Origin of the sequence: Rossellomorea vietnamensis (genome assembly GCF_008180615.1) — a bacterium.
GTDB lineage: Bacteria > Bacillota > Bacilli > Bacillales > Bacillaceae_B > Rossellomorea > Rossellomorea vietnamensis_D.
Genome location: NZ_VTEH01000005.1, coordinates 173015 through 217500, shown reverse-complemented (window position 1 = coordinate 217500; position 44486 = coordinate 173015). Strand labels below are relative to the sequence as shown.

Annotated in this window: 47 protein-coding genes (2 of these 47 running past the window's edge); 12 read left to right on the top strand and 35 right to left on the bottom strand. The window is 43.0% G+C overall.

Features of this window, described 5'->3' with window-relative positions; genetic code table 11:
* Positions 1-471, bottom strand: partial view of a nucleotidyltransferase-like protein gene (locus FZC79_RS09745; RefSeq protein WP_148946609.1) — the 5' portion only. 405 nt of this gene lie to the left of the window's left edge; only the first 471 of its 876 coding nucleotides appear in the window; it begins with the start codon at positions 469-471; the stop codon falls past the left edge of the window.
* 152 nt (positions 472-623) lie between these two features.
* Here FZC79_RS09745 and FZC79_RS09740 point away from each other — a divergent pair, with 152 nt between their 5' ends.
* Positions 624-971 carry a YgzB family protein gene (locus FZC79_RS09740; protein WP_148946608.1) on the top strand — a complete coding sequence of 116 codons (348 nt, stop codon included), beginning with the start codon at positions 624-626 and terminating at the stop codon, positions 969-971.
* Between the two features lie 75 nt (positions 972-1046).
* On the opposite strand, the gene perR is transcribed toward FZC79_RS09740, so the two are convergent.
* The 9 genes from perR to FZC79_RS09695 all read right to left on the bottom strand — a co-directional run bounded on the left by perR (position 1047) and on the right by FZC79_RS09695 (position 7906).
* On the bottom strand, positions 1047-1484 hold the full coding sequence (gene perR / locus FZC79_RS09735; RefSeq protein ID WP_187442718.1) for a peroxide-responsive transcriptional repressor PerR: 438 nt from the start codon (positions 1482-1484) through the stop codon (positions 1047-1049).
* 93 nt (positions 1485-1577) lie between these two features.
* Positions 1578-2132: a cob(I)yrinic acid a,c-diamide adenosyltransferase gene (locus FZC79_RS09730; protein ID WP_148946606.1), complete on the bottom strand. Its 555-nt coding sequence runs from the start codon at positions 2130-2132 to the stop codon at positions 1578-1580.
* Positions 2133-2135: 3 nt separating this feature from the next.
* Entirely contained in the window at positions 2136-3086 is a 951-nt protein-coding gene (locus FZC79_RS09725) for a D-2-hydroxyacid dehydrogenase (RefSeq protein ID WP_148946605.1), read from the bottom strand.
* 277 nt (positions 3087-3363) lie between these two features.
* Positions 3364-3810, bottom strand: a complete 447-nt coding sequence (locus FZC79_RS09720; protein WP_148946604.1) for a hypothetical protein — start codon at positions 3808-3810, stop codon at positions 3364-3366.
* 376 nt (positions 3811-4186) lie between these two features.
* Positions 4187-4657 carry a thioredoxin-dependent thiol peroxidase gene (bcp, locus tag FZC79_RS09715; RefSeq protein ID WP_148946603.1) on the bottom strand — a complete coding sequence of 157 codons (471 nt, stop codon included), beginning with the start codon at positions 4655-4657 and terminating at the stop codon, positions 4187-4189.
* Between the two features lie 55 nt (positions 4658-4712).
* Positions 4713-5147 (bottom strand): ion channel, encoded by a 435-nt coding sequence (locus tag FZC79_RS09710; protein WP_148946602.1) that lies wholly within the window; start codon positions 5145-5147, stop codon positions 4713-4715.
* 125 nt (positions 5148-5272) lie between these two features.
* Positions 5273-6058 (bottom strand): ABC transporter permease, encoded by a 786-nt coding sequence (locus FZC79_RS09705; protein ID WP_148946601.1) that lies wholly within the window; start codon positions 6056-6058, stop codon positions 5273-5275.
* 3 nt (positions 6059-6061) lie between these two features.
* Positions 6062-6853: an ABC transporter permease gene (locus FZC79_RS09700; protein WP_148946600.1), complete on the bottom strand. Its 792-nt coding sequence runs from the start codon at positions 6851-6853 to the stop codon at positions 6062-6064.
* Between the two features lie 12 nt (positions 6854-6865).
* Positions 6866-7906, bottom strand: a complete 1041-nt coding sequence (locus tag FZC79_RS09695; protein ID WP_148946599.1) for an ABC transporter ATP-binding protein — start codon at positions 7904-7906, stop codon at positions 6866-6868.
* A 178-nt stretch (positions 7907-8084) separates the two neighbouring features.
* On the opposite strand from FZC79_RS09695, the gene FZC79_RS09690 reads away from it, so the two are divergent.
* From FZC79_RS09690 to FZC79_RS09680, 3 genes are all read left to right on the top strand, one after another.
* On the top strand, positions 8085-9380 hold the full coding sequence (locus tag FZC79_RS09690) for a glutamate-1-semialdehyde 2,1-aminomutase (protein WP_148946598.1): 1296 nt from the start codon (positions 8085-8087) through the stop codon (positions 9378-9380).
* Positions 9381-9558: 178 nt separating this feature from the next.
* Complete coding sequence (locus FZC79_RS09685; protein ID WP_148946619.1) at positions 9559-14070, top strand: glutamate synthase-related protein; 4512 nt, start codon at positions 9559-9561, stop codon at positions 14068-14070.
* A gap of 1038 nt (positions 14071-15108) precedes the next feature.
* Positions 15109-16194: an aromatic acid exporter family protein gene (locus tag FZC79_RS09680; protein ID WP_148946597.1), complete on the top strand. Its 1086-nt coding sequence runs from the start codon at positions 15109-15111 to the stop codon at positions 16192-16194.
* 80 nt (positions 16195-16274) lie between these two features.
* Here FZC79_RS09680 and FZC79_RS09675 read toward each other — a convergent pair whose 3' ends face one another.
* The 15 genes from FZC79_RS09675 to fabL form a co-directional block, all read right to left on the bottom strand.
* Positions 16275-17189 carry a Nif3-like dinuclear metal center hexameric protein gene (locus FZC79_RS09675; RefSeq protein ID WP_148946596.1) on the bottom strand — a complete coding sequence of 305 codons (915 nt, stop codon included), beginning with the start codon at positions 17187-17189 and terminating at the stop codon, positions 16275-16277.
* A gap of 40 nt (positions 17190-17229) precedes the next feature.
* Positions 17230-17607, bottom strand: a complete 378-nt coding sequence (locus tag FZC79_RS09670) for a hypothetical protein (RefSeq protein ID WP_148946595.1) — start codon at positions 17605-17607, stop codon at positions 17230-17232.
* Between the two features lie 34 nt (positions 17608-17641).
* Entirely contained in the window at positions 17642-18064 is a 423-nt protein-coding gene (gene fosM / locus FZC79_RS09665) for a FosM family fosfomycin resistance protein (RefSeq protein WP_148946594.1), read from the bottom strand.
* A gap of 129 nt (positions 18065-18193) precedes the next feature.
* Positions 18194-18943: a hypothetical protein gene (locus FZC79_RS09660; RefSeq protein WP_148946593.1), complete on the bottom strand. Its 750-nt coding sequence runs from the start codon at positions 18941-18943 to the stop codon at positions 18194-18196.
* A complete protein-coding gene (locus FZC79_RS09655) occupies positions 18936-19460 on the bottom strand; it encodes a sigma-70 family RNA polymerase sigma factor (RefSeq protein ID WP_148946592.1) in 525 nt (174 codons plus the stop codon). The genes FZC79_RS09660 and FZC79_RS09655 overlap by 8 nt, the downstream gene beginning before the upstream one ends.
* 395 nt (positions 19461-19855) lie before the next feature.
* Positions 19856-20752: a nickel transporter permease gene (gene nikC / locus FZC79_RS09650; RefSeq protein ID WP_148942275.1), complete on the bottom strand. Its 897-nt coding sequence runs from the start codon at positions 20750-20752 to the stop codon at positions 19856-19858.
* 15 nt (positions 20753-20767) lie between these two features.
* Positions 20768-21772: an ABC transporter permease gene (locus tag FZC79_RS09645; RefSeq protein ID WP_148946591.1), complete on the bottom strand. Its 1005-nt coding sequence runs from the start codon at positions 21770-21772 to the stop codon at positions 20768-20770.
* Positions 21773-21962: 190 nt separating this feature from the next.
* A complete protein-coding gene (locus tag FZC79_RS09640) occupies positions 21963-23576 on the bottom strand; it encodes an ABC transporter substrate-binding protein (protein ID WP_148946590.1) in 1614 nt (537 codons plus the stop codon).
* Between the two features lie 21 nt (positions 23577-23597).
* Complete coding sequence (locus FZC79_RS09635; protein ID WP_148946589.1) at positions 23598-24575, bottom strand: ABC transporter ATP-binding protein; 978 nt, start codon at positions 24573-24575, stop codon at positions 23598-23600.
* The gene (locus FZC79_RS09630) at positions 24550-25566 is read right to left on the bottom strand and encodes an ABC transporter ATP-binding protein (protein ID WP_148946588.1); all 1017 of its coding nucleotides are present in this window, start codon (positions 25564-25566) and stop codon (positions 24550-24552) included. Before FZC79_RS09630 ends, FZC79_RS09635 begins: the two co-directional genes overlap by 26 nt.
* Before the next feature lie 478 nt (positions 25567-26044).
* Positions 26045-27793: an ABC transporter ATP-binding protein gene (locus FZC79_RS09625; protein WP_148946587.1), complete on the bottom strand. Its 1749-nt coding sequence runs from the start codon at positions 27791-27793 to the stop codon at positions 26045-26047.
* A 114-nt stretch (positions 27794-27907) separates the two neighbouring features.
* Positions 27908-28438 (bottom strand): nucleoside tri-diphosphate phosphatase, encoded by a 531-nt coding sequence (ntdP, locus tag FZC79_RS09620; RefSeq protein WP_113929686.1) that lies wholly within the window; start codon positions 28436-28438, stop codon positions 27908-27910.
* 411 nt (positions 28439-28849) lie between these two features.
* A complete protein-coding gene (locus tag FZC79_RS09615; RefSeq protein WP_113929704.1) occupies positions 28850-29101 on the bottom strand; it encodes a YgaB family protein in 252 nt (83 codons plus the stop codon).
* Positions 29102-30496: 1395 nt separating this feature from the next.
* Positions 30497-30670 (bottom strand): gamma-type small acid-soluble spore protein, encoded by a 174-nt coding sequence (locus FZC79_RS09610; RefSeq protein ID WP_148942269.1) that lies wholly within the window; start codon positions 30668-30670, stop codon positions 30497-30499.
* Between the two features lie 92 nt (positions 30671-30762).
* Complete coding sequence (gene fabL / locus FZC79_RS09605; RefSeq protein WP_148946586.1) at positions 30763-31512, bottom strand: enoyl-[acyl-carrier-protein] reductase FabL; 750 nt, start codon at positions 31510-31512, stop codon at positions 30763-30765.
* 104 nt (positions 31513-31616) lie between these two features.
* Between fabL and FZC79_RS09600 the strand changes: the two genes are divergently transcribed.
* Complete coding sequence (locus tag FZC79_RS09600; protein ID WP_148946585.1) at positions 31617-31841, top strand: hypothetical protein; 225 nt, start codon at positions 31617-31619, stop codon at positions 31839-31841.
* A gap of 157 nt (positions 31842-31998) precedes the next feature.
* On the opposite strand, the gene mutY is transcribed toward FZC79_RS09600, so the two are convergent.
* On the bottom strand, positions 31999-33105 hold the full coding sequence (mutY, locus tag FZC79_RS09595; RefSeq protein WP_148946584.1) for an A/G-specific adenine glycosylase: 1107 nt from the start codon (positions 33103-33105) through the stop codon (positions 31999-32001).
* Positions 33106-33227: 122 nt separating this feature from the next.
* The gene (locus FZC79_RS09590) at positions 33228-33536 is read right to left on the bottom strand and encodes a hypothetical protein (protein WP_148946583.1); all 309 of its coding nucleotides are present in this window, start codon (positions 33534-33536) and stop codon (positions 33228-33230) included.
* Positions 33537-33647: 111 nt separating this feature from the next.
* Between FZC79_RS09590 and FZC79_RS09585 the strand changes: the two genes are divergently transcribed.
* Positions 33648-34631: a metal-dependent hydrolase gene (locus FZC79_RS09585; RefSeq protein WP_148946582.1), complete on the top strand. Its 984-nt coding sequence runs from the start codon at positions 33648-33650 to the stop codon at positions 34629-34631.
* A 116-nt stretch (positions 34632-34747) separates the two neighbouring features.
* Here FZC79_RS09585 and FZC79_RS09580 read toward each other — a convergent pair whose 3' ends face one another.
* A complete protein-coding gene (locus FZC79_RS09580) occupies positions 34748-35017 on the bottom strand; it encodes a YfhJ family protein (protein WP_148946581.1) in 270 nt (89 codons plus the stop codon).
* Between the two features lie 649 nt (positions 35018-35666).
* Here FZC79_RS09580 and FZC79_RS09575 point away from each other — a divergent pair.
* Both FZC79_RS09575 and FZC79_RS09570 read left to right on the top strand, forming a co-directional pair.
* Positions 35667-35831, top strand: coding sequence for a small, acid-soluble spore protein K (locus FZC79_RS09575; RefSeq protein WP_148942262.1), 165 nt, complete (start codon positions 35667-35669; stop codon positions 35829-35831).
* Between the two features lie 42 nt (positions 35832-35873).
* On the top strand, positions 35874-36035 hold the full coding sequence (locus FZC79_RS09570; protein WP_113929703.1) for a YpzG family protein: 162 nt from the start codon (positions 35874-35876) through the stop codon (positions 36033-36035).
* 50 nt (positions 36036-36085) lie between these two features.
* Here the strand turns inward: FZC79_RS09570 and FZC79_RS09565 are convergent, their stop codons facing one another.
* Positions 36086-36382 (bottom strand): YfhH family protein, encoded by a 297-nt coding sequence (locus FZC79_RS09565; RefSeq protein ID WP_187442721.1) that lies wholly within the window; start codon positions 36380-36382, stop codon positions 36086-36088.
* A gap of 145 nt (positions 36383-36527) precedes the next feature.
* On the opposite strand from FZC79_RS09565, the gene FZC79_RS09560 reads away from it, so the two are divergent.
* Positions 36528-37205, top strand: coding sequence for an SDR family NAD(P)-dependent oxidoreductase (locus FZC79_RS09560; RefSeq protein WP_148946580.1), 678 nt, complete (start codon positions 36528-36530; stop codon positions 37203-37205).
* 103 nt (positions 37206-37308) lie between these two features.
* On the opposite strand, the gene recX is transcribed toward FZC79_RS09560, so the two are convergent.
* Complete coding sequence (gene recX, locus FZC79_RS09555; protein WP_148946579.1) at positions 37309-38115, bottom strand: recombination regulator RecX; 807 nt, start codon at positions 38113-38115, stop codon at positions 37309-37311.
* Between the two features lie 95 nt (positions 38116-38210).
* Here recX and FZC79_RS09550 point away from each other — a divergent pair, with 95 nt between their 5' ends.
* The 3 genes from FZC79_RS09550 (at position 38211) to FZC79_RS09540 (ending at position 39647) form a co-directional block, all read left to right on the top strand.
* Positions 38211-39119: a TIGR01777 family oxidoreductase gene (locus FZC79_RS09550; RefSeq protein WP_148946578.1), complete on the top strand. Its 909-nt coding sequence runs from the start codon at positions 38211-38213 to the stop codon at positions 39117-39119.
* 53 nt (positions 39120-39172) lie between these two features.
* Positions 39173-39301 carry a YfhE family protein gene (locus FZC79_RS09545; RefSeq protein WP_148942257.1) on the top strand — a complete coding sequence of 43 codons (129 nt, stop codon included), beginning with the start codon at positions 39173-39175 and terminating at the stop codon, positions 39299-39301.
* Positions 39302-39452: 151 nt separating this feature from the next.
* Positions 39453-39647 carry a YfhD family protein gene (locus FZC79_RS09540; RefSeq protein WP_148946577.1) on the top strand — a complete coding sequence of 65 codons (195 nt, stop codon included), beginning with the start codon at positions 39453-39455 and terminating at the stop codon, positions 39645-39647.
* A gap of 248 nt (positions 39648-39895) precedes the next feature.
* On the opposite strand, the gene FZC79_RS09535 is transcribed toward FZC79_RS09540, so the two are convergent.
* The 5 genes from FZC79_RS09535 to FZC79_RS09515 form a co-directional block, all read right to left on the bottom strand.
* Positions 39896-40423, bottom strand: coding sequence for a class I SAM-dependent methyltransferase (locus FZC79_RS09535; protein ID WP_148946576.1), 528 nt, complete (start codon positions 40421-40423; stop codon positions 39896-39898).
* A 232-nt stretch (positions 40424-40655) separates the two neighbouring features.
* Positions 40656-42098, bottom strand: a complete 1443-nt coding sequence (gene rlmD, locus FZC79_RS09530) for a 23S rRNA (uracil(1939)-C(5))-methyltransferase RlmD (RefSeq protein ID WP_435873937.1) — start codon at positions 42096-42098, stop codon at positions 40656-40658.
* Positions 42055-42927, bottom strand: a complete 873-nt coding sequence (locus FZC79_RS09525; protein ID WP_148946575.1) for a DNA-3-methyladenine glycosylase family protein — start codon at positions 42925-42927, stop codon at positions 42055-42057. Before FZC79_RS09525 ends, rlmD begins: the two co-directional genes overlap by 44 nt.
* Before the next feature lie 196 nt (positions 42928-43123).
* Positions 43124-43930, bottom strand: coding sequence for a delta-lactam-biosynthetic de-N-acetylase (gene pdaA / locus FZC79_RS09520; RefSeq protein ID WP_148946574.1), 807 nt, complete (start codon positions 43928-43930; stop codon positions 43124-43126).
* 319 nt (positions 43931-44249) lie between these two features.
* A protein-coding gene (locus FZC79_RS09515; protein WP_148946573.1) for a fumarate hydratase crosses the window boundary here: on the bottom strand, positions 44250-44486 show its 3' portion. 1314 nt of this gene lie beyond the right edge of the window; only the last 237 of its 1551 coding nucleotides appear in the window; its start codon lies beyond the right edge, outside the window; it ends in the stop codon at positions 44250-44252.

Genomic DNA, 44486 nt, shown 5'->3' with positions numbered 1-44486 from the left:
GTGCAAAGAATGAACGACATGGTTATAAGCATCAAGATGATGTTTGTTTTCAAAAAATGCTTTTCCGTCGAGGTACCTGCGGATAAGTTTAGAAAACTCCAATCCTATTTTTATTTTCCTTCCATAGAACGGGAAATCCCTTAGTTCCATTTTTAAATTGCTTATATATTCATTTCTGTCAAAAATGATCTTTCCGTTAAACAGCCATTCTACGATCTTTCTGTTTGTCCCGAGAAGCATCCATTCTTTCAATTTTTCCTCACTTATTATATGAAGGGCCGCTTTTTGCTGTTCATAGGAATAATGCTTTATAAAAACAGGAGTTTCGCTTTCCTTCACTATAATAAGTAAAACAATATCAAAAGTATCTGTCAGCGGGCTAGCTTTTTGCCGCTGGTCAATCATCAGTACTCCTAAAGTATCGGGGTGGCTTGCTCTTTCTTGGTATATGGGTCTTAATATATCTTCCATCTATTGATTCCTCCACTTACTTTCATTGGATTACTATTTCGACGGGGAAATAAAAAATCCTCCCTCTTCCACAGTCAAATTTCGACAAACTCATGTCCGCAGCACTCAATACCAAGTAAATATGGTATAGTATTTTTTTAGGAGGGACAATAATGGCCAAAAAATATTCAAGTAAAATTAATAAAATCCGCACGTTTGCTCTGAGCTTGATTTTTATCGGCTTCATCATTATGTATGGCGGAATTTTCTTTAGAGAACACCCTATCGTCATGACTATTTTTATGCTGCTCGGATTACTCGCTATAGTTGGAAGTACTGTTGTTTACTTCTGGATCGGCATGTTATCCACCAAGGCGGTACAGGTTGTTTGCCCGAATTGCGGCAAACCTACCAAAATTCTCGGACGAGTCGATATGTGCATGTATTGCAATGAGCCTTTGACTCTTGACAAAGGTCTTGAAGGAAAAGATTTCAACGAAAGTTACAATAAAAAGGGGTAACCCTTTTCAGAAACAGTGCTGTTGCACTCAAAGGATAAGAAAAAGGAATCGCCGAAATATCCGGCAATTCCTTTTTTAATGTTCTTTATTCGTACTGCAGTCATCGCAGGTTCCGTATATCTCCATCCTATGATTGCGAACTTTGAAACCAGTGACGTGTGAAGCGAGATGTTCCACTTCGTCCAGTCCCGGGTAGTGAAAGTCGACGATCTTTCCGCACTCGTCGCAAATTACATGATAATGATCGGTTGTCACATAATCAAAACGGCTGGATGCGTCTCCATAAGTCAACTCTTTTACTAATCCCACTTCCCTGAAGACTCTCAGGTTGTTATAGACTGTCGCTACACTCATATTCGGGAACTTACCTTCTAATGCTTTATAAATATCATCAGCAGTTGGGTGCGCCATAGAATGTATCAAGAATTCCAAAATCGCATGACGTTGGGGAGTAATACGGACTCCAGTTTCCTTCAGCGTGTCGATCGCTTCTTTCAATTGGACCTCTGACATCGCCATGCACCTCTATTCCATAAAGATTATTATTTTATAATGTTTATAATTAGTGTACTAACGTTGGTAAGGTTTTGTCAATAAAACTCCTCATTAATTCCCTTGATGAAGATTTTGTTCCTTTTCTCCAAGCTGATTGTTGATGTATCTTGCTGCAACAAACAGGAAATCTGAGAGACGATTTAAATACGACAAGACGAGCGGATTAACTTCATCTTCAATACTGACCGATTCTCTCTCCGCTCTGCGGACAACCGTTCTTGCAGTATGTAATGCCGCTCCTGCAGGATGGCCGCCGGGAAGAATGAAGTTGGATAACGGAGTCAAGGCGGAGTCCCACTTATCGATCGTTGATTCAAGGTTCTTCACATCCTCTTCCGTCACCTTCCATTTTACTTCTTTCCCAGAAGGTGTCGCGAGCTCTGCACCTACATGGAACAAGGTCGTTTGAATCTTATGGAAGACCGCTTCGAACTCCCCGCGATCTTCAAAGTACTCATTCTTAATATAGCTTAACCCAAGGCCAATTAAAGAATTCGCTTCATCACAGGTCCCGTAGGCTTCCACTCTGCGGTCTGCTTTGGAAACACGCTGCCCGTATACAAGGGAAGTCGTCCCTTTATCACCAGTTTTAGTATAAATCTTCATAACTCAGTACCCTCTTTCCACCTGAATTTTGTTTATATAATCATTACCATTATAAATATAAGTTGTGAGGTTCTTTTTAAATATATCAAAAGAACGTGGAAGGTAATATTCGGTCCTGCTGGACAGATGCGGAGTGATTGTCACTTTATCCATCTTCCAGAAAGGGTGATCCCTTTCCAGCGGCTCCCTTTCAAAGACATCCAGATAAGCATGTGAAAGTTCGTTATTCTGCAGCGCATCAATAAGAGTGGAACTTTCAAACAAGTCCCCTCTTCCTATATTTATGAATACAGAGGACTTCTTCATACGTTGAAAATGCTCTTTTTTTAATAAGTATCTGGTTTCTAATGTACTCGGAAGGATAGATATCACATAATCCGCTTTTCCGAGTACGTTCTTCAACTCTTTAAGAGGATACATTTCATCGAAGTCCGCTTTTGGGAATCCATTAGTATTTATACCCAAAACCTTCATTCTGAAAGCTTTACCCAGTCTGGCGATTTCTCTTCCAATCGCACCAGCCCCCAGGATGAGCAAGGTTTTCCCTAATAATTCAGAACTTGGAGCCTCCCTCTCCCACAGACCCTGACTGATATCTTCCCTGACCCTGGGAAATTGTTTGGCATGCTGGAGCATGGATCCCAAGGCATATTCAGCCATCGGTACAGCATGGATACCCTTCACATTGGTCACTAAAATGCCTTTTTCTTTAATAAGCTTTAAGGGCATTAACTCCAAGCCGGCTGACATGACCATAATCCAGCGCAGCTTCCGAGCCTTCCTAATATGTTCGTCAGTCATGTCTTCTCCGAAAGTGACAATCACTTCTGCTTCAGGCAAACAATCTGAAGCTTGCTGCATTGAGTCAAAATACTCAAACCGGCACCCGGGATGCTCCTCTTCTATTTCTCTTAGTAATTTCTCCGGTGCTTGAAATGTGTACAGTACTTTCATTATGGCACCTCTATTTCCAGCGCTTTGTAAGTTTATTTTATCATTTCAATCTTCTAATTCCTATTAAATGGTTTAGAAGTGGAGTGCCTGTGGAGGGTAGATGAACACTTCGACTCCCATTTACGCTAAATAACAGATTTTCATAAAAAAAGACTTAGAGATCATTGCCTCTCTAAGCCTTTTTGAGTGTAATACTGTTTATCCGGTTTGTTCTGAAGTTTACTGTATTAAGCTTTACAAGTAAAACCGTTGATTCTTAATAGCTTACTTTTTTCATCTATGCCTTTTCTTCGTCATTCTCTATTATCTCGAGCTGAAGTATAGGCGCTTCCCCTTCCACTCCATTTATTGCTTTATCCAATTCCAGAATACCCTCCAAGAAGTCACCGATATGCTCGCTTTCTACATCTTCAATGGCAAATATCTGCTGCGCGAAATTCGAATCCAAAATTGCGGTATTCACTTCTCCGAATGATTTGGCATCAAACGGCAGGAAGTCTTGAAAAACACTGACGAGTTCGTTTAAAGATACCGGAGAATCCACCGTTTCCTCCACAGCTTCCAGATGCTCCTGCAATAACTGGTTTTGAGCCCTTAACTCCTCTAGTTCCGCCATCAACTTCAGGTTTTGTTTTTGCAAAAGCTCGTTCTCGTTTTTTAAAATGCTTGTTATTTCCGCTGATTCAGGGGCATTATTGGAACTTCCGGCTGTATTCACTTTCACCTGAATGCACCTCCTGTTTTTGCGATAGTGTATGCAGAACTGGGTGTTTAGTGAACGAATAAGGTTGTTTTCGCATAGATTGCTGCTTTGGAAAAAATCCCAAAAGCCGGATTTCCCCTGGATACGGAGGATTTTCTCTTTGGACAGAGGTGGTAACTCTTTTCCTTCTTGCTATGTCGGGGGAATTACGGTGTTATTTTCCGAATGACATAATAAACAGCAACAAAGTTTACGAAAAGAGCCATAAAAAAAAGAACGGCCGCGTTATGCAGCCGTCAAAGATCCGAGACTTATTTGAGGAGGTATGCCCTACTTTAATCTATGTAATATGAAGGGAAGTGAATGGACAAAAGCCTCCTCTTTTTAAAAATAGGCCTTATTGAAGGTTTTCTTTTATATAATTCAGCGCTTCTTCTACATGGCCCTTCACTTTCACTTTTCTCCATTCTTTTGCGATATTTCCTTCTTTATCAATGATGAAGGTTGACCGCTCAATGCCCATGTATTCTTTTCCGAAGTTTTTCTTCAGCTTCCAGACCCCATAATCTTCCGCCGTTTCATGATTTTCATCTACGAGCAAAAGGAAAGGCAGTCCATGTTTCTCAACAAACTTCTCATGTTTATTCTTTGGATCAGGACTTACGCCAAGGATCACTGCATCAAGATCCTCGAATTGATCATGCTGGTCCCTGAAATCACATGCCTCCGTGGTACAACCCGGAGTCATATCTTTGGGATAAAAATAAAGCACGATATTTTCCCCTTCGTAATCAGAGAGTTTTACCGTTTCACCATTACTGGCTTCAAGTTCAAATTGCGGGGCCTTCTTCCCTGTTTCAAGTGTCATTTAAGATCCTCCTATCATTTGAATACTTTTAGCTTACCCAAAATGAATGGAGTGCTCAACTGTTTGTCCTTCCAGGCGGCTTTCCTCTCTGTTCATCGACAAAAAATGTTTTTATCACAAAAGCGGCAGGAATGGTATACCCCAGCCATGATTCAACGAGCGCAATTCCCCTTCCCACTCCTATAGGCGTCACATCTCCATATCCAACAGAAAACAGGGTGACTCCGCTGAAATATAAACAGGTGAACAAGTGATCAAGAAAATCTCCTTGAATTACTTCTCCTCCCTCTGTCAGCAGGTCGATTCCTTCCACTTCCAGAAGGACGTAGACCAGTCCAAAACCCAGCATCAGCACAAGATAAGAAATGCCCAACAAAAGAAAATTCTTAATGGAGAGATGCTTTTCTCTCCATTTTGACGGAAAAAAGAGGGTTCTTAAACTCATCACCATACAAAACACTATAGCAGTTACCAATATATAAACCATCATTCCTCAACCCTTTTGGATATTGCTTTTAAATGCCTGTCTTACATCTTACGTTTAGACATCACGAATCATGTTGAGCAAACAAAAAAACACCTTCTATAAATAGAAGATGTTCGTTAGGATCCATTCTAGTTCCCTGCTCCCCGATACCTTTTGACCCCTTCATTCCAAAGAAAAATGGAAAGCGCAAAGAAGGCTGTGCCGATCAGCGGAGTCAGGTAGGAAAAGACATACCACTCTTCCCTGCCGAGAAAATAGGCGGCCGGATAAACACCGACGAATGCAAAAGGAAGGATCCAAGTCAGGACAAACCGGATCACGTTATTGTATATGTCCACCGGGTATCTGCCGTAATTTCCGATATTGTACATCATCGGCATTATGGAGGTTTTCGCATCTGACCAGAATCCGATGCTGGCAAGGCATATAAAGATCCCTGCGTAAACCAGTGCCCCGCCTGCCACAAACAACACAAACAGGATCGGGTCCATCCATTCTATCGTGAGGCCGAGGTTCCTCCCTGCATAAACCATGATGACAATTCCCGTCACGACTCCGAACAGTGATTCAAGCTCCATCCTCTCCAGAATGACCTGGAAGAGACTATGAATCGGGCGGGTCAGGATCCTGTCCATTTCGCCTTTCACAATATACCTTTCATTGAAATCCCAGATATTGAAGAAAGTTGAAAACAGGGCGAACGGAACAAGGAAGAACCCATAGATGAAGATGATTTCGTCCCGGGTCCAGCCGCTTAAGAATTGGGTGTGGCCGAAAACAACCAGGATAAAGACTAGATTGACAGCTTGAAAGAGCAGGTCAGAAAGTATTTCAACAACAAGATCTGTTCGGTACTGCAATCTTGTTTTCATATATTGGGAAATATACCGGAAGAACATTGATAGGTAAAACACTTCTCACCCTCCTTGAATAGTCATTTGTTTTTTGGCAATCTGCCACAGCGCCCAGATCGGCACCATCAATACGAGTACCCAAGCAGCCTGCATGCCGAGAGCCTCATATACTTCAAAGCCTTTATAGCCTTCAGTAAAAATCATGCTCGGAACATAACTGATGCTTTGAAAAGGCAGAAACTTCATTGTCTCCTGCGCCCAAAGAGGAAAGAAACTAATTGGCAGCAGGAGTCCTGAAAACAGATCGATAACGACCCGTTTAGCACGTATTAATCCATCATTGTTAAATAAGAAAAAAGTAGTAATTCCAGTCAGCAAATTGATTTGTGTATTAATCATGAAGCTGAAAATGATGGAGACGGCAAAGATCAGCCAAGTGGAAACATTAGCTGACACTTCTATAGGAAATACAAGTGCTACAATCACCATACCGGGAACGGAGAAAAACAGCAGCCTGAATATGCCCTCTCCCAGACCCTGCATGGTTTTCATTCCGAGGTAGCTGTAAGGTCTGATCAATTCGACAGCCACTTTTCCCTCTTTTATTTCGGTTGCTATCTCTCTATCGATGTTATTGAAATAAAACGCCCTCGCCATCCAGGCAACCGCGATATAAGTGGTCATTTGAATAACAGACAACCCTTCGATATCCTCTTTCCCTCCATAAATAGCCTGCCACAGGAAGTAATAGGCACCGATATTGATGCTGTAAATCAGGATACCGCTGTAATAATTCGTTCGATAAGCAAGCATCATCAAAAAGCGGATGCGGATCATCTCAATATATTTTGCCATTGCCGATCCCCCCTATGCCTTCACTGCTTCTCGTTGTGCTGGTTTGATATCGACAACGCCCTGTTCATAAATGTTGCGGATGATCTCTTCTGTTGTCGTCTCCTTGATCTTCATGTCCCTGACTTTATAGGCGGAAACAACGAGGCCGATCAATTCGGATATTTTATTATCATCTGCTTCGATAAGCGCTGAGAAACTCATATCTTTTTCATCAAGATGCCATTGTGCTCCCAGCTCAGCAGTAAGTGTATTCAAGCCTTCTATTGCAGGCTGGTCAATGAATTGGAATACAATTTCTTTCTGTTCTCCCCATTCTGTTTTCAGATTCTGAAGGGCTCCGTCATAGATGATCTGTCCTTCATCGAGCATGACTACCCGTTCACACAGTGCCTCGATATCAGTAAGGTCATGTGTCGTAAGCAGAATGGTCGTGTTATATTTCTCATTGATTTCCTTCAAAAACTGCCTGATCTTCAATTTCACAAGCACGTCTAACCCGATTGTCGGCTCATCGAGAAATAACAGCTTCGGATTGTGCACAAGAGCTGCAGCGAGTTCGCATCTCATTCGCTGCCCTAAGGAAAGCTTTCTGACAGGCTTGTCCAGCAGAGGGGCTATTTCCAGCGTCTCGATGACATGATCCATGTGCTCTTTATATTGTTGATCCGGAACCTTGTAAACCTTTTTCAAAAGCTGAAAAGATTCCTGGACTGCGATATCCCACCAAAGCTGAGATCTCTGGCCGAACACAACACCTATACTGCTGACAAACTTTTCCCTCTCCTTATGAGGGTTCATGCCATTGACCGTCACCGTACCTGACGTCGGGGTCAAGATACCTGTCAGCATTTTGATACTGGTCGATTTACCGGCACCATTTTCACCGATATAACCGACCATCTCTCCTTGTTTCACTGTAAAACTTATATCATTAACCGCCGAAACGACTTTATAATTGCGGGTAAATAAATCACGAAAAGCACCCTTTAAACCAGAACGGCTGGAGTAGGCTTTAAAATCTTTTCGAAGATTTTGGACTTCTATTGCATTCATATCTGCTCCTCCTTCCATACAAACCATGAAATAGTGTAACACAGTCCACACAGATTCAGAGCGGCAGATGCTTAATCCCCACTATCTTCCTTGATCCATTATGATTCCATTCATTTGCGCATTAATTGACATCATACTAAAATGAGTGAGAGATTCAGAAAAAAGAAGGAGGAATACCATGAACTTCAGTAACTCTGAACGTTTACATAAAAAAGCATTAGAAAGCATCGTGGGCGGGGTGAACAGCCCTTCACGTTCATACAAAGCAGTCGGCGGAGGTTCCCCTGTTGCCATGGAGCGGGCCAACGGAGCTTATTTCTGGGATGTGGATGGCAACAAGTACATCGATTATCTTGCTGCTTACGGTCCCATCATCACTGGCCATGCTCATCCTCATATAACAGAAGCCATAACCAAGGCTGCTGAGAACGGTATTTTATACGGAACACCTACACCTTTCGAAGTGAAGTTTGCCGAAATGCTGAGAGAAGCTATGCCGAACCTGGATAAAGTCAGATTCGTCAATTCTGGAACAGAAGCAGTTATGACGACTATCAGGGTTGCCAGGGCTTACACCGGCAGAGACAAAATCATCAAATTTGCAGGCTGCTACCATGGCCATTCAGACCTTGTCCTTGTGGCAGCAGGTTCCGGGCCGGCAACTTTAGGCACACCAGACTCTGCAGGGGTACCGAAAAGCATCGCCAATGAGGTCATCACCGTTCCTTTTAATGATATTGAGCCATTCAGGGAAGCTATGGAAAAATGGGGAGATCAAATCGCCGGAGTCCTTGTTGAGCCGATTGTCGGCAACTTCGGAATTGTCGAACCAAAAGAAGGATTCCTTCAGCAGGTCAATGACATTTCCCATGAAGCAGGCGCCCTTGTCATTTATGATGAGGTAATTACAGCATTCCGCTTCATGTATGGCGGAGCTCAGGATATGCTTGGCGTCAAACCTGACTTAACGGCAATGGGCAAAATCATCGGCGGCGGCCTTCCAATCGGGGCCTATGGCGGGAAAGCCGAAATCATGGAAAAAGTCGCACCTCTTGGACCGGCTTATCAGGCAGGAACTATGGCCGGAAATCCTGCTTCCATCCTTTCAGGAATCGCCTGCCTCGAAGTACTGAAAGAAGAAGGAGTATATGAGGAACTCGACCGTTTGGGCGCCATTTTAGAAGAAGGCATTCTAAAAGCAGCCCAAAAATATGAGGCACCTATCTCAATCAACCGATTGAAAGGCGCTCTTACCTTATACTTTACAACCGAAAAGGTGGAAAATTACGATCAGGCTGAAGCAACAGATGGAGAAATGTTCTCGAAATTCTTTAACCTCATGCTTCGCCAGGGCATCAACCTTGCACCATCAAAATATGAAGCTTGGTTCATCACAACTGCCCACACCGAGAAAGATATCGAAGAGACCATCGAAGCTGTCGACTATGCATTTCAACAATTACAAAACGCATAAACATTCACATTTATACAAGGGGGGCTTCCTCCTTGTTTTTTTCTATTTCTTTTAATGAAAGCGTTTACAGACGTCTTTTTCTTTTCAGCACTCTCTCTAACCATCCATTATTTTGAATAAAAAATTGAATTCTGAAAATTCTTGTGATATCATTGAATTAGTATTCAGAATATTTTGTATGTATTCTGCATTTTTTACGGAGGTGCTTTTATTGAACGAACTACGACAAAATTGGAGCCCGGAGCTCTTTAGAGACTTTCATCACGGTGCTCATGATGCTTGCGGAATTGTTGCTTCCATTGAAAAAAACAAATTACCCACCAGGGAAAATATTGAACGCTGCATCGATGCTTTGGTTACGATGGATCACCGGGCAGGTTTCATAAACGGCGAAGGAGACGGAGCTGGCATACATATTGATATTCCAAGAGCCGTCTGGTCCGAAAAACTCGAAGCCGCTTCTATCGATCCCTCTTTAGCACTATCACCCCGATTCATTATCGGCCACTTTTTCATTAAAGGAATTCCAGTAAACCAAGGAAAACAGGAAATTGTCGCCAAACTTGAAAAACAAGGATTACAGGTTGTATTAACCACTCTCGATTCAACCAGACCAGAAACACTAGGGCCCATTGCAGCACAAGAAAACCCGCATTTTCTTCAAACGGCACTTCTAGCACCGGAAGAACTGGAAAGAGCTGAAATCTATCAAAGCTTATTTGATCTGCAGAATTCCATTGAAGAAAACAGCGCTGTCCATGCGGCATCCTTAAGCCCTGATCATGTTGTCTACAAAGTTATGGGAGCCGGTGCTTCACTCCGGGAATACTATAAGGATCTGACACACCCGAAAATCGCTTCCACTATGACTCTTGGGCATAACCGCTATTCAACTAACACTCTCTCTAACTTTTTCAGGGTACAGCCGTTCAGCGTCATTGGCCACAACGGTGAAATCAATACCATCAGCAAACTTAGAGCTGAAGCAAAAAAAATTGATGTACCTCTTGTGGAAAACGGCAGTGATTCGCAGGACCTTAATAGAACGATTGAAACCCTTATTGGAAGAGACGGCTACTCCCTTTTTGAAGCCATGGAGTTAGTGTTTCCTCCAATTATTAATGAAATCAAGCAATATCCCGATCATCTTCAGGACCTCTACGCTTATTTAAGAGAAACGTGGGGACATTTTGCTCAAGGTCCTGCCGGTATTGTGTCAAGATTTGGAGAAGAAGCTGTCTTTAGTGTGGATTCATTGGGACTGCGCCCGCTCTGGATGCTGGAAGTGGAAAGCGCATATGTTTTCGCATCTGAGCCGGGCATAATCAATTCTTCGGAATTCACCGCAGATCCAAAGCCACTCTCTCCAGGTGAGAAAATAGGTTTTGCCTGGGATAATGATACAATCAAAAAATATGAATATACCGATTTCCAAAATGAAATCCACAGCCGCTTTGAAACCCGCATCGCTTTTAAGGGATACAAGAGCAGGCTTGAAACACTTAATCTTCCAAAAAATATTATGATGAGTTATCCCACCAGCATTGAAAATGGGCAGTATAATGCATTCGGCTGGGAACGTGAACAGGTTCAGCTGCTGGAGCAGATGGCAGAAAAAGGCGCGGAGCCGATCCGGTCGCTCGGACATGACTCTCCCCTTGCAGCCATCAATCCTAACCGAAAAAACGTGACGGACTTCATAAAGGAAAGCGTTGCTGTTGTTACCAATCCGGCCATCGACAGAGACCGTGAAACAGAGCATTTTTCCACAAGGACAATCATCGGGAAACGACCGCACTACAACAGCAGGACAGAAGAATCCCTTGCCGTTGAATTGCTGACTCCCCTTGTCATTGAAGGCAAAGCCGGCTGGCAGGCTGCAGAAACTTTACAGCAGCCAAGCTATGATGGATTAGTGCATCTGTTCCAATCAGACAATTTATGTCATTTCATCTCGATTACCTTTTCTGAGGAAGAGACGATTCCAGCAGCATTAGAAAGATTGGCAGATGAAGCTGCAGAGGCAGTATCTTCCGGCAAAACACTGCTCGTATTGGATGATGGAGATTCACACCATGATGGCAAGCTGTGGCTCGATCCCCACCTTGCTTTAGCAGCAGTCGACCAGCGCCTGACTAACGACTCTTTAAGGAGAGACTGTTCACTGCTTCTTCGTTCGGCAGCAATCCGCTCCCTTCATGACGTCATAGTTGCTTACGGCTTCGGAGCTGACGCGATCAGCCCTTACTATATGTTCCTGACTGTAATGGAGGAAGAGTCCAACGAGCCAGTGCTGAACTTATACACTTCTTTGCAAAAAGGATTGGAAAAAGTCATCTCCACTATCGGCATTCATGAACTTAGAGGTTACGGAAGACTCTTCTCTTCCATAGGCTTGAGTGAAGAAGTTGCCAGGACACTGGACATCGTCAACTTCTTCGGTGCTGAAGGCCTTGCATTCAATTTCGAGGAAATGAAAAAGGATTCAATCCAAAGAGCAGCAGATTACTTTGATGAAAAACAAAGAATTTCCAAGAGCTTTCATCTGTTCCCTCGTATCTGGAAGGCAATTGGAGATGTGGCCAGAACCGGTGATTATACGGGGTATAGAGAAAAAATTACTGAGCAGGAAGAGACAAAGCCTGTAACAATCAGGCATTTGACTTCACTTAAAAAGTCCGATAACCCAATTGATCCTGAAAAAGTAGATATAAGTGTAGGCAGCCACAGTCTTCCTTTTGCCATTGCCTCCATGTCATTCGGCTCCCAGAACGAAATTGCGTTCAGAGCTTATGCAGAAGCAGCGGACCGCCTCAATATGGTGAGCTTGAATGGAGAAGGCGGAGAGATCAAGGATATGATTGGCAAATATCCAAATTCACGCGGACAGCAAATTGCTTCCGGCCGCTTCGGTGTCAACGCCGAGCTTCTGAACTCTTCCAATCTGCTCGAAATCAAGATTGGCCAAGGAGCTAAACCGGGTGAAGGCGGACACCTTCCAGGTTCAAAAGTCACGGCGAAAATCGCCCAGGCCCGTAATGCAACAATCGGCTCTGACCTGATCTCGCCTTCCAACAACCATGACATTTATTCGATAGAAGACTTGGCTCAAATGATTCATGAACTGAAAACGGCCAATGACCAGGCTAAAGTGGCTGTAAAAGTACCAGTTGTACCTAATATTGGCACCATCGCTGTCGGAATTGCCAAAGCGGGGGCAGATATCGTTACATTGAGCGGTTTTGACGGCGGAACCGGTGCAGCAAGAATTCATGCACTGCAGCACGTCGGACTTCCGGTAGAAATCGGGGTGAAAGCAGCCCACAACGCTTTGCTTGAAGCCGGTTTGAGAGACACTGTCGAAATCTGGGCTGACGGCGGAATCAAAAGCATGCAGGATGTAATGAAGGTGATGCTTCTTGGTGCCAACAGAATCGGATTCGGCACTCTGTCAATGATTGCGATAGGCTGTACAACATGCCGCGGATGTCATCTCGACACTTGCCATGTCGGTATCGCGACACAGATCGAATCGGAAGCACAAGCGAAAGATCATGGTTTACGCCGTTTCGTACCAAGGCAGCTTGACTTGGCTGTCTCCGGACTTACCAACCTGTTCACTGCATTTGGAGAAGAATTGAAATCTCTTGCCGCATCCATCGGTATACAGAACCTTCAGGATGCTGTGGGGCGTTCCGACCTGTTGGAACAAGTCAGAGGAAATGAATCCATGAACCTGTCCACACTTCTTCAGCCGCTTGAAATCGGACAGCTTCATAAAGAAGCAGCCGCTTCTCTTGAACAGCCAAGATTGCTTCAGGCTGTATCAGGTGAATACCTTGACAGCAGTGTGGAAGAACTGCACCTTTCAAGAGAATTCTCAGGCGTAATTTCAAATCAGCGTGTACTGGGCAGCCGAGCTTCCGGACACCGTGTGCGTTCCAAGCTCAAGAACGCCAATTCTGATTTACAGCCGGTCCAGCTTTCTTACAAAGATTGTTCTATCCCAGGAAACGGTCTGGGTGCTTACAATGTTGACGGCATCAATATCACTGTCAGCGGAGGAGCACAGGATGGACTAGGTAAATCAAGCTACGGCGGAAGCATTGTCGTCACGAAAGGCAGAACCAAAAATGATCTATTCTTCAATGGCTCTGCCGGAAAAGGTTTTGGCTATGGAGCTCAGGAAGGTTTATTGATGGTGCAAGGCAATGCAGATGCACGCGCCGGGATAAGACTGTCAGGAGCAGACATGGTCATCGGCGGCCAGGTAACAAAGCCGATACCCGCTCGAGAACACGGAAACCTGGGCGCAAATGCCAACATTAAAGGATTTGCCTTTGAGTACATGACAAATGGACGCGGTCTCGTGCTTGGAGATCCTGGACCATGGATCTGCGCAGGTATGACAGGCGGAGTCGTCTATCTTCGCCACCAGCCTGAGATGGGGCTGACAAAAGAAGCTATTACCAGACGTATTGCCAAAGGTGCCAAAGTTCAGCTTCAGTCGTTGAATGAGCAAGGAGTCGCAGATGTCACTGAACTTCTTTCTAAGTACATTAAAACACTGGAGACCGAACAGCCCCAGGAAGCGGAAGGCTTAAGAAAACTCCTGGAATCACCGGGCAAACATTTCCTTCAAGTCATCCCTTCTAAAGAACAAGCAGATCCATCTGTATCTACAGAGTAAGCAGCGTTTGGCTGTTGGTGATTTGTTAGGAAGCGTGGTGCATCAATAGTGAGAAATCTGTAGATGATGTACCCCGCCGGCGGAGCGAGGTACATCAAATCAGAGATATCCCTGGATCATGTATCTCGCTGGCGGAGCGAGGTACATCAAATAAGAAATATCCTTGGATAATGTACCTCGCTGGCGAAGCGAGGTACATCAAATCAGAAATATTCCTGGATCATGTACCTCGCTGGCGAAGCGAGATACATCAAAACAGAAAAATTCCTGGATCATGTACCTCGCTGGCGGAGCGAGGTACATCAAAACAGAAAAATTCCTGGATCATGTACCTCGCTGGCGGAGCGAGGTACATCAAAACAGAAATATCCTTGGATCATGTATCTCGCTGGCGAAGCGAGATACATCAAAACAGAAATATCCCTGGATCATGTATCTCGCTGGCGGAGCGAGGTACATCAAATCAGAAATATCCTTGGATAATGTATCTCGCTGGCGGAGCGAGGTACATCAAATCAGAAAAATCACAAGATCATGTACCTCGCCGGCGGAGTGAGGTGCATCAAATCAGAAAAATCCAAAGATCGTGTACCTTGCTGGCGAAACGAGGTACATCAAATCAGAAACTTCCCAAGATAATGTACTTCGCCGGTGCTTAACGAAAGACCCTTTGCTGGATATAAGAATATAAAAAAAAGGCTGATGCTGGATGGTTCACTCCCCTGCACAGCCTTTTTACTTATTCCCTGTCTATGAAAAATACACAAATTCCTATTCCCTTTTTTCATCCTTATCAGTACAATAGGGTCTATGTTATTAAAAGAGTAAACACTTTAAAGAGTAAAGAGTCTTCCCTTCTAAGGGCTGAGCTCAGTTAAAAGAGAAAACACCCTAATAGACAAGTATTTATTGCCCTGCAGATAAGAAAAACTGTTTAGCATTCTCTCATTGTGTTAAATCTACTATATAGTCATCTATTTTTAAAAGGTTGCTACAGTGTTACCCACAAAAATAAACACACTGGAAAGGATATAAAAAATGAAGCTAGGTGCCCGTATTTTCAAAACCGGGGTTGCAATTGTACTCGCTTTGCTTGTGGCAGATATGCTTAACTTCCCCAACCCTGTTTTTGCCGGGATTGCGGCGGTGTTTGCTATTCAGCCGACCATTTACCGGTCATACCTCACTATTATTGAACAAATACAAGCGAACTTAATCGGTGCTGCTCTTGCCGTCCTGCTTGTGCTCTTATTTGGCCACAATATACTCGTTGTAGGACTGGCTGCCATTATTGCAATCTTAATTATTTTAAAACTGAAACTTGAAAACACCATCGGACTTGCACTTGTTACTCTGATCGCCATCATGGAAGCACCGCAGGATGATTTCATACAATTCTCGCTTATTCGATTTTCAACTATCATGACAGGGGTATTCGCTTCCTTTGTGGTCAACTTGATTTTTATTCCACCAAAATATGAAACAAAGCTCTACCATAAGATAGAAGACATCACAGAAGAGATTTTAAAATGGATCCGCTTGAGCAACAGGCATTCATCCGACTTCCACCTTTTGAAGAAAGACTTTGAGAAAATTAGAGAACGATTAACCAAGAGTGAACAGCTGTATCTACTATATAAAGAAGAAAGAAACTATCTTAAATCAAGTGATATAGCGAAAAGCCGGAAGCTCGTCATTTACAGGCAAATGATCTCAGCTGCAAGAAGAAGTTTTGAAATCCTTAAACGCCTGAACCGTTATGAAAATGAACTCAATCACCTCCCAGAGAAGCTGAGAGCTTCGATAACAGAACAGCTTGACTGCCTGTTGACATACCACGAGCAGCAGCTGCTCCGGTTTATAGGTAAAATGCACACGATCCAGGATAATGAGCATACCAATACCGTCTGCTTAAACAGACGTGAAATGATGAACCTGTTTATGGACGAAATCAATAAATCTTATAATGAAAGTGACATTAACACTTTCCACATCCTTCATATCTTCTCTGCTATCTTTGAGTATGATGAACAACTGGAACATCTTGATACACTGATTACAAGCTTCCAGTCTTATCATAAGGAAGAGAATGAAGTGACTGTCAGGGAGACTGAGGAGTATTAATAGCATACTTGTGAGTATTCAATACAAACTTAATAGACAGAGAGCTTGGATATTGTTAATCCAAGCTCTCTGTTTTTATATTACAACCACCATCTTTTTTGCGGTAAAAGATAAATATTATCCAATTCAAAGTTCTTCTGGAACCAAGAATACATCAACGTTTTCTTAACTAAATATTCAGAAGCAGAATGAGAAACACCGATTAATGACATTTCTGTGTGATTTGCGTACTTTTTTACTTCCTCAAATCTCTTTCTTCCATAATCATTGTCAATATGGCAGTGAATTTCTCCTGAAATGTATGTATCCACTCCTTTGTCCTCCGCCAGCCTCATCCATTGGGTCTTATCCCCGCAGCCAGCGACAATAGCTACTCTTTCCACTTCGTTTCTCTGTCCCTCAAAATCCACATAAGGTATATTAAAAATACTTTTAAGCTGCTCTATGAAGTCTTCTAATTGTGTTGGTTCAACATCACCTATTATTCCAATGTCGCCATGTTCAGGACTATGTATAAACCGTTCCGTTATTTCCACTTTCAATGCCTCTGCAATCGCTTGGCTGGTTCCTAACGTTTTATGATGATCCATTGGAGCGTGACATGTATATACAGAAAGTCCTTTACTTCTAATTACGTCCATTAAGCTCTCTTCAATAGGTACAAAACCTCTTCCCCAGTCACCATTCGGATCTCCGCACTCCATCAATAAAGGATGATGCATAAACAACAGGTCACCAGCTTCTCCATCTTCAATGAACTTTTCTAAGACTTCATTCGCAGGAAAAACGGCTAAAAAAACATTATTAACTTCCTGGTCCCCTTTTATCATTAATCCATTGAATAACTCGTTGAACTCGGGTTCGAACTTCTCTCTCCAATTCACCCTCCCCTCATACACCTGAGGGATGAACCTGCTAAAAGCAGGGTCTTTCCCAAAGCTTCTAATTTGAAACTCTTCATCCAAACGATCTGCTATATCCTTTAAATTTTCCAAATAACACACTCCTTAGATTGATGTAAAAGTTCTGCCTCTTTTAGTTCAATATCTCTTTCGGAATATCCCATATAAAATAATGCTTTGAATATTGTCTGGTTTCAATTGTGATGGTGTCTCCACCTTTTTCAAATATAAGGCCTGAGCCGATCTGCTCTTTAAATTCCCAGCCCAACGATTCCATGTATTCTATCGCCATCCCCAACGGGTACTTATCCTCAAACTCGGAAATGTATCTTATTCTATTTGTAGTTCTTAGTACTTCATGATACCCATTATTTGATAACTCATATTGTCCAATGGCAGCTAAGTAAGGAACAGGATTGCCTTCTTGAGTCAAAGCACTTCCAAATCTTAAGGTAACAAAGCCAAGAAACAAGAAGAAAATCAAAAACACTGCTATCAATAATTTCTTCAATATTCACCACTCCACAAAATAGTGATTTATTTAACTAATCGTAAAACTCCATATGGGTTTTGTCCTTTTTATAGAAGTTTAGCCTGTCTTGTAAAGCCCCTGTATGAAATTCAAACTTATGCCCATCGGGATCGGTAAAGTAAATAGACTTTTTATCCCTTTCGTCTCTCGGGCGTCCTGGCAAGATGTTTACGTTCAATTCTTTTAATTTTAAGTACATCCTCTCATACTCTGATTCTTCTATTGAAAAGGCTATGTGAGTGTATGATTGGCTGATCTCTTTCCGAGGAATGCCGCTTTCCTCATTCAGGGCAAGCCAGATTCCATTTAAATCAAAGTAGGCCGTGCTTCTCCCCTTCACCAACAACTTTGCATCAAAAACATTTTTATAAAATTTGATAGAACACTCTAAATTAGACACTGAAAACAACAAATGATTAAGTCCTTTTATTGCCATCCTATCACCTCTTATTTGATTTGAACTTATAATGTGAAATTCAACAAAAAAGGCGAGTTATCCTGCTGGATAAACTCACCCTTTTTTATTTCGAGATAAGTGTTCTTCTTTTAATTGAGTAACTGTTTCTTACTGAATGCTCTCGGCAACCTCTATCAACTGCATTTCTTTTTCAGGGGTCAAACCGGTTCTTACCTTATCATTTTTCTCAGTCATATTGATAATAAATTTCCACCCCTCTTTTTCTAAATAAACGGAATAAGAAAGGGTATCAACACCATACAAAACAGCTTTAGTATCGTTAATGATTATTTCCTTATTAATCGCAGTTCCATTCAATGTCTCTGCATCGAATTTGACTTTGGCGTCAGATGCCTTAATTGCGCTTACAGCAAATCTTGGCTCCTCAGATTTTTCATGTATTTCTTGATCGAAACTGTAAGAAATAAACTCTCCTTCTTCATTCAGACCTGCTCTAAACTCATCATTTTCTGAACGAGACTCAATATCCCAAACCTTTGTTGGGAAAGGAATATCCATCTTATATGTTTCCTCCATCTTTACTAGAGAATTAAATACTTCCTCCCTTGTTACTCCTGTTTCTAGGAAACCGTATCCAAAAGAGCTTGATTCTTGTTCACTATATCTATATTGGGATACCTCAAAAATACCTTCCAATCCAGCTTGTATTGAAGGGATAGACAAACCTCCAATTACCACTAGAGAAGCAATTGCCGCTGCGACAATTGGTTTTTTTACACTTTTTCTCTTCATTGGTGTTGACTTATTCAGAGCGTTATCTATAATTTGATCCAGCTTTTCAACAGGGACATTAATTTTCTCCATTTCATTTTTAAAATCAGGAAATGTTTTACTCATTTACACATTCCTCCTCCAATTGGACTCTCAGCAACCCCAATCCACGATGGATATTTGTCTTGACAGTTCCCTCGGGATATTGCAGAATCTCTGCAATCTGCTTGATTGAATAATCTTTGTAATACCGAAGAATCAATACCGTTTTATACCTTTCTTCCATCAGTTTAATAGCTTCCAAAATATCAGTATTTATTTCTGCCTGATATTCCGCTTTTGTGTTGCTTAAAAGAGCCTCTTGTTCCATCGGAATGACCTTTTTCTTTTTCTGAAGCTCCTTAATCGCTGTGTTTATAAGTATTTTAGTAATCCAAGTGTAGAAATATTTGTTTTCCCGAAGCGTATGGATCGAGGATAAAGCCTTACACACTGTTTCCTGAAATACTTCTAATGCCTCATCTTCATTCTTCATATATATATAGGCTATTTTATAGAGCTTTGTCTTCTCTTCTGCTAATAAATCTTGAAATGCCTTTTTATCTCCTTTTTTTGCTTTAGATACTTTGTCGATATAATTCAAGTCTATTTCCCCTCCTTTCTATATATTAGAGCAGGAGCAGTTCAAAAACGTTTCATATTTAATTATTTTAAAGAATTAACAGACTTAATGAAATATAAGAGGATGGTTCGGATAATCCAGGAGGGCTTGACGACCTAAACAACGGGATTCCTGTCCAAAAGGGCACCTAGACCGGTTCTTAACGACTTAAACTATGGAATCCCCTTCAAAAAGGGCACCTAGACTGGCTCTTAACGACCTAAACTACCGGATTCCTTAAAAAATGGGCACCTAGGGGTCCATCTCGACCACTCATAGGAATACACATCCTCAAAATAAAAAAAGAGACCAAATCTATAAGAGTTGGTCTCTCTTGATTATGCGGGATTCAATGCAAAGCAGCTGCTTCAATAATTTTAGTTCTTCATCTTAGGATCCAGCGCATCCCGCAGGCCGTCTCCCATTAGGTTGAACCCTAGTACTGTCAACATAATGGCGAGCCCTGGGAAGATCATAGTCCAAGGAGCGTCAAGCATGTACCTTCTTGCATCTGACAGCATTTTCCCCCACTCGGGATCCGGTGGCTGTGCGCCTAGGCCGAGGAAGCCAAGAGCTGCGGCTTCCAGGATGGCTGTTGCAATTGCCAGGGTTCCTTGAACAATTATCGGCGCCATACTGTTGGGAAGGACGTGGCTGAAAAGGATCCTTTTGTCACTCATCCCAATAGCTTTGGCAGCCATTACGTATTCCTCCTGTTTTACACTCAGCACCCGAGAGCGGATCAACCGGCCAAAGTTCGGTATATTGATGATCGCAATGGCAATGAGGGCATTCCTTAGTGATGGCCCCAATGCTGCGACTACTGCTATAGCAAGAAGGATACTCGGGAAAGCCAGCAGGATATCAAATATCCTCGATATGATGGTATCCACCCATCTTCCATAGTAACCGGCCACAATACCCAATATACTTCCCGCCACGGCTGACCCCACTACAGCGAAGAAACCTACCGTCAGTGAAATCCTTGCACCATGGATGATCCTGGAGAGGATATCACGTCCAAAATCATCCGTCCCAAGCCAATGTTCCGCAGAAGGAGCCTGCAGCCTTTTGGCCATATCCTGCTCATTAATTCCCTGCGGTGCGATAAGAGGACCTGTCACTGCCAGAATAACGAAGAATAGGACTATCAAGGACCCGACAAGGGCTGTTTTATTCTTCCGGAAGCTTTTCCAGGCTTCTTTCCATGGAGAGATTGTCTCTTCTGCCTCTTTATGTTTTATTTCACCTGTGTTAGGTGCCAGTTCTGCCATATCGGACACCTCTCTTTAATTGTATTTGATTCGTGGATCGACTGCTGCGTACAGAAGATCGACAATGAGATTGATTGTTACGAATATAGCGGCCACAACCAGGATTCCTGATTGGATAACCGGGTAATCACGATAGCCGATGGCGTCATAAATATATCTCCCGATTCCCGGCCAGCCGAAGATCGTTTCTGTCAGGATGGCACCGCCTAAGAGAAGGCCCATCTGTAATCCGATAACAGTCAGTACAGGAATGACTGCATTTTTCAGAGAATGCTTATATACCACCAGGAACATCTTTAATCCTTTGGCTCTTGCTGTTCTGATGTAATCGGATTTCATGACTTCAAGCATACTGGAACGTGTCATCCTTGCGATGATTGCCATTGGAATAGTGGCAAGCGCCAAGCCTGGCAGAATCAAATGCCGGATAACCTCTCCGAATTTTTGAAAGTCGCCTTGTATTAGAGTATCAAGGAGATACAAATTGGTAATAGCATTGACCGGGTTTCGGATATTCTCCCGTCCGGTTGTCGGCAGCATGTCAAGCTGAAGGCCGAATATCCATTGGCCCATCAGCCCCAGCCAGAAAATCGGTATAGAAACTCCGACTAAAGCAAGGATCATAGCCGTATAATCAAACCAGGAGTTCTGGAACCAGGCACTGATGATTCCTGCATTCACACCTATAACCACAGCAATAAATATTGCTACGACAGCCAATTCAAAGGTTGCGGCAAGGTATGGCCAAATTTCACTGGAAACGGCTGATTTGGTTCTGATCGATTCTCCAAGGTCTCCTTGGAAAAGGCCGGCTAAATATTGAAAGTATTGAATGTACCAAGGGTTGTCCAATCCAAGCTGGCCTCTTAACGCCGCAACGGCCTCCTTGGTTGCCTGCTGCCCCAAAATTGTTTGTGCCGGATCACCCGGGATGGCCCTAATGATCATAAATACGATAAATGTCATTCCGAGCAGTACAGGAATGAGCTGAAGCAGTCTCCTGATTGTATATTGAAACATCATGTCACCTCTTTTAATTAGGCACTTTTCGTAAACTCTTATTGTGTAATGCCTGGCATCAAACCCACTGCCATGCCATGCCACGCCTCTGGATGGATTCTTATACGTGGAAGGCAGCCTTTTATTCAGCAAAGCTATTCATTATGTACAAAAGGGAGAAATCTAAAGAAATCCCCCCTTTTGTTTTGTTCTATTCGATACTTACACCAGACAATAAGTCAGATCCAGTTGGATGCGGAAGGAAGTTCTTTACTTTCGCACTACCTGCAAGAAGTGGTGTAGAGTGTGCAAGCGGAATCCATGGAGCATCTTCATGGATAATTTCCTGTGCCTGCTTATACAGCTCAGCACGTTTATCTTCATCCACTTCTGTCTGTGCTTCAATCAATAAATCATGAAGCTCATCATTGCTGTAGTAAGCGTAGTTATTGCTTCCGATATTGTCTTTATCAAGAAGAGTATAAAGGAAGTTATCAGCATCTCCGTTATCCCCTGTCCAGCCAAGAAGGAAGGCATCTGCTTCACCTTTACTTGCTTTATCAAGGTATGTCGCCCACTCAAAAGATACGATTTCTGCTTCTACACCAATCTTGGCAAAGTCTGCCTGAATTGCTTCTGCAACTTTTTGGCCGTCCGGCATGTATGGACGAGGAACAGGCATAGCCCAAAGCTCCATTTCGAAACCATCAGGATATCCTGCTTCTGCAAGTAACTCCTTCGCTTTATCAAGGTCGAATTCATACCCTTCAATATCTTCGTTGTAACCATTGATAACCGGCGGCATCGGATTTTTAGCCGGATCAGCTTTACCTTCGAAGAATGCGTCGATGATAGCTTGCTTGTTCACTGCGTGATTCAATGCTTGGCGCACTTTAGGATTGTTGAATGGTTCTCTTGTGTTTGTCAATCCCAGGTATCCAACATTCAAGGAAGGACGCTCATACAATTGCAGGTTTTCATCTGATGTGATTTTTTCAGCATCACTTGGGTTGATGCCGTCTGCCAAGTCAATTTCTCCAGACATCAATGCATTCAAGCGGGCAGAGTTTTCAGGAATGGACTTGAAGATGATTTGATCAAGCTTAGGCAGATCTTCCTGCCAGTAATCTTCATTTTTCTCAAGAACGATTCTGTCATTTTCTTTCCACTCAACAAATTTAAATGGACCGGTACCAGCATCTGTAGGCTGCTTGGCAAATTTGTCACCAAGTTCTTCCACAGCTGTCGGGCTCGCGATTGAGAACATGCTCATCGCAAGGTTTTTCAGGAAAGGTGCTTGAGGACGTTTCAGTTTGAATTCAACTGTACTCTCATCGACAGCGTTAACTTCCTGGATTACATGACCTTCATCCCCTTTAAATCCTCCAAACATAGAGCCGTAATATGGAAATTCATCAGCTGTTCCATTCATCCAGCGTTCGAAGTTGAACACCACCGCATCGGCATTGAAGTCTGTTCCATCCTGGAATTTGACTCCTTCCTGAAGCGTGAATGTGTAAGTCAGGCCATCTTCAGCCACGTCCCATTCTTTCGCAAGACCGGCTTGGATCTCTGTATCCTGTTCTCCGAATTCAACAAGAGTTTCAAAAATGTTCTTAGTAACTTTAAAAGATTCCCCGTCAGTAACAGTGATTGGATCCAATCCAACTGAGTCACCGCCGCGTCCAAAAATCAATGTGTTTGAAGCAGAGTCGCCACCTTCTGACCCCTCGTCACCCCCGCAGCCATAAAGCGCAGTGGAAACTGCCATAAGTAGCACTAATAGTACTGCCCAGCTCTTTCTCTTCAAATAAATCCCCTCCATTATTTTTTATATATGCTTACGTCACTTGCTATCTTCATAGAGATGGCAGGCAACATAATGCCCCGGTAAATGTTCTTTAAATTCTGGTATCTCTCTTTTACAAACATCCATTGCATGTGGACATCTTGTATGAAAAGCACATCCTGCCGGCGGGTTGGAAGGACTCGGTATATCGCCTTGCAGCAGAATCGTATCCCTTTCAAATCCCGGATCAGGAATCGGCACAGCTGACAGCAGCGCCTGGGTGTAAGGATGAAGCGGCTTCTCATAGAGAACCTCGCTTTCACTCAGTTCTGCCATCCTGCCTAAATACATAACTCCGACTCTATCACTTATATGCCTGACAACCCCTAAATCATGTGCGATAAATATATAGGTCAGATCAAATTCCGCTTGAAGCTCCTTCATCAGGTTAAGGACTTGAGCCTGAATCGAAACATCCAGGGCCGATACCGGTTCATCCGCTATGATCAGCTTAGGCTGGGTCATCAGCGCCCTTGCAATGCCGATCCTCTGCCGCTGTCCCCCGCTGAACTGATGAGGGTACCTTTTGGCGTGATAACTGCTTAATCCCACAATCTCCAGTAATTCATGGACCTTCTTCTTCCTCTCTTTAGCCGAACCAATTCCGTGGACAATTAGAGGTTCCTCGAGAATCTTTTCAACTGTATGCCTTGGGTTCAATGATGCGTAAGGGTCCTGGAAGACCATCTGGATATCCCTGCGGATTTTTCTCATTTCCGCTTTTGATAGACTCGTAAGCTCCTTATCTTCAAACGTCACTGTTCCTTCTGAAGGATCAATCAGCCTCATCAGCATTCTTCCAGTAGTCGATTTTCCACAGCCGCTTTCCCCTACGATTCCAAGCGTTTCTCCTTTTTTAACATGAAACGAGACGCCGTCAACTGCTTTTACATGATTGACAGGTCTTCCAAGGATGCCGCCCGTGATGGGAAAGTGCTTCTTGAGCCCCTCAACCTTTAACAGCGGTTCTGTCATGAGCCATCTCCTCCTTGCTGTCATATAAAAAGCAGCGGCTCGTATGGCCGGGTGCCGTCTCATATAAAGCCGGCGTTTCACTCAAGCAGCGGTCGAATGCATACTCACAGCGTGCGGCGAACCTGCAACCATGTTTAATGGATCCTGGTTTAGGGACACTTCCCGGTATAGAGTAAAGCTTCTGCTTCTTATACCGCATGTCCGGTACCGACTGGATCAAGCCCTTCGTATAAGGGTGTTTGGGGTCCTTGAAAATTTCTTCTACAGTGCCTTCTTCGACCACTTTCCCTGAGTACATGACGATCAGACGTTCACAAGTCTCAGCCACGACTCCAAGATCATGGGTGATCAGGATGACCGCTGTATTCATTTCTTTATTAAGCTGTTTCATCAGTTTCAGTATTTGAGCCTGAATCGTTACATCAAGTGCTGTCGTCGGTTCATCGGCTATCAAAACTTGCGGATCACAGGCCATTGCCATGGCAATCATAACCCTCTGCCTCATTCCCCCGGACAGTTGGTGAGGATACTCATTCAATAACTCTTCCGCACGCGGCAGGCCGACCAGCGTCATGATCCGGGCTGCATCCTTCCTGGCCTCAGCCTTGCTGTTCTTCTTATGTATCCGGATCGCTTCGGTAAGCTGATTGCCAATTGTAAAAACCGGATTGAGAGAAGTCATCGGTTCCTGAAAGATCATCGCAATATCATTGCCGCGGATTTCTCTCATTCTTTTTTCCGATGCTTTAACCAAATCCTCCCCTTTAAATAGGATCTTTCCGCCAGTGACTTTTCCCGGCGGGCTGGGCACCAATCCCATTACCGATAGAGAAGTAACACTTTTTCCGCAGCCGGATTCTCCGACTATCCCTAAGATTTCTCCTTCATTCACGTGAAAATCGACATTATCCACTGCTGGAATTTCTCCATCATCTGTAAAAAAAGTCGTCTGAAGCTCTTCCACTTTCAAAATAGGAGTATCGGATCTCATCTCTATAACCCCCTGTCCAATAAAACAATTTAGAATTTTATAATATTTCTGACATATACTTGTAACTTATTATACATAGCCCAAAAAAAGAATCAATAGTAAATATTTATTCATATATATTAATATAATATAAGTGGGTATATTTCCCTAAAACCTATTACCTCCTGTTTGAATGGACTTCTTCAAAATGAACTTCTTTTTCGACATCATTCCCGCTTATAAAACATGAATAGACAAAATTCGCCAAGTGCTGTATGTTTAGACGACAAAAAAGCTGGATCTCTATGGATCCAGCTTTCACATCATCTATAATTTTAGAATCTCTTTACAATTTTGCAGTTTAATTTGGAAGTATAAATTTAGTTCATTCGAATTAATTGTTGAATTTGTCTTAAATCCAGAAAAGTTCACCTGACAGCCGGCATACAAAGCCAACCGAAATAGTACTTGAGAGATTCCACACTGCCGAAATGGAGTGTTATTGATCGAGCTGCTGCACCTGAAACAGCTTATAGTAGTGCCCTTTCCGCTTCATGAGTTCTGAATGAGTACCCATCTCAGCTATCTCACCATACTCAAGGTGAATGATTCTGTCGGCATGAGTGATAGTTGAGAGCCTATGGGCGACAATGAAGGTCGTCCTGTCTTTCGCAAGCTTCTCCATTGCCTCCTGAATGAGATGTTCACTCTCCAAGTCAAGAGCAGAAGTCGCTTCATCCAAAATAAGGATTGGCGGATTTTTTAAGAATACACGCGCTATAGCCACCCTCTGCTTCTGCCCTCCTGAAAGCTTTACTCCCCGTTCACCAACCTTGGTGTCATAGCCTTCTGGAAGGCTGATAATAAAGTCATGTGCATTCGCCGCTTTAGCAGCTGCGATAACTTCTTCATCTGATGCGTCAGGATTTCCAAACAGGATGTTTTCTTTAACAGACTCACTGAATAGAATATTATCTTGAAGAACCATTCCGATGTTTTCACGCAGGCTTTGCACATGATAGTCCTTTATATTTTTTCCATCCAGCTTGATTCGGCCGCGGGTCACATCATAGAAACGCGGGATCAGGCTGACAAGGGAAGATTTCCCTCCGCCGCTCATTCCAACGAGCGCCACCGTTTCTCCAGCAGGTATAGTTAAATCAATGTCCCGGAGGACCTCTTCATCCTTTTCGTTGTACTGAAAGTGGACTTTATCAAAGATAATTTCCCCTTTGACATTTTTACATTCCACCGCACCCGGTTCATCCTGAATATCGTACTTTTCGTCCATGAACTCGAAGACCCTGTCCATTGAGGCGATAGATTGAGTAAGTGTAGTGGAAGAGTTCACAAGCCTTCTGAGCGGATTATAGAGTCTGTCGACATAAGCAATAAACGCTGCCATGACACCTATAGTCAGGTTTTCGTTGATTACTTGCAGCCCTGCATAACCGATAACAATTAACGGAGCGATGTCCGTAATCGTATTAACGACCGCAAATGCCTTGGCATTCCAGCTCGTCTGTTTCAATGCTTTATCCAGGAAGTGGCTGTTGTGGCCCCTGAAATGGTTCTGTTCATGGTCTTCGAGAGCAAAACTTTTGATTACCGACATTCCCTGCACCCTCTCATGGAGATAGCTTTGCACTTCTGCAAGTGCCTGGGAACGGTCTCTGGTAAGCTTTCGCAGATTGCCGAAAAAATACTTCACTGAAACGGCGTAAAATGGAAAAGCGATCAGTGACACCAATGTCAGTCCTACATCATATGTAAACATAATCGCAAGAGCAATGATGATGGTCGCTACATCAAGCCATAAGTTCATCAAACCAGTGATGACAAAATTCTTCGTCTGCTCCACATCATTGATGACTCTGGAAATAATCTCTCCCGCTCTTGTGTTAGAGTAGTATTTAAAACTCAGCTTTTGTGTGTGGCTGAACAGCTTGTCCCGCAGATCGTAGAGGATCTTGCTTCCCGTCCACTGGGCAAAATATTGTCTGTAATATTCAACAGGCGGACGAACAATGATAAAGATGACAACCATGACCCCCATAATCATCAACAGCTGATCCGTTTTTTCTCCAGCAGACATAGAATCGCTTCCGACGATATCATCTATAACATACTGTATTAATATCGGTATGAGTAAAGGTATCGCAAATTTTATGATTCCTATTAGAAGTGTACCGATAATTTGAAATTTATAAGGTTTAACAAATTGCATAAAACGTTTGATGCTATCCATTTATTCATCCTCCTTTCCGTATTTTTCCCTTGTACACAATAAAAAAAACCTGTTGAATCAAGCCCAACAGGTTTACTGCATTATGCAGTCATATAACCGGCCATATACTTTTTCTTATTTCCTGTGATAAAGAAATCTTTCATACCAGACATCAATGAAATCGGGAGCAAAGGGTCCTTTCCGCTGCCTGATCCAGCGGACAAGCTTGTCCACATTTCTTTTTAAAATGTGATCAATGACATCTGGATATCCCATCTGTTTCCTGTGCTGTTCATACTCATCCTCATCAAGCAGAGTATAAGTCATATCCGGGAAAACCTTTATATCCAGATCATAGTCTATATATTTCAACGCTTCATGGTCATAAACAAAAGGTGAACTCAGATTGCAGTAATAATAAATTCCATCTTCACGAATCATGCAAATAATGTTGAACCAAAGCTCTGCATGAAAATAACAGATGGCCGGTTCACGAGTAATCCATGTCCTTCCGTCCGATTCGGTCACCATCGTCCGGTCGTTTCCCCCGATCACAAGATTTCTCGTCCCTTTAAGTACTGTCAGTTCATTCCATACACGATGAATCTTGCCATCATGCTTGTAACTATGTATTTGTATTGGTTGCCCTTCACTGGGAACCGCCATCAGTCTCCCCTGCCTTCCTGCAGAATATTCCGCTAATCTGTTAGGTCTATTTTATTATTATAACGTTTTGAGAATAATTTTAAAACAAAAGAGCCATGTTTTTGCGAAGAGTGTTTTGTTATGGAGATTAAAAACACCTATTAACAGATTGATTTACGAGCTATTTTAACTGGGCTTGGTGGAGAAAAAGACAGGCGGAGGAGGCAGGCTTTTTGATTTTTCCGCATGATTGTTACGTTGTATGCGGGGCTTTTTCTCACACATCGGTTCTCCGGTTTCATGATTCCATGATGTTTGCGCAAAAGTAAAATCGGGCCGCTGAGGTAATGAAAGAATGCTGTTCACCGATTACTCGATTTTCCGCAAAGAAAAAAGCCTCTGCATCACAGTGGCTTTGAAATACTCTTGTTATTAAACCATGACCTTTTCTTCAGAATACATTTGAATCACTTCATTCGTTTGATCCTGAAATTCCTTCTGAATCCCCTTAAGCTCTTCTTTCATTTCCGTGATTTCCTTATGAATTGATTCTAGTTTCGATTGCTGCTGAAGCTCCGCCAGTTCCTTTTCGATTTCCTGGCATCGTTCTATCTCTGATTGGAGAAAAAGAAGTTTATCCATCGTCTTCAGCTGATCGGTAATAAGTTTGTTAAATTGTGACACTTCATGCACCTGCCCTCACAGTAATCTTTCTTAATTAATATTCCCTTCTTATATGTAAATTCCTTTGACTAGTTCTGTCGCTAAAAGAGTTTCTTTGTCGCTTATTAATTGGCCAATCAACTTATGTATGTGGTAATTGTATTGGATACATGTCTCCCCTCTTTTTTGAGCACTCATGTACCCACATGCCCGCTCTGGGTACACGTCTCCCCTTTTTTCACCTCACTCATGTACCCACACGCCCGCTCTGGATACATATCTCCCCTCTTTCACGGCCACTCATGTACCCACATGCCCGCTCTGGATACATATCTCCCCTCTGTTCAACTCACTCATGTACCCACAGTCCGGCTCTGGATACATATCTTCCCTCTTTCTCGTGCACTCATGTACCCACACGCCCGCTCTGGGTACATAGCTCCCCTCTTTCACGAGCACTCATGTATCCACACGCCGGCTCTGGATACATATCTCCCCTCTTTCACGGTCACTCATGTACCCACATGCCGGCTCTGGATACATATCTCCCCTCTTTCAAGGTCACTCATGTACCCACATGCCGGCTCTGGATACATATCTCCCCTCTTTCAAGGTCACTCATGTACCCACACGCCGGCTCTGGATACATATCTCCCCTCTTTCACGAGCACTCATGTACCCACACGCCGGCTCTGGATACATATCTCCCCTCTTTCACGGTCACTCATGTACCCACACGCCCGCTCTGGGTACACGTCTCCCCTTTTTTCACCTCACTCATGTACCCACACGCCCGCTCTGGGTACACGTCTCCCCTTTTTTCACCTCACTCATGTACCCACACGCCCGCTCTGGGTACACGTCTCCCCTTTTTTCACCTCACTCATGTACCCACATGCCCGCTCTGGGTACACGTCTCCCCTTTTTTCACCTCACTCATGTACCCACACGCCCGCTCTGGATACATATCTCCCCTCTTTCACGGTCACTCATGTACCCACACACCCGCTCTGGATACAATAGCTCCCCTCTTTCACGAGCACTTATGTACCCACAAACCAACTCTGGATACATATCTCCCTTCTTTTACGAGCATTCATGTACCCACTCCCCGGCTCTGGATACATATCTCCCCTCTTTTCAACTCACTCATGTACCCACACGCCCACTCTGGATACATATCTCCCCTCTTTCACGGTCACTCATGTACCCACACGCCCGCTCTGGGTACACGCCTCCCCTCTTTCTCGGTCACCCATGTACCCACATGCCGGCTCTGGGTACACATCTCCACTTTTTTCACGAAACCCATGTACCCCAGAAGCTCACAACCAGGCGGTTTCTTAGTTGGAAAACAGTAAACAAGAAAAAGGCACCCTGTTACAAGAACAGGATGCCTTTTTCTTAAGTAAGTTCTTAGTTTTGACCTTTTTTAGCTTGAGATTGAGCATTTTGTTGTCTAACTTGTTGTACGTCTGTCTCAGAAGCAAACTCAGCACCGTATTGGCCAGCTTGTCCTTGAGCTTGAGCGTTTTGTTGTTTAACGTGTTGTACGTTAGTACCTGATTGAGTTTCGTTACGTTTTGCCATTTGTAATCACCTCCACGCTTGTTAATGTAACCAAGCCGGTGAATTACTATTCCAAAAAAATAAGCTTTTTTTTCAGCAGCCCGCTAAAGAGCTTATACTAAAAGAGAACGGCCTCCATCTACAATAATTGTCTGCCCGCGGATCATGGATGCATCCTCTGAAACAAGGAACATTACCGCATTTACAAGATCCTCGATTTCGACCATGCGGCCTGCTGGAGTCTTGGTTCGTGCATCTTCAAGCAGTTCTTCGCGATTAGGGAAATGTGTGAGTGCGTCTGTATCGACTGCACCGCCTGACACTGCATTGACCACGATATTTTCCTTGGAAAGTTCCACTGCCAGGTAGCGCGTCAATGCTTCTACTGCTGCTTTGGACACTCCGACTGTTGTGTAGTTATCCAGATAACGGATGGATCCCAATGAACTAATGCTGACGATTTTGCCTCCTGTTTCCTTGTTCATCAATTTTGCAGCTTCCTGTGCACAGAACAGAAGTGCTTTGCTGTTGATATTCATCGTCCAGTCCCAATGAGACTCTTCAAGCTCCATAGCGGGCCTCAGGACACCTGATGCCGCATTATTGATAAAAACGTCCAGCCTTCCGAATTCTTCATTAATGGTCTCGAACATTGTTTTGATCTTTGCTACATCACCTACATTCGCTCTCACGACCAGTGCTTTTCTTCCAAGCTTCTCAATTTCTTCTGCTGTTTCCAATGCCGCTTTCTTGCTGCGTGCATAGTTGACGACAATATCGTAGCCCGCCCCGGCTAATTTCAGGGCCAGCGCTTTGCCGACACCCCTGCTGCTTCCTGTTACTAGCGCTACTTTATTATTCATGTTTCATATCCCCTTTCTGATAAATTTCATTTTATCCTTAACTGGCATAATCGACAACGTTTACAGAGAAACTATGATGACTGACAATAAGGAGGAAAATCATTATGTATGTTGGCAGAGATATGACAGAGCTCTCTATGATGCCTAAAACCGAGTGGGATAAAAGTGAGCTTGCCTTTTTTCACCATTCCCTTCAGCAGATGGTTCCCTATTTAAACTCGGAAGGACAAACCATTCACAGGGAAATCATAGAAGAAATAGAAAACCGCGGCGGGCTTAATCGTAATGAAGCCGACGCGGCACATGGGACTAAAGTTACTTATGATTAATGTATTTCGGCGGAAGTTATTCATTTATCGACGGCTTAGCTGAGTTTCCCGGCGCTTTTTGGATTTATCAGTGAAACTGACGATTTATCGACTTTCCGACTATTTTCGACACTTCTTACTATCCAATACCAGCTTCAAAAATCAAACTGCTTTGAACTCACTCTTCAAGGCAGTTTTCCTTGTAACTTTTCCAGATTTTCTGATGTGAAACAGGAAAGGCAAACTTACTTAATTCCTCTTCATCAACCACTCTCAATCCATCTGGAATTTCTCCGATGTTCTTTATGACACCAACATAGACATCTATATCCCACACCAGGTGAGAGAATATATGTTGAATTTTAGTGAGAAGGCCATTTTCTATGTTTGCTTCCACACCAAACTCTTCTTTCAGGAAATCTTCGAGCTGTTTCCGCTGTGAGCCGAAGGAATCCACTTCACAGTTCGGGAATTCCCATAAATTAGCCAAGAGGCCTTTTCCAGAGCGTTTATGAATTAAATATTTTCCATCATCATTTTTCAAGACAACCGCTGCCATTTGAAGCTTCTTGACACTTTTCTTTTTTGTTTTGACCGGAAGGGTGTCTTGAACTCCTTCATGGAAGGCGCTGCAATGTTCCCTGACAGGACAAAGCAGGCATTTAGGGGATGTTGGTGTGCAGATGAGAGCTCCGAGCTCCATTAATGCCTGGTTAAAGTAAGAAGGATTTTCATGAGAGATAAGTTTTCGCACTGCCTCTTCAAAGACTTTTCTGGAAGACGGCTTAGCAATATCGTCCCAGATGGTCAAAATCCGCGACAATACCCTCATCACGTTTCCGTCCACTGCAGGCTCGGGCTTTCCGTATGCAATACTTAAGATGGCACCCGCTGTATATGGGCCAACTCCCTTAAGCTTAGAAATTTCCTTCGGTTCTGATGGCACTATGCCTCCATACGAATCCCTTACTTCTTTAACAGCGGATTGAAGGTTTCTTGCGCGGGAATAATAACCAAGCCCTTCCCAGGCTTTCAGCACCTCTTCTTCGTCTGCTGAGGCCAGCGCTTCAATTGTTGGAAATTTGCTGATAAAATTAAGGAAATAAGGAATCACAGTATCTACTCTTGTCTGCTGAAGCATGATTTCAGATACCCATACTTTGTAGGGATCGCGGTTTTCTCTCCAGGGAAGCTGCCTTTGCTCGGCCGTGAACCAGTTCAGCAGGTCTTCCTTAAATGCTTCTATGTCAATTTCTTCTAAACTTGTTAAAGGATTATTCTCCACTTTTGTACCTCCAAGATGTTAAACCTTCCCTTATTGAGGGAATATATAATACTAAAGCAACTTTTACAATCCATAATTATTATTGTAATCGCAGCAAATGCAGCTTTATCAAAGCACCTTTTTCATATGGTCTTTTTTAATCCGAAGCATACCATTTGCTCTAGTCCACCTAAGATGCAGTCATCAAGCATGCCAAAGAGAGGATGCTCATCCGATGTCCTGAGTCTCTTCAAAGCATGGTAATGAGATTCTGTCGGCAGGGTAATTACCTCTGTGAAAGAAGATGGGCTTCCTGGCGAAGACATCCATTCAATATCGCCCGCTTCGTACAACGACAATGTTGAAAAGATGTCCTTCATTAATTTTTGATATTGCTCAATGTACGACTCTTTGACCTCGTATTGAATATACATTTGAAGTGAATGATTCATTGAATTAATCTCCTTTTATACCATATCATTTTGATGAATGAATACAAGAGCATTTGTTTGGAATCATTGTTAAAAACTTACCGGAAAACCCCTAGCAAAGGAGGATAAACCTTGGATACAGGAACACATGTAGTGATGGGATTTGCAATCGGCGGCCTGGCAACGCTGGACCCCGTGGTAGCCGAAAGTGCCGTGACCTCTCAAAGTGTTTTGATTGGTGCCATCATCGGTTCTCAAATCCCTGATATCGATACTGTTTTAAAACTGAGAAATAATGCCGTCTATATCCGCAACCACCGCGGGATTACCCATTCGATTCCCGCAGTGCTGATATGGCCGCTGCTCATATTGGCTGTCCTTTATCCCTTTTACCCAGAGGCTAACCTGCTTCATCTATGGATTTGGACATTTCTTGCCGTATTCCTTCATGTATTTGTCGACATTTTCAACGCTTATGGCACCCAAGCAATAAGGCCATTTTCGTCGAAATGGGTCGCTTTAGGAGTCATTAACACCTTTGATCCGATCATTTTCGGTATACATGTAGTCGGCTTAATTCTTTGGGGGCTTGGCTTTGACCCAGGACCGACCTTCCTCTATATGTACATGATCATCATTCTGTACTATATTCTGAGGTTTTTCGTACAGCACGCTGTAAAATCAGCTGTTAAGAAAAAAATCCCGGATGCCGAAAAGATCATCGTTTCGTCCACTCTTCATTTTTATCAGTGGAGGCTGGCAATCGTCTCGAAGGAATTCTTTTATGTAGCCCGTGCATATGGAAGTTCCATCACTTTTTTTGAAAAGTATAAAAGAATTCCAGTACCGGATAACCCTGTAATCAATGCGGCCAAGAAGGACAAAAACCTTTCAGCATTCTTGTCATTCTCTCCTGTATACAGATGGGAAATCGAGGATTTCGAAGATGACGGCTATGAGGTAAGATTTATTGATCTGAGGTACCGAAGCAATGGACATTATCCTTTTGTTGCAGTGGTGAAATTGAACGAGGAATTGGATATTGAGAGTTCCTATACCGGCTGGATTTACAGCGAGGAAAAGCTGCGGAAGAAGCTGGAGATTATACCGGATTAAAGGATCTTTTCAATAGTCAAGTAAGAAGAGGACGCGGCCGTTAAGCGGTCGCGTCCTTTTCTTTTGGTTTCCTATTCAACTTGTGTTCACCAGCCAAATAGGGACCCTTCGTTTTTCTAATGATTAATATCCTTCTCATCCTCCAGCATGTGGCTATACTTAGGGTTTCGGGAAGCAAATTCATGCAGCCTGCTGCCATAGCTGTCTATCCACTGTTTTACCAAACGGCTAGTCATTTCTTTCCCAAGATATTTTCCTCTTGCTTTTGCATAGGTTGTCTCAAAATCTTCCCATAATAACTCTACCCAGGTTCTGGCTCTTGCGTAAGTCAATTCTTCATTCTTCTCTAATAAGTCTTTTGTTAATTCTTCGTGAAAAGTGTCCATTTATGATTTCCTCCGTTCTTTAGTTTTTTTGTATTCAGCGGGGAGATGTAAACCTGCTTTTGACCAGGTCGTTTCGGGCACCTAGACCCTCGCTTGGTTACCTTTTCCCTGGATTTCTGAGTTGTTTGGGCAGCTAGACCCTCGCTTGGTTACTTTTTCCCTGGATTTCTGAGTTGTTTGGGCAGCTAAACCCTCGCTTGGTTACCTTTTCCCGGGATTTCTGAGTTGTTGGGGCAGCTAGACCCTCGCTTGGTTACCTTCTTCCTGGGTTTCTGAGTTGTTTGGGCAGCTAGACACTTCCTTGGTTACCTTTTCCCGGGATTTCTGAGTTATTTGGGCACCTAGACCCTTCCTTGGTTACCTTTTCCCGGGATTTCTGAGTTATTTGGGCACCTAGACCCTTCCTTGGTTACCTTTTCCCGGGATTTCTGAGAAGATTGGGCATCTAGAAGCCGCCTCCCAGCCCTCAAAAAGCTTGGTTAGTCTCTTCCGCCCTTAATCCAAGTAATCTTAAAGCTGCCTTCATTGCCAATATTTTTTTATGATAACTGGTGCTGTTAAGTCTCATACTAATTGTACGCAGCCAGCAGGTTCCTATGGCGGATTTGCTGGCTGTGAGGTGACCATCATTATTCTCGGGAGGAATTCGATGCGTAATAAAGAAAGAGGCTTTCCTAACCAGAATAACAATAAATTCGAAGGTGAACCGCGGGCGAAGCCGGAATATGCTTCCAAACGGGCTGACGGTACCATTAACACTCATCCCCAGGAACGCATGGCTGCATCCAACCAGCGTGAAAGTGATTCTATCTAAGTTTTCGAGTGAGCCATTTTAAAGGAGGCGGTTGTTTTGGGTATGGGAAAAAAGAACAACTCAAATCGTTTTGATAAAAACTATGTGAGTCCTTTCAATCAGGCTTTTTATAATGCCAAACACGCGCACTCACAGGCTAATGGACATACTGTTCAGACTCAGGACTTGATCATTCTGGAAAGACAGACCCGAAAAAGATCGTAATATAAGAAATGGAAACAGGGAAGCTCTGCATTCCTTGTTTCCATTTTTCTTTATTTCTTTTTATTCAGCATGGATATCGGCAGAGCCTCTTCCTTGCCTGATCCTCCAAGGCGGTATCCCCAGGCAAATACACCGTTCATATAGTCAATTTTGAAAAACACTCCTGGATCACCTTCTATTCCGTAGATTTCTCCGGGCTTGAAATCTTTAGGATCCATCAAGTACGCCTGAGCCATAAGGGATTTTCTTTCCAATACGGCAAATTCATTAAGGATGCCCAGCTGCTCAGCTTTTCTGGCTTTTTCTCTGAGCTGTGCGATCTCCTGTCTTAATTCATGCTCGCTCATTTCACTGTATCTTGTTTCTTTTTCCACTGCTTTCACTCCATTCACCTATATTATAGGGAAAATGATATGATAAATAAAGTTTGGTTTAAAACCAGATCATAAGGAAAAATTACATGATATACCATACATTTTAGGGGGATTACATATGAAAACAGCCGTTATTTCCGGTGGAGGGTCAGGCCTCGGCCGGGAGCTTGCCAAAGTCTACAGCAATGAGGGGTATCATATCCTGCTTCTCGGAAGAACAGAAGAAAAGCTTCAATCGGTCAAAGAAGAGATAATTACAGACGGCGGAACCGCTTCTATCCTGGTCATCGATATCGCATCCGCTGAAGAGGTTGAAAAAGCAAGCCGCCAAATCACTGAGAAATATGATGTGGAGCTTCTCATCAACAATGCGGGTGTAGGGATTTTCGGTCCTTTTTTACAGGCAGGGTTTGAGGAAATCGAAAAAATGCTGTCCGTTAATTTTCTCGGTACCGTGTATCTGACAAAAGCACTTCTGCCTTCCATGGTTTCTAAGGACTCAGGCTCCATCATTAATATCATTTCAACAGCCGGGCTCCGCGGCAAAAAAAATGAATCCTACTATGCCGCAAGCAAGTTCGCTTTAAGAGGATTCGCCGAGAGCTTGCAAAAGGAATTTGAAGAGAGCGGAATCAGCATCATCAATGCCTATATGGGAGGAATGAACACGCCGTTTTGGGATGAGTCGCAGCACGTTCAGGACCCGAGCAGATTACGTTCCCCGCGGGAAGTTGCAGAAATCATCTACGAAGAAAGCAAAACTTCCTCAGATATTATCATTGAATCAAAGAAATGAAATCAAAAGGCCTCCTGATTTGATCCAGGGGCCTTTTACACTGTAAAGCGCGAAAAGGGACTGTCCCTTTTCGCGCTTTACAGAACTGAAGTGATCTCTCGCTTCAGTCTTCTTCCTCTTTCAAAATTTCAATTGCTCCGTCGATTTCTTCCATTGAGAAACCTTTACGGTATAAATTCTGTTTCATCTTATTCACGTAATCATATCCGGTATATTTTGAATGAAGACGGTTATGTGCTTTTCGCGCATGCACAAGGACCGCTTCCAATTTTTCATCCTCGGACTTTTCGTTATCCGTTTCCTGCCAGGCAAGATTTATGACAGAAAAAGGATATCCTTTACGAGCCAGGTTCTGCTCTGTTTTTTGCTTGGCCACGATACTTGAATCTTTTTTATACTTCTTAAACAGTTTGTTCGTAAGACTCATGGCTTTTTCAACCTGAATTTCCCGGGTAAACGCCGCCATGGCTTCATCAATCAACGCCTTATCTACTCCTTTAGTGGCGAGTTCCCTTTCAACTGCACCAGGCCCTTTATCCGAAGTATTGATTTGAGTATTCACATAAGCTTGCGCAAACTCTTGATCATTCAGGTACTTATATTTCTTCAACTTTTGGATGGCCTCATCTGCAACAGCTTGTCCAAGCTCTTTTTTCATTAAGTAATCCCATACTTCCTTTTCCGTCCTCATTCGAAATGAGAGGTAATGTATCGCGAGGTTAAAGGACTTGCGGACGTCATCTTCATATCCTATTTCAGCAATCGCAACTTCATCGATTTCCTGTCCTTTTCCCATTTGAAACCGGGCAAGAATTTCTTCGTCGACACTGAACGAATATTCACCGTCGATGAAAATGTTATATCTCTCGTCATTTTTTACTTGTTTGGTTATCTTAGTGATAGTTCCCATAATTAACACCTCCTTATTAATGTAACACACCCAAAATGTTTTTTATCAGTGGGAAGGGTAAAATAAGAACAAAGCATAAAAAAGGAGGTCATGTCATGAAAGCAGTAATATCTGGTGGAACCGGCTTTGTCGGCAGCGCCCTGACCGAAGAACTGCTTAACAATGGGTACGAGGTTTCCATTCTTACAAGAAATCCTGACAAACACGAAAGCAGGAAGAATGTTTCTTATGTTAAATGGTTATCTGAGGGTTCCCGTCCGGAAGAGGAAATATATGAAGTGGATATTTTCATCAACCTTGCAGGAGAATCCATCAACAGCGGCCGCTGGACCGAAGAACGTAAGAAAAGGATTTTGAAAAGCCGTATTGATGCTACCCGTGAGATGGTGAGAATACTGGAAAACCTTAAGGACAAACCGTCTGTCTTTATCAACGCCAGTGCCATAGGCTTTTATGAAGCATCGGACTCAAAGACCCACACCGAGCAATCACTGGATACCAGCTCAAACTTCCTGGCTGAAACCGTAAAAAAGTGGGAATCAGAGGCAAGTAAAGCAAAGGATTCTGGTGTTCGGACAGCTTACACCCGTTTCGGGATCATCCTTGGAAAAGACGAGGGAGCACTGCCTAAAATGGCGCTTCCCTACAAGCTTTTTGCTGGAGGAACAGTGGGGTCCGGAAAGCAGTGGATGTCGTGGATACACATTGGGGATATTGCTAAAGCCATCCGCTTTGTCATCGAAAACAAGGCAATTGAAGGGCCGGTCAACCTCACTTCTCCTACACCAGTAACGATGAAGGAACTCGGCAAGACACTTGGCGATGTCTTGAACCGCCCTCATTGGATACCGGCACCCGGCTTTGCCATCAAGGCAGCCCTTGGAGAAATGAGCACCCTTATCCTGGAGGGTCAAAAAGTCATCCCTGAAGTGCTGCACGAAAACGGCTATACGTTTCAATACCCCCACCTTAAAGAAGCCCTGCAGGAGATTTACCGCAAGTGAGTATGAATTCTCAAATGATAGGAAAAAATAGGTATATATTCATTTGAGAAAGGATGATTGCTGTGGAGAAAAAACGTAAAGAAAAAACAAAATCCGTCCTGTCCTCTATGCAAGAAGTCACTTATTCCCGTGAATTCAAGCGCGCAGACAGAGCTGGCGGCTACACACAGAAAAAGCATTAAGTTCTGCTGAACCACTTATCCTTTTATGCATTCTGTGATCTTGAAAGAAATACCTCTTTTTAAAAAGCTGGTTCCCGCTAATACTAAAGGAGCGAAAACATTTTCCGTTTTCGCTCCTTTATCTTTCTCATCATGAAAGGGGACGGTTCGAATGGGCAGAGCACATGGCCATAAAACACGTGATAAAAACAAAAACAAACTTCCTCAGGTTCCTAAAAACATGAAGACTGACGGTGTTGACGAGGAGTTTTCCCGCGAGCTTGCCGATCAAGCGGATATGGAAGCTCAAGCGCGTTCGAATGCCGCAAATCAGCGTCAGCAGGTTGCAAATAGAAATAAACGATAATTAACAATGAAGATGGTCCTGAAAAACGGACCATCTTTTTCCACATTTTTAACCATTTTTTGTTAATAACCTGTTGATAGTAATCCACAACAGATTGTGGATAATGTTGATAACTTTCAGAATATTAACAATAGTAATGTTTCTCATGTGAATAAGTATGTTTATAAAATACATCACTGTGCAGTAGGGACAGCCCTTATACACAGTGAATGCGTATGATAGTTGATATTTTTATCAAAGGGAGTTATTCATTCATGCCAGGATAATTGTTTTTTCCGTTTTCTGCATATGGTCACTCCAGGAGAAATAGGCAGCGTCACCATTTCAAATAGCTCCCTTTCCTTGGATAATTCCTCAATTGCTTGATAGGCTGTCCCACATAAAGAAGGCTGTATCATCCGATTGTCTCTAGGATGTGAATCATGAAATAAAATCAGGCCATGCGGTACTACATACGGGAAGAAGTTTCTAAAGTCTTGCAGCACTGCCTCTTTGGAATGGTCTGCATCGATAAATAGCATATCAATCTTTAATGGGTTCGCTTCTAAATTTTCGGCAAACTCCTGAGTCGTTCCATGGAAAAATTGAGCCTTAGGTGAATTCAGCATGTATTTCCCCGCCCCAGCGTTTATATCTACTCCTACTAATTGATCTGAGAATTCCGCCATTTTGTTAAATAATTCGCATCTATATAATCCCAGCTCTACATACGTCTTTGGTCGAATAACACTTGCTAAATGCAGAATAAAGTCTTCATGCCAGTTTGGTTTAGCCACTTTCTCATTCCTCTCTAATCATTACTTGCATAGTGCCTTGTTAAACTTCATTTTTAGTATATTTCTCCAAACAGAAAAAAGTTACATTTTTAAAAAAGATAGACGAATAGTTAAGCGTCTCCTGTGCTGCAAAAGAACTTAATTATCAAGCATCCATTTAGCAATGACTTTGTTGAAGATTAAAAATGAAGGCTTCTGGCTTTCTTCTTTAAACTAAAAGAAGCAGACTCCCCTATCGGGAACCTGCTTCTTTTAATACCAATTTCGCAACACTCTCAACATGCGCAGTCTGAGGAAACATATCAACAGGCTGGATGTACTCTACTTCATATGCATGACTTAATGTTTTCAAATCCTTTGCAAGCGTTGATGGATTGCAGGATACGTATATGAATTTCTTCGGCTTCACTTTTAAGATTGTCTTTAGGAAGCTTGGTTCGCAGCCAGTCCTCGGTGGATCGACAACGACCACGTCAGGTCTCCACCCTTCTGCTTTCCACTTAGGAAGCCATTCTTCGGCAGTTCCTATTTCATATACGCTATTTTCCATTCCGAACTTCTCGCTGTTTTTTCTTGCGTTTTCGATGCTTTCTTTAATAACATCCATTCCGCGGATTTCTTTTGCCCCGCCTGACAGCCACATGCCGATCGTTCCGACACCGCAATAGGCATCCACCAGCTTTTCATGCCCAGTCAATCCCGCAGCATCTCTCACCTCATTGTAAAGGTGGATGGTTTGTGAAGGATTCAGCTGAAAGAAAGCCCTGGCAGATAGTTCATATGAGAACTTATCAAGACGCTCAACAATTGATTCTGTTCCATAAAGATGAATCGTTTCATCTCCGAAAATGAGAGAGGTCGGTTTAGGATTGATGTTCTGTGCTACTGATTTAACTTCAGGCAGCCTCTTGTTGATTTCTTCTAAAATCATTTCTTTACGAGGAAGGTCTTTACCTACTGTTACAAGAACGACCTGGACTTCACCAGTTGTTACTCCCACTCTGGTTACTACCGTTTTGACAGTACCTTTTTTCGTTCTTTCATTATAAATCTTGACCTTAAAGTCGCTAAGGATTCTCTTTACTTCGTTAGTCACTTTATTTGTAGACGGATGTTGTACAATGCATTCAGGAATGTCTACAAGCTTATGGGAATTCAAGCTGTACAATCCGGATATGATTTTACCGTCCCTGAAACCCAATTGGAATTGGCTTTTATTCCGGTAATACCAGGGCTCTACCATTCCGATCATCGGTTTAACATCGAGCTTTTCTAAATCGAATTTGGTGTGCTTCTCAAGTGACTGCATGAGGATATCCCTTTTTTCTACAAGCTGCTGTTCATAGCTCAGGTGCTGAAGCTGGCAGCCTCCGCACTGCTCATAGACGGGACAAGGCGGCTTCGTTCTATGCTCTGATCTTTTTCTTACTTTTTTCACACGGCCTTCAGCAAACTTCGGGTGTACCTTAACCGCTTCCACAACAACCTCTTCACCCGGCAGTGCACCCGGTACAAAGACAACCTGTCTTTTGAAATAGCCGACACCTTCGCCGTTGATTCCGAGTCTTTTAATAGTAAGCGGAAACTGCTGTTTTTCTTTGATTTTTATTGTTTGATCCTTCTTCACTTCTTCACTTCCTATTTTCAATACTTCTCCATAAATACAGTGAGGCATAGCTTAAGTAAGGACTCCAGGCTGCACTCATTTTTTCAATCTCAGCCAATGTCGGTTTTCTGTCCATCCCATACAATTTTTTCAGCGCATTTTGTATGCCGATATCTGTTTTCGGAAAAAGATTCGGCCTGCCAAGAGCAAACATGAGATAGTTTTCAGCCGTCCAAGGACCAATACCTCTCAGCTTCACTAGATCCTTCATTATCACTTCATCGGACTTTTCCTGAAGCTTTTCCAAATCCAAACGTCCCTCTGCGATTTCCTTGGAGACACCTATCACATACTCGGCTTTTCTCTGGCTGAATTGAAGGTCCCTCAGTTCAGATACTTCAATCAGGGCTGTTTCTGAAGGCCGGGGATAGAACCAGACGCCATCCTTCAGCTGTCCATACTTGTGAACAAACCTTTCTGTCAGTGTGTGGGCAAACGACAGATTAAGCTGTTGGTGAATAATGCTTTTCATCAGTGTGGCATAGGGACTGAACTCAAGAACGACCGGCGTCCCGGAGTGCTCAAGAAAAATTTCTCTTAAGTCGGTTTCCAAAAAATGCTCATGAATGTCATGAAGAGTCCCTTCCCACTGAAAGATCCTTTTCAAAAAAGCCAGGCGGCTGCCATCTTCATCTGCACTATCCATCTTTATCAAAAAAGAAGGCTCATCGGTGCTGCCTGTGGCCGCCACCGTTAAAACCTCATTTTTTTCACTATAAAAAGGTACCTTCACTGTCCGATTTTCTATATCGACGATGTTCAATGGATCCAGGGATAACCTGTCCAAAACCAAATCGAAATTATAAGGAGGCGATACCGTAAGCAATTTTTCTCTCATAACACCCTCACTTTTAAAAACGTTTATGAGTATTATAGCATTTTTAGGCAAAAGGCATAAATTTTTACGATTCTCAGGTATCGTGCCTTAAGCTACAGTTAACTGTACTGCTCTAAAGTGAGAGCGCATCGGTTATTTAAAGTTCTAAAGCACTAATAAAAAGGATAGAACATTACATGTCCTATCCCTATATTCCTTATGGTGTAAGCAGTGGATTTCTCCCGTTCTTACTCATTTCGTAATAATCCAGGCTCTTGAACGTATATCCCTCTTTCTTTAGATCCTTGATGACCTTTCCCAGTGCCTCCGCATTATCTTTGGATACAGTGTGCAAAAGCATTACAGCTCCGGGATGGATCTGCTTCATAATATTATTATAAGAGTACTGCCACCCTTTCTGGCTGTCTGTGTGCCAGTCGACAAAAGCAAGGGACCATAGGACATGCGTATAGCCGGCATCCTTTGCAAGCTTCATGGTACGTTCACTGAACACCCCTCTTGGCGGACGCAGATACGCCATTGTCTGCTGCTTAGTGATCTCTGCTGTTTTCTCCTTAACCATATCCAATTCTTTTCGCAGCTTTTCATCTGACACTGCTGTTAAATCAGGATGGCTCCATGAGTGGTTACCGACTATATGGCCCTCATTCGCCATTCTTTTTACCAAATCCGGTGCACTGTTCAAATAATGTCCTGTAACAAAAAAGGCTGCGGGCACCTTCTCTTCTTTCAGCACATCCAGTATCTTTCCGGTGTATCCATTTTCATATCCGTTGTCGAAAGTCAGGTATAGAACCTTTTCATCAGGAGAATCTTTATAAAAAGCACCGTATTTCTTCAACAGCTCGTCATATGTTTTTCCAGCTTCAGCCTGTTTGCCTTCGTTTCCTTTTTTAAATCCCCAGCCGATACTTTTATTAGGGACCTGCGATGCTTGAGTATTCCCATCAATGATCCCGAAAGTGAGAAAAGCAGCTACAATTACAGTTAAAACCTTTTTCATAATTCAACCTTCTCTCCATAGTAAGTCGATTGCATAATTTCATTGCGCAGCCATTTCGTTCATATCGGTTTGGTTAAAACTAACCGGTCTCCCTATGACTGATAATAGGCATTATGAAATTACGTACTATTTTTAGTGTTGCAAAGGAGAACGGTAACATGCCTTCTAATTGATGGAAAAAGACAAGAAACAGGTGAGTTAATCAAAAGGCTGCAGGTCAGGGTGGACAGGTTTAATTTTGAGCAGGACTACAGCATTTTTTTATTCCTAGACAATCAAAAAACCGCCCCCTGAAAGGAAGCGGTGCAGCAAACTATACTCAGCTGAAGACCTTCTCTTTAAATTGAGAAAGTTTTTCGAGTGATGATTTATCAATATCTTTATGAAGACTGTTTCCGTGTGAATCCATTGTTACGACTGCAGTGAAGCCTTCCACCTCAAGATGCCACATTGCTTCAGGAATGCCGAATTCCATGAAGTCCACACCTTCTACGGATTTAATACAGTCAGCATAGTATTGGGCTGCTCCGCCGATGGCATTTAAATAAACACCGCC

What these genes read in the sequence shown, in the direction of transcription:
- FZC79_RS09740 (WP_148946608.1), top strand. Translation starts at nt 624, where the DNA reads ATGGCCAAAAAATATTCAAGTAAAATTAATAAAATCCGCACGTTTGCT.
- perR (WP_187442718.1), bottom strand. Translation starts at nt 1,484, where the DNA reads ATGTCAGAGGTCCAATTGAAAGAAGCGATCGACACGCTGAAGGAAACT.
- FZC79_RS09730 (WP_148946606.1), bottom strand. Translation starts at nt 2,132, where the DNA reads ATGAAGATTTATACTAAAACTGGTGATAAAGGGACGACTTCCCTTGTA.
- FZC79_RS09725 (WP_148946605.1), bottom strand. Translation starts at nt 3,086, where the DNA reads ATGAAAGTACTGTACACATTTCAAGCACCGGAGAAATTACTAAGAGAA.
- bcp (WP_148946603.1), bottom strand. Translation starts at nt 4,657, where the DNA reads ATGACACTTGAAACAGGGAAGAAGGCCCCGCAATTTGAACTTGAAGCC.
- FZC79_RS09710 (WP_148946602.1), bottom strand. Translation starts at nt 5,147, where the DNA reads ATGATGGTTTATATATTGGTAACTGCTATAGTGTTTTGTATGGTGATG.
- FZC79_RS09700 (WP_148946600.1), bottom strand. Translation starts at nt 6,853, where the DNA reads ATGGCAAAATATATTGAGATGATCCGCATCCGCTTTTTGATGATGCTT.
- FZC79_RS09695 (WP_148946599.1), bottom strand. Translation starts at nt 7,906, where the DNA reads ATGAATGCAATAGAAGTCCAAAATCTTCGAAAAGATTTTAAAGCCTAC.
- FZC79_RS09690 (WP_148946598.1), top strand. Translation starts at nt 8,085, where the DNA reads ATGAACTTCAGTAACTCTGAACGTTTACATAAAAAAGCATTAGAAAGC.
- FZC79_RS09685 (WP_148946619.1), top strand. Translation starts at nt 9,559, where the DNA reads ATGTATTCTGCATTTTTTACGGAGGTGCTTTTATTGAACGAACTACGA.
- FZC79_RS09680 (WP_148946597.1), top strand. Translation starts at nt 15,109, where the DNA reads ATGAAGCTAGGTGCCCGTATTTTCAAAACCGGGGTTGCAATTGTACTC.
- fosM (WP_148946594.1), bottom strand. Translation starts at nt 18,064, where the DNA reads ATGGCAATAAAAGGACTTAATCATTTGTTGTTTTCAGTGTCTAATTTA.
- FZC79_RS09660 (WP_148946593.1), bottom strand. Translation starts at nt 18,943, where the DNA reads ATGAGTAAAACATTTCCTGATTTTAAAAATGAAATGGAGAAAATTAAT.
- nikC (WP_148942275.1), bottom strand. Translation starts at nt 20,752, where the DNA reads ATGGCAGAACTGGCACCTAACACAGGTGAAATAAAACATAAAGAGGCA.
- FZC79_RS09645 (WP_148946591.1), bottom strand. Translation starts at nt 21,772, where the DNA reads ATGTTTCAATATACAATCAGGAGACTGCTTCAGCTCATTCCTGTACTG.
- FZC79_RS09640 (WP_148946590.1), bottom strand. Translation starts at nt 23,576, where the DNA reads ATGGAGGGGATTTATTTGAAGAGAAAGAGCTGGGCAGTACTATTAGTG.
- FZC79_RS09635 (WP_148946589.1), bottom strand. Translation starts at nt 24,575, where the DNA reads ATGACAGAACCGCTGTTAAAGGTTGAGGGGCTCAAGAAGCACTTTCCC.
- FZC79_RS09630 (WP_148946588.1), bottom strand. Translation starts at nt 25,566, where the DNA reads ATGAGATCCGATACTCCTATTTTGAAAGTGGAAGAGCTTCAGACGACT.
- FZC79_RS09625 (WP_148946587.1), bottom strand. Translation starts at nt 27,793, where the DNA reads ATGGATAGCATCAAACGTTTTATGCAATTTGTTAAACCTTATAAATTT.
- ntdP (WP_113929686.1), bottom strand. Translation starts at nt 28,438, where the DNA reads ATGGCGGTTCCCAGTGAAGGGCAACCAATACAAATACATAGTTACAAG.
- FZC79_RS09610 (WP_148942269.1), bottom strand. Translation starts at nt 30,670, where the DNA reads ATGGCAAAACGTAACGAAACTCAATCAGGTACTAACGTACAACACGTT.
- fabL (WP_148946586.1), bottom strand. Translation starts at nt 31,512, where the DNA reads ATGAATAATAAAGTAGCGCTAGTAACAGGAAGCAGCAGGGGTGTCGGC.
- FZC79_RS09600 (WP_148946585.1), top strand. Translation starts at nt 31,617, where the DNA reads ATGTATGTTGGCAGAGATATGACAGAGCTCTCTATGATGCCTAAAACC.
- FZC79_RS09590 (WP_148946583.1), bottom strand. Translation starts at nt 33,536, where the DNA reads ATGAATCATTCACTTCAAATGTATATTCAATACGAGGTCAAAGAGTCG.
- FZC79_RS09580 (WP_148946581.1), bottom strand. Translation starts at nt 35,017, where the DNA reads ATGGACACTTTTCACGAAGAATTAACAAAAGACTTATTAGAGAAGAAT.
- FZC79_RS09575 (WP_148942262.1), top strand. Translation starts at nt 35,667, where the DNA reads ATGCGTAATAAAGAAAGAGGCTTTCCTAACCAGAATAACAATAAATTC.
- FZC79_RS09570 (WP_113929703.1), top strand. Translation starts at nt 35,874, where the DNA reads ATGGGAAAAAAGAACAACTCAAATCGTTTTGATAAAAACTATGTGAGT.
- FZC79_RS09565 (WP_187442721.1), bottom strand. Translation starts at nt 36,382, where the DNA reads ATGAGCGAGCATGAATTAAGACAGGAGATCGCACAGCTCAGAGAAAAA.
- FZC79_RS09560 (WP_148946580.1), top strand. Translation starts at nt 36,528, where the DNA reads ATGAAAACAGCCGTTATTTCCGGTGGAGGGTCAGGCCTCGGCCGGGAG.
- recX (WP_148946579.1), bottom strand. Translation starts at nt 38,115, where the DNA reads ATGGGAACTATCACTAAGATAACCAAACAAGTAAAAAATGACGAGAGA.
- FZC79_RS09550 (WP_148946578.1), top strand. Translation starts at nt 38,211, where the DNA reads ATGAAAGCAGTAATATCTGGTGGAACCGGCTTTGTCGGCAGCGCCCTG.
- FZC79_RS09545 (WP_148942257.1), top strand. Translation starts at nt 39,173, where the DNA reads ATGATTGCTGTGGAGAAAAAACGTAAAGAAAAAACAAAATCCGTCCTG.
- FZC79_RS09540 (WP_148946577.1), top strand. Translation starts at nt 39,453, where the DNA reads ATGGGCAGAGCACATGGCCATAAAACACGTGATAAAAACAAAAACAAA.
- rlmD (WP_435873937.1), bottom strand. Translation starts at nt 42,098, where the DNA reads ATGCCTCACTGTATTTATGGAGAAGTATTGAAAATAGGAAGTGAAGAA.
- FZC79_RS09525 (WP_148946575.1), bottom strand. Translation starts at nt 42,927, where the DNA reads ATGAGAGAAAAATTGCTTACGGTATCGCCTCCTTATAATTTCGATTTG.
- pdaA (WP_148946574.1), bottom strand. Translation starts at nt 43,930, where the DNA reads ATGAAAAAGGTTTTAACTGTAATTGTAGCTGCTTTTCTCACTTTCGGG.